At 63.4% G+C, this 57,539-nt stretch carries 49 protein-coding genes (1 of these 49 running past the window's edge); 32 read left to right on the top strand and 17 right to left on the bottom strand.

Features of this window, described 5'->3' with window-relative positions:
* Nucleotides 1–216: the beginning of a sulfate ABC transporter substrate-binding protein gene (locus NKJ88_RS25775; RefSeq protein ID WP_023699658.1), read on the bottom strand. Its footprint begins 771 nt before the window's first position; the window shows 216 of its 987 coding nt (coding positions 1–216); it begins with the start codon at nt 214–216; its stop codon lies off the left edge, out of view.
* Between the two features lie 240 nt (nt 217–456).
* Between NKJ88_RS25775 and NKJ88_RS25770 the strand changes: the two genes are divergently transcribed.
* Nucleotides 457–729 (top strand): AbrB/MazE/SpoVT family DNA-binding domain-containing protein, encoded by a 273-nt coding sequence (locus NKJ88_RS25770; RefSeq protein WP_023687970.1) that lies wholly within the window; start codon nt 457–459, stop codon nt 727–729.
* Nucleotides 729–1,127 carry a type II toxin-antitoxin system VapC family toxin gene (locus NKJ88_RS25765; RefSeq protein ID WP_023725412.1) on the top strand — a complete coding sequence of 133 codons (399 nt, stop codon included), beginning with the start codon at nt 729–731 and terminating at the stop codon, nt 1,125–1,127. Before NKJ88_RS25770 ends, NKJ88_RS25765 begins: the two co-directional genes overlap by 1 nt.
* Nucleotides 1,128–1,141: 14 nt before the next feature.
* On the opposite strand, the gene NKJ88_RS25760 is transcribed toward NKJ88_RS25765, so the two are convergent.
* From NKJ88_RS25760 to NKJ88_RS25730, 7 genes are all read right to left on the bottom strand, one after another.
* Complete coding sequence (locus tag NKJ88_RS25760) at nt 1,142–2,182, bottom strand: sulfate/molybdate ABC transporter ATP-binding protein (RefSeq protein ID WP_023673079.1); 1,041 nt, start codon at nt 2,180–2,182, stop codon at nt 1,142–1,144.
* A 73-nt stretch (nt 2,183–2,255) separates the two neighbouring features.
* Nucleotides 2,256–3,140 (bottom strand): sulfate ABC transporter permease subunit CysW, encoded by an 885-nt coding sequence (gene cysW, locus NKJ88_RS25755; RefSeq protein WP_023690809.1) that lies wholly within the window; start codon nt 3,138–3,140, stop codon nt 2,256–2,258.
* A complete protein-coding gene (gene cysT, locus NKJ88_RS25750; RefSeq protein WP_352446064.1) occupies nt 3,133–3,984 on the bottom strand; it encodes a sulfate ABC transporter permease subunit CysT in 852 nt (283 codons plus the stop codon). Before cysT ends, cysW begins: the two co-directional genes overlap by 8 nt.
* A gap of 18 nt (nt 3,985–4,002) precedes the next feature.
* Nucleotides 4,003–5,031, bottom strand: a complete 1,029-nt coding sequence (locus NKJ88_RS25745) for a sulfate ABC transporter substrate-binding protein (protein ID WP_023673082.1) — start codon at nt 5,029–5,031, stop codon at nt 4,003–4,005.
* A gap of 230 nt (nt 5,032–5,261) precedes the next feature.
* Nucleotides 5,262–5,957 carry a M15 family metallopeptidase gene (locus NKJ88_RS25740; protein ID WP_023714805.1) on the bottom strand — a complete coding sequence of 232 codons (696 nt, stop codon included), beginning with the start codon at nt 5,955–5,957 and terminating at the stop codon, nt 5,262–5,264.
* Between the two features lie 241 nt (nt 5,958–6,198).
* Nucleotides 6,199–8,304, bottom strand: coding sequence for a penicillin-binding protein 1C (gene pbpC / locus NKJ88_RS25735; RefSeq protein ID WP_031203746.1), 2,106 nt, complete (start codon nt 8,302–8,304; stop codon nt 6,199–6,201).
* An 83-nt stretch (nt 8,305–8,387) separates the two neighbouring features.
* A complete protein-coding gene (locus NKJ88_RS25730) occupies nt 8,388–13,874 on the bottom strand; it encodes an alpha-2-macroglobulin family protein (protein ID WP_352446062.1) in 5,487 nt (1,828 codons plus the stop codon).
* Between the two features lie 277 nt (nt 13,875–14,151).
* Between NKJ88_RS25730 and NKJ88_RS25725 the strand changes: the two genes are divergently transcribed.
* From NKJ88_RS25725 to NKJ88_RS25690, 8 genes are all read left to right on the top strand, one after another.
* On the top strand, nt 14,152–16,080 hold the full coding sequence (locus tag NKJ88_RS25725; protein ID WP_352446060.1) for an autotransporter assembly complex protein TamA: 1,929 nt from the start codon (nt 14,152–14,154) through the stop codon (nt 16,078–16,080).
* Between the two features lie 2 nt (nt 16,081–16,082).
* A complete protein-coding gene (locus tag NKJ88_RS25720) occupies nt 16,083–22,130 on the top strand; it encodes a translocation/assembly module TamB domain-containing protein (RefSeq protein WP_352446059.1) in 6,048 nt (2,015 codons plus the stop codon).
* 252 nt (nt 22,131–22,382) lie between these two features.
* Nucleotides 22,383–24,035, top strand: a complete 1,653-nt coding sequence (locus tag NKJ88_RS25715; protein ID WP_023668187.1) for an ABC transporter substrate-binding protein — start codon at nt 22,383–22,385, stop codon at nt 24,033–24,035.
* 223 nt (nt 24,036–24,258) lie between these two features.
* Nucleotides 24,259–25,293 (top strand): ABC transporter permease, encoded by a 1,035-nt coding sequence (locus NKJ88_RS25710; RefSeq protein ID WP_023687977.1) that lies wholly within the window; start codon nt 24,259–24,261, stop codon nt 25,291–25,293.
* Between the two features lie 13 nt (nt 25,294–25,306).
* Nucleotides 25,307–26,464 (top strand): ABC transporter permease, encoded by a 1,158-nt coding sequence (locus NKJ88_RS25705; protein WP_023690814.1) that lies wholly within the window; start codon nt 25,307–25,309, stop codon nt 26,462–26,464.
* 42 nt (nt 26,465–26,506) lie between these two features.
* Nucleotides 26,507–28,723 carry a dipeptide ABC transporter ATP-binding protein gene (locus NKJ88_RS25700; RefSeq protein ID WP_023804942.1) on the top strand — a complete coding sequence of 739 codons (2,217 nt, stop codon included), beginning with the start codon at nt 26,507–26,509 and terminating at the stop codon, nt 28,721–28,723.
* A gap of 142 nt (nt 28,724–28,865) precedes the next feature.
* Nucleotides 28,866–29,093, top strand: a complete 228-nt coding sequence (locus NKJ88_RS25695) for a hypothetical protein (protein ID WP_023668191.1) — start codon at nt 28,866–28,868, stop codon at nt 29,091–29,093.
* Nucleotides 29,090–29,527, top strand: a complete 438-nt coding sequence (locus NKJ88_RS25690; RefSeq protein ID WP_352446056.1) for a TA system VapC family ribonuclease toxin — start codon at nt 29,090–29,092, stop codon at nt 29,525–29,527. The genes NKJ88_RS25695 and NKJ88_RS25690 overlap by 4 nt, the downstream gene beginning before the upstream one ends.
* 56 nt (nt 29,528–29,583) lie before the next feature.
* Here NKJ88_RS25690 and NKJ88_RS25685 read toward each other — a convergent pair whose 3' ends face one another.
* Nucleotides 29,584–30,174 carry a transglycosylase SLT domain-containing protein gene (locus NKJ88_RS25685; protein WP_352446054.1) on the bottom strand — a complete coding sequence of 197 codons (591 nt, stop codon included), beginning with the start codon at nt 30,172–30,174 and terminating at the stop codon, nt 29,584–29,586.
* 217 nt (nt 30,175–30,391) lie between these two features.
* Between NKJ88_RS25685 and NKJ88_RS25680 the strand changes: the two genes are divergently transcribed.
* Nucleotides 30,392–31,930 carry a trimethylamine methyltransferase family protein gene (locus NKJ88_RS25680; RefSeq protein WP_023690816.1) on the top strand — a complete coding sequence of 513 codons (1,539 nt, stop codon included), beginning with the start codon at nt 30,392–30,394 and terminating at the stop codon, nt 31,928–31,930.
* A 78-nt stretch (nt 31,931–32,008) separates the two neighbouring features.
* A complete protein-coding gene (locus tag NKJ88_RS25675; RefSeq protein WP_352446052.1) occupies nt 32,009–34,450 on the top strand; it encodes a GcvT family protein in 2,442 nt (813 codons plus the stop codon).
* A 113-nt stretch (nt 34,451–34,563) separates the two neighbouring features.
* Here NKJ88_RS25675 and NKJ88_RS25670 read toward each other — a convergent pair whose 3' ends face one another.
* Entirely contained in the window at nt 34,564–34,956 is a 393-nt protein-coding gene (locus NKJ88_RS25670) for a DoxX family protein (RefSeq protein WP_352446050.1), read from the bottom strand.
* Between the two features lie 209 nt (nt 34,957–35,165).
* Between NKJ88_RS25670 and NKJ88_RS25665 the strand changes: the two genes are divergently transcribed.
* On the top strand, nt 35,166–35,654 hold the full coding sequence (locus NKJ88_RS25665) for a hypothetical protein (protein WP_023690819.1): 489 nt from the start codon (nt 35,166–35,168) through the stop codon (nt 35,652–35,654).
* Between the two features lie 73 nt (nt 35,655–35,727).
* Here the strand turns inward: NKJ88_RS25665 and NKJ88_RS25660 are convergent, their stop codons facing one another.
* A complete protein-coding gene (locus NKJ88_RS25660; protein WP_352446048.1) occupies nt 35,728–36,504 on the bottom strand; it encodes a VOC family protein in 777 nt (258 codons plus the stop codon).
* Between the two features lie 195 nt (nt 36,505–36,699).
* Here NKJ88_RS25660 and NKJ88_RS25655 point away from each other — a divergent pair, with 195 nt between their 5' ends.
* A complete protein-coding gene (locus NKJ88_RS25655; RefSeq protein WP_352446047.1) occupies nt 36,700–37,419 on the top strand; it encodes a gamma-glutamylcyclotransferase in 720 nt (239 codons plus the stop codon).
* A gap of 68 nt (nt 37,420–37,487) precedes the next feature.
* On the opposite strand, the gene NKJ88_RS25650 is transcribed toward NKJ88_RS25655, so the two are convergent.
* Entirely contained in the window at nt 37,488–37,892 is a 405-nt protein-coding gene (locus NKJ88_RS25650) for a hypothetical protein (RefSeq protein ID WP_352446045.1), read from the bottom strand.
* 252 nt (nt 37,893–38,144) lie between these two features.
* Between NKJ88_RS25650 and NKJ88_RS25645 the strand changes: the two genes are divergently transcribed.
* The 6 genes from NKJ88_RS25645 (at nt 38,145) to NKJ88_RS25620 (ending at nt 42,785) form a co-directional block, all read left to right on the top strand.
* On the top strand, nt 38,145–39,494 hold the full coding sequence (locus tag NKJ88_RS25645) for an NAD(P)-dependent oxidoreductase (protein WP_352446043.1): 1,350 nt from the start codon (nt 38,145–38,147) through the stop codon (nt 39,492–39,494).
* Nucleotides 39,491–39,844, top strand: a complete 354-nt coding sequence (locus NKJ88_RS25640) for a hypothetical protein (protein WP_023741726.1) — start codon at nt 39,491–39,493, stop codon at nt 39,842–39,844. The genes NKJ88_RS25645 and NKJ88_RS25640 overlap by 4 nt, the downstream gene beginning before the upstream one ends.
* A gap of 59 nt (nt 39,845–39,903) precedes the next feature.
* Entirely contained in the window at nt 39,904–41,217 is a 1,314-nt protein-coding gene (preA, locus tag NKJ88_RS25635; RefSeq protein WP_023699020.1) for an NAD-dependent dihydropyrimidine dehydrogenase subunit PreA, read from the top strand.
* Nucleotides 41,218–41,326: 109 nt separating this feature from the next.
* Entirely contained in the window at nt 41,327–41,845 is a 519-nt protein-coding gene (locus NKJ88_RS25630) for an RrF2 family transcriptional regulator (protein WP_023697058.1), read from the top strand.
* A gap of 32 nt (nt 41,846–41,877) precedes the next feature.
* Nucleotides 41,878–42,336, top strand: a complete 459-nt coding sequence (locus NKJ88_RS25625; RefSeq protein ID WP_023668206.1) for a carboxymuconolactone decarboxylase family protein — start codon at nt 41,878–41,880, stop codon at nt 42,334–42,336.
* Nucleotides 42,337–42,407: 71 nt separating this feature from the next.
* On the top strand, nt 42,408–42,785 hold the full coding sequence (locus tag NKJ88_RS25620; protein WP_023725398.1) for a DoxX family protein: 378 nt from the start codon (nt 42,408–42,410) through the stop codon (nt 42,783–42,785).
* 2 nt (nt 42,786–42,787) lie between these two features.
* Here the strand turns inward: NKJ88_RS25620 and NKJ88_RS25615 are convergent, their stop codons facing one another.
* On the bottom strand, nt 42,788–43,510 hold the full coding sequence (locus tag NKJ88_RS25615) for an SDR family oxidoreductase (protein ID WP_027050647.1): 723 nt from the start codon (nt 43,508–43,510) through the stop codon (nt 42,788–42,790).
* On the bottom strand, nt 43,507–44,346 hold the full coding sequence (locus NKJ88_RS25610; protein WP_352446040.1) for an SDR family oxidoreductase: 840 nt from the start codon (nt 44,344–44,346) through the stop codon (nt 43,507–43,509). Before NKJ88_RS25610 ends, NKJ88_RS25615 begins: the two co-directional genes overlap by 4 nt.
* Before the next feature lie 99 nt (nt 44,347–44,445).
* Here NKJ88_RS25610 and NKJ88_RS25605 point away from each other — a divergent pair, with 99 nt between their 5' ends.
* Nucleotides 44,446–45,318, top strand: a complete 873-nt coding sequence (locus tag NKJ88_RS25605; RefSeq protein ID WP_352446038.1) for a helix-turn-helix transcriptional regulator — start codon at nt 44,446–44,448, stop codon at nt 45,316–45,318.
* 9 nt (nt 45,319–45,327) lie between these two features.
* Here NKJ88_RS25605 and NKJ88_RS25600 read toward each other — a convergent pair whose 3' ends face one another.
* Nucleotides 45,328–45,957: a TetR family transcriptional regulator C-terminal domain-containing protein gene (locus tag NKJ88_RS25600; protein WP_023668211.1), complete on the bottom strand. Its 630-nt coding sequence runs from the start codon at nt 45,955–45,957 to the stop codon at nt 45,328–45,330.
* A 255-nt stretch (nt 45,958–46,212) separates the two neighbouring features.
* Between NKJ88_RS25600 and aptA the strand changes: the two genes are divergently transcribed.
* The 6 genes from aptA (at nt 46,213) to NKJ88_RS25570 (ending at nt 51,642) form a co-directional block, all read left to right on the top strand.
* Entirely contained in the window at nt 46,213–47,541 is a 1,329-nt protein-coding gene (gene aptA, locus NKJ88_RS25595) for an omega-aminotransferase AptA (protein ID WP_352446035.1), read from the top strand.
* A 112-nt stretch (nt 47,542–47,653) separates the two neighbouring features.
* Nucleotides 47,654–48,100, top strand: coding sequence for an endonuclease domain-containing protein (locus NKJ88_RS25590; RefSeq protein WP_023668213.1), 447 nt, complete (start codon nt 47,654–47,656; stop codon nt 48,098–48,100).
* Between the two features lie 3 nt (nt 48,101–48,103).
* Nucleotides 48,104–49,354, top strand: a complete 1,251-nt coding sequence (locus tag NKJ88_RS25585; RefSeq protein ID WP_352446034.1) for a Zn-dependent hydrolase — start codon at nt 48,104–48,106, stop codon at nt 49,352–49,354.
* Nucleotides 49,355–49,416: 62 nt separating this feature from the next.
* Entirely contained in the window at nt 49,417–50,868 is a 1,452-nt protein-coding gene (gene hydA, locus NKJ88_RS25580; RefSeq protein WP_352446032.1) for a dihydropyrimidinase, read from the top strand.
* A 41-nt stretch (nt 50,869–50,909) separates the two neighbouring features.
* Nucleotides 50,910–51,242, top strand: a complete 333-nt coding sequence (locus NKJ88_RS25575) for a hypothetical protein (RefSeq protein WP_023712056.1) — start codon at nt 50,910–50,912, stop codon at nt 51,240–51,242.
* Nucleotides 51,243–51,258: 16 nt separating this feature from the next.
* Nucleotides 51,259–51,642 (top strand): hypothetical protein, encoded by a 384-nt coding sequence (locus NKJ88_RS25570; RefSeq protein ID WP_031194883.1) that lies wholly within the window; start codon nt 51,259–51,261, stop codon nt 51,640–51,642.
* A 17-nt stretch (nt 51,643–51,659) separates the two neighbouring features.
* On the opposite strand, the gene NKJ88_RS25565 is transcribed toward NKJ88_RS25570, so the two are convergent.
* Complete coding sequence (locus NKJ88_RS25565) at nt 51,660–52,064, bottom strand: cupin domain-containing protein (RefSeq protein ID WP_031193071.1); 405 nt, start codon at nt 52,062–52,064, stop codon at nt 51,660–51,662.
* Between the two features lie 110 nt (nt 52,065–52,174).
* Between NKJ88_RS25565 and NKJ88_RS25560 the strand changes: the two genes are divergently transcribed.
* From NKJ88_RS25560 to NKJ88_RS25545, 4 genes are all read left to right on the top strand, one after another.
* Complete coding sequence (locus NKJ88_RS25560) at nt 52,175–52,966, top strand: ABC transporter ATP-binding protein (RefSeq protein WP_023687997.1); 792 nt, start codon at nt 52,175–52,177, stop codon at nt 52,964–52,966.
* Nucleotides 52,967–53,306: 340 nt separating this feature from the next.
* Nucleotides 53,307–54,185, top strand: coding sequence for an ABC transporter permease (locus NKJ88_RS25555; protein WP_352446029.1), 879 nt, complete (start codon nt 53,307–53,309; stop codon nt 54,183–54,185).
* Complete coding sequence (locus tag NKJ88_RS25550; protein WP_352446027.1) at nt 54,182–55,336, top strand: ABC transporter permease; 1,155 nt, start codon at nt 54,182–54,184, stop codon at nt 55,334–55,336. Before NKJ88_RS25555 ends, NKJ88_RS25550 begins: the two co-directional genes overlap by 4 nt.
* A gap of 38 nt (nt 55,337–55,374) precedes the next feature.
* Nucleotides 55,375–56,346 (top strand): ABC transporter substrate-binding protein, encoded by a 972-nt coding sequence (locus tag NKJ88_RS25545; RefSeq protein ID WP_352446025.1) that lies wholly within the window; start codon nt 55,375–55,377, stop codon nt 56,344–56,346.
* A gap of 48 nt (nt 56,347–56,394) precedes the next feature.
* On the opposite strand, the gene NKJ88_RS25540 is transcribed toward NKJ88_RS25545, so the two are convergent.
* Complete coding sequence (locus NKJ88_RS25540; RefSeq protein WP_023668224.1) at nt 56,395–56,853, bottom strand: Lrp/AsnC family transcriptional regulator; 459 nt, start codon at nt 56,851–56,853, stop codon at nt 56,395–56,397.
* A 123-nt stretch (nt 56,854–56,976) separates the two neighbouring features.
* On the opposite strand from NKJ88_RS25540, the gene NKJ88_RS25535 reads away from it, so the two are divergent.
* On the top strand, nt 56,977–57,539 hold a 563-nt coding region (locus NKJ88_RS25535; RefSeq protein WP_352446023.1), incomplete at its 3' end, for a PLP-dependent transferase.

The following is a 57,539-nucleotide window of genomic DNA, read 5'->3' as shown; positions in this document are numbered from 1 at the left end:
GCCTTCGGCAATGGCGCGCGCCTGCGCCGAAGTGCCGGCATGCGACTGGTCGACCGTGACGCCGGGATGGCCGGCGGTGAAAGCCTTGTTGATCTGGACGAACAGTTCGCGGCCGACATCATAGGAAGCGTTGAGCAATTTGTCGGCCGACCAGGCCTGCGAACAGGCGAGGATCAGGCCGGCGACAGTGGCGACGCTGAGGAAAAATCGCTTCATGAAAACAGGCTCCGATGTGCAATGCGTTGCCAGAACATAGCCGGGCCGGAGGGTGTACTGCGAGGCACACGGGGCAGACGTATGGCGTTGCAGCGAAAAAGAAATCGCTGAAGCAGGTTATCGGCGAAAATTCATTCCAGGCGAAATGCCGGTGCGTTGGGGTTTTCTGTGGTTTGCAATTCGAAGCCGAATGGCATATACAAATGGCATATACAAGTGGAACAGACAGGGGAGGCTGCCATGCCGCAGCACCGTCACTCGATACCACCGCCCAGGGAGGCGAAGTTGTTTCGCAACAACCGCAGTCAGGCGGTTCGCATCCCTGTCGAATTCGAGCTGCCTGGCGAGAAGGTCCTGATCAGCCGCGATGGCGACCGGCTGATCATCGAGCCGGTCCGCAAACCCGGCCTCGTCGCGCTCCTTGCCCAATGGGCGAAAGAGCCGCCGCTTGGTCCTGAAGACGACTTTCCCGAGATTCATGATGCGCCCGTGGGGCCCGAGGACATCTTCTGATGCGGTTCATGCTGGACACGAACATCATCAGCGACATGATCCGAAATCCGGCCGGCAAAGCCGCCAGTACGGCGGTTCGCGCGGGAGACGGTGCCCTGTGCACCAGCATCGTTGTCGCCTCGGAGCTGCGTTATGGCTGCGCCCGCAAGGGATCGGCCAAGCTGCTCGCCAAGGTCGAGCAATTGCTCGCCGAGTTACCTGTGCTGCCGCTCGATGTGCCGATGGATAACGAATACGGAGCACTTCGTGCCGAGCTGGAGGCCAGAGGCCAGCCAATCGGCCACAATGATCTTTTCATTGCTGCCCATGCCTGTGTGTTGGGGACGACACTGGTGACGGCCAACACCGCTGAGTTCCGTCGGATCAAGGGCCTGACGCTCGAGAACTGGCTGGAGTAGCGCCGGATCGATGTCTATGCCGCCGGGAAAAGCTTCCAGCGCCTTGGCCTGAACGCCACCCGGCTCTTCTGCGCCGCAGGATGGTCCACAGGCAGTTCGATCTCGACGCGCTGGCGCTCGCCGCCGATTTCCAGTTCGACGCGTCTTGTGCCGGCGACGCGGCGGCTGGCGGCGACCGTGCCGGCGATGCAGCCGCTGCAGCCGTCGAGCAGTTCGATATCGTGCGGGCGGAAATACAGCGTCGCATCGCCCTCGGGTGCGTGCGGCGCCGACACGCCGATCGGACGGTCGGCGAGCCAGATTTCGCCATTCTCAACCTTGACCGGCAGCATGCTCGATTCGCCGATGAAGGAGTAGACGAAGGGCGAGTTCGGCGTGTCGTAGATCTCGTCGGCGGAGCCGACCTGCTCGATGCGGCCCTGGCTCATCACCACGACGCGGTCGGCAAGCTCGAGCGCCTCTTCCTGGTCGTGGGTGACGAAGACGGTGGTGTGGCCGGTACGGTCATGGATCTCGCGCAGCCAGCGGCGGAGTTCCCGGCGCACCTGCGCATCGAGCGCGCCGAACGGCTCGTCGAGCAACAGCACCTTGGGCTCGATGGCCATGGCCCGGGCGAGCGCCACGCGCTGGCGCTGGCCACCGGAAAGTTGCGCCGGATAGCGCTTTTCCAGGCCGGAAAGCTGAACGAGATCGAGCAGTTCGGAGGCGCGTCGGCGGATTTCGGCCGCCGGTGGTCGCGACGGTCCATGCCGCACCTTGAGGCCGAAGCCGATATTGTCGGCGACCGTCATGTGCCGGAAGAGCGCATAGTGCTGGAAGACGAAGCCGACATTGCGCTCCTGGATCGAGCGGTGCGAGGCGTCCTCGTCGCCGAAGAAGATCTTTCCGCGCGTCGGCCGCTCCAGGCCGGCGATAAGCCTCAGCAGCGTCGTCTTGCCGGAGCCGGATGGCCCAAGCAGCGCGATCAGCTCACCCGACTTGATGTCAAGCGATACGTCATGGAGGGCCGGAAACCGGTCAAACTCCTTGCGTACGTTGGCAACGCGAACTTCCATGTAGATCCCTCAGTAATTTGGTGCATGTCGTTGTCCCAAAACCGGTTCCCAGTCTTGGGCGATATGCATTTAGTCAGTGCCCGCGCGTCGCGGCGATCTCGGCGCCGTAGCGCATCTCGAGAAGTGTTTTCAAGACCAGCGTGACCAGCGCCAGGCCGGCAAGCAGCGAAGCGACGGCAAAAGCGCCGACGGCGTTGTACTCGTTGTAGAGGATTTCGACATGCAACGGCATGGTGTTGGTCAGCCCGCGTATGTGGCCCGACACGACCGAGACCGCGCCGAATTCGCCCATCGAGCGGGCGTTGCACAGAAGCACGCCGTAGAGCAATCCCCATTTGACGTTGGGCAGCGTCACGTACCAGAAGGTCTGCCAGCCATTGGCGCCCAGAGAGAGCGCGGCTTCCTCGTCGCCGTTGCCCTGTTCCTGCATCAGCGGGATCAGTTCGCGGGCAACGAAGGGGAAGGTGACGAAGATGGTCGCGAGCACGATGCCGGGCACGGCGAACAAGATCTGGATGCCGTGCGCCTTCAGCCATTCACCGAACAGTCCCTGAGCGCCAAACAAAAGCACATAGACCAGGCCGGAAATGACCGGCGAGACCGAGAAGGGCAGGTCGATCAGCGTGGTTAGAAAAGCCTTGCCCTTGAACTCGAACTTGGCGATCGCCCAGGCAGCCGAAATGCCGAAGACGACGTTGAGCGGAACGGCGATCACCGCCACCAGCAGCGTCAGCCGGATCGCCGAGCGCGTATCGGGATTGGAGAGCGATTCCGTGTAGGCGCCAATGCCTTTCGCCAGCGCCTCGTGGAAGACGATGATCAGCGGCAGCAGCAGGAAGATGGCGAGGAAGGCGAAGGCCACCGCCATCAGCAGCAGCCGCACCGGCCGGCTTTCGGTCACCGCCGCCGACCGGCTCTCGTGATGCGGTTCGTAGGATTTGATCTCGGGGTCAGCCATAGCGCTTGCGACTCCATGACTGCGCCAGGTTGATGACCAGCAGCATCACGAACGACAGCAAAAGCATGATCGCCGCGATCGCGGTGGCCGCCGGATAATTGTACTCCTCGAGCCGGATGACGATCAGAAGCGGTGCGATCTCCGACTTGTAGGGAAGGTTGCCGGCGATGAAGATGACCGAGCCGTATTCGCCGACGCCGCGCGCGAAAGCGAGTGAGAAGCCGGTGATGATGGCCGGCGCCAGGCCGGGAAACAGGATGCGGGTGATGATCTGGAAGCGGTTGGCGCCGAGCGTCGCAGCGGCCTCCTCCACTTCCTTGTTGATCTCCTCCATGATCGGCTGCACCGTGCGCACGACAAACGGCAGGCCGATGAAGACAAGCGCCACGACAATGCCGAGCGGCGTGTACGCGACCTTGATGCCGAGCGGCGCCAGGAGATGGCCGATCCAGCCATTGGGCGCATAAAGAGTGGTCAGCGCAATGCCCGCGACCGCGGTCGGCAGCGCGAAGGGCAGGTCGACCATGGCGTCGACGACGCGGCGGCCGGGGAAGCGGTAGCGCACCAGCACCCAGGCGACGAGCGTGCCGAAGACGACGTTGACGGCGGCTGCGATGAAGGCTGTGCCGAAGCTGATTTCGAGTGCGTTGATGGTCCGGCGGTCGGTGGCGATCGCCCAGAAATCGGTCCAGCCGAGGGCTGCCGAGCGCCAGATCAGGCCCGACAGGGGGATGAGGATGATGAGCGTGAGGTAGGCAAGCGAGAAGCCGAGCGTCAATCCGAAACCCGGAATGACACTCGGCTGTCTGAATCGCCACCCCGCCTTGGCGGGTGCTATGGTCATGTCGTCCTGATCTAAATCCTACTGGGCCGGCTTGTAGATCTGGTCGAATATACCACCATCGCCGAAATGATAAGGCTGTGCCTTCTTCCAGCCGCCAAAAAGCGGATCGTCGATGGAGATCAGCTTGATTTCGGGCGTCTTCGGAATGTCAGCCGCATCCACCAGCTCGGGCTTGGCCGGACGATAGTGGTTCTTGGCGATGATCGTCTGGGCTTCCTTGGAATAGAGCCAGCCGAGATAGGCTTCGGCGACCTTGCGGGTGCCCTTGGCATCGACATTGGCGTCGACGATCGCCACCGGCGGCTCGGCCAGGATCGAGGTCGGGGGATAGACGATCTCGAAATTGTCGGCTCCGAATTCATTGAGCGCCAGATAGGCGTCGTTTTCCCAGCCGATCAGCACGTCGCCGATGCCCTTTTGCGCGAAGGTGACCGTCGAGCCGCGCGCACCGGTGTCGAGCACCGGAGCATTGGCGTAGAGCTTGCCGACGAATTCCTTGTTCTTGGCCTCGTCGCCGCCATCATTGGCGTTGGCATAGGCCCAGGCGGCAAGGTAGTTCCAGCGGGCGCCACCCGACGTCTTCGGGTTCGGCGTGATCACCTGGACACCGTCCTTGACCAGATCGCTCCAGTCGTGGATGCCCTTCGGGTTGCCCTTGCGGACCAGGAAGATGATGGTCGAGGTGTAAGGCGCCGAATTGTTCTCGAACTTCTTGCGCCAGTCCGGGTTGATCTTCTTCGACTTGGTGACGATGGCGTTGATGTCGCCTTCGAGCGCCAGCGTCACCACATCGGCATCGAGGCCGTCGATCACGGCGCGGGCCTGGGCGCCGGAGCCGCCATGCGATTGCTGGATGGTGACCGTCTCGCCGGTCTCGGCCTTCCAGTGTGCGACGAAGGCTTCGTCATAGGCCTTGTAGAGTTCGCGTGTCGGGTCGTAGGACACGTTCAGAATGGTCGTATCGGCAAACGCGAAACCGAGCGTGCCGAACTGGATCGATGTGGCGACCAGTGCGCCGAGCAGTTTCTTGAAATGAGGTTTGGTCATTTCCGCCTCCGTTGATGACGGCTGAACTCTATCGAATTGATAGAAATTAGATGCATTCAACGTTGCATTTTTTGTCCCCCCGAAGGAAATTTTCGCCGATATTGGGTTTCGGAAGGAAATATTTTCCTCATATTGGTCTAACCCGAATCCGGCCGGTTTGACGCTATCTAGGAGCTGACAGCGCAGAAGCAAGGCCGAGCGAGGGAAGGCTCGGTGTAGCACCGGGCGGTTCAGCCCGCAGTGATGGGAAAATCGAAGCGCAGCTTTGGATACGGCTCATCCCGAAGCGTGTAGTGCCACCACTCGCGCGCATAATTCTTGAAGCCGCCGGCGCGCATGGCGTCGAGCAGCCTTTTGCGGTTTGCCGCCGCTTCTGCCGCCAATGGGCGATGGGCGGTTTCGCTTGCCGGGTCGAAACAGTCGAAGCTGGTGCCGAAACCGAGCGTGCCGGCGCCGGCCGCGCCGCAAGCGGCGGATGACTTGTTCTTGCCGTCGCTGCGGGCGATGGCGACATCGACGGTCGAGCCGCGCGAATGGGTGGACAATTCGCCGATATAGCCCTTGGCGATGAGGTCGCCGCGCGGCACCAGAGGGTACCATTGCGGATCGGGCGGGCCGCCCTCTCTGGTCCATTTGCCCATGTCGGCAACGGCGCGGGCCGGGCGGTAGCAGTCGAAGACGACCAGCGTCAGGCCGTCGGCGGCGAGCGCTTTCTGCACGCCGGACAGCGCTTGCGCAGCTTGCTTCGTGAGGATGCAGACCGGGGCGTCGTAGCCATCGGCCTTGCGATGCAGGAAATTTTCCAGGCCGGCATAGCGGATGTCCTGGCGGATCGAGGGATCGACATCGGCCAGGCGGACGAAGCCGGCGGGCAGGGGATCGGCGTGGGCGGGGGGTGCAACGAGGATCATCAGCGTTGCCGCCATGAAGCTTGCCAACGAAGGACAGCGCGAGGCACCCCCCTCTGCCCTGCCGGGCATCTCCCCCTCAAGGGGGGAGATTGGCGGTTTGGACCTCGCGCTTACTACTCGACCGTTGGAGATTGGCGAAGGCAGCGAGGCGAATAATCTCCCTCCTTGCGGGGGAGATGGCCGGCAGGCCAGAGGGGGGTGCCTCGCGCCGGGTCTCGGGCGAAGAAGCCCAATCCCCTGAATCGCTTGGCGCCATCTATTCAACGAACACCTTCACGCTTGCCGCGCGTCCCACGGCGTCGATGACGGTGAGCGTCGAATAGCCGGCGCCGTCGGGCAGCCAGGTCGCAGTGCGGCGGCGGTCGATGCCGACGAGCGGCTTGCCATTGGCCAGCCAGCGGAACGGCGCGCGGCCGCCTTGCAGTTTCAGCACCAGCGGCGAGGCCTCGGCGGAATTGGTGGCGAGATCGACGCGGGCGCCGTTGGGCGGGAAAATGATCGTTGGCGCCGGTTCCGTCGGGCCTGCCTGCACCAGTCCGTCGGCGCCGGCGCCGAAGCGCGCCAATGTCACCGGCAGGTCTTCGCGCCTGGCCTTGACGACGCCGGCCGGCTGGCTGGGCAACGGGACGGCGGTCAGGCCTGAACGGACGAAGCCCTCGAACAGGATGGGGGCGGCCGAGACATAGCCGGACAGGCCGGGCACCGCACCGGCATCGGCGCGGCCGACCCACACACCCAGCACGTAGCGGCCGTCGAAGCCGACCGACCAGGCATCGCGATAGCCGTAGGACGTGCCGGTCTTGTAGGCGATGCCGCGCTGCAAGGCGCCCTCAGGCGGCTTTACGCCCGACAATATGTCGGTGATCTGCCAGTTCGCCTGGGCGTCGAGGATGGTGGCGGTGGCGCGCTCGTCGTTGGCCGGCTCGGTGCCGTCATGCAGCGTGTTTGCCTTGCCGCCATTGGCCAGGCCGGTATAGAGCTGGACGAGATCGCGCAGCGTTACGCCGACGCCTCCGAGGCCGATGGCGAGGCCCGGCGCCTCGTTGACCGGTAGCACCGGGCTGACGCCGGCCTGGCGGAAGCGCGCCATCAGCCGTGCCGGGCCGACCGAGTCGAGCACGCGGATCGCCGGAACGTTGAGCGACAGCTGCAGCGCCTGGCGGATCGAGACATCCCCCTGATAGCCCATGTCGAAATTCTTTGGCCGGTAGCCGCCGAAATCGACCGGACTGTCCTCGATCAGCATTTCCTGCGCCACCAGCCCCTGCTCGAAGGCGAGGCCATAGATGAACGGCTTCAGCGTCGAACCGGGCGAACGCACGATCCTGGTCATGTCGATCCAGCCGGAGCGGCTGGCATCGAAGAAATCGGCCGAGCCGACTTCGCCAAGAATGTCGCCGGTGCGTGCGTCCGCCATCACCATGGCGACCGACAGGCGCGGGCCAAGCTTGATCGCGGCATCGCGCGCCACCTGTTCCAGCCCTTGCTGGACGCTTTTGCGGATCGTAAGCTGCAGTGGCTTGCCGGGCACGGCCTTGGGCAGCATGGCGTAGGCGGCGTGCGGCGCCAGCGCCGGCAATTTGCGGCGCAGGCCCGAGACATCGTCGAGGGCGGCGCGCGCGGCCTCGCGCTCGCCAAGCAGGCCTGCCGAAACCATGCGGGTCAGCACGCGGTCGCGGGCGGCATGAGCGATGGTGAGATTGCGGTCGGGCCGGCGCTTTTCCGGCAATTGCGGCAAGGCGACGAGCAGTGCTGCTTCCGAGACCGTCAGCCGCTTCGGCTCTTTGCCGAAATAGGCGAGCGAGGCGGCGCGCACACCTTCAAGATTGCCGCCATAGGGCGCCAAGGTCAGGTAGCGTTCGAGGATCTCCTGCTTGGACAGCCGCCGCTCGATCTGGATGGCACGCAGCATCTGCTTGATCTTCGAGCCGAGGCTGCGGTTTTCGCGTGGCTCGATCAGCCGGGCAAGCTGCATCGACAGGGTCGAGCCGCCGGAGACGATATGGCCGCTGGTGGCGAACTGGCCGGCGGCGCGCGCCAGCGCCAGCACATCGACGCCATCATGGTCCCAGAAGCGCTTGTCTTCATAGGTGACCAGCATGTCGACGAACTGCTTGTCGACCTGGTCGAGATGAGTGTCGAGCCGCCAGTAACCGTCCGGCGTGGCGAAGGCGCGCAACAGCTGGCCGTCGCGGTCCTGGACCTCGGTGCAGACGGTGAGCCTTCCGGGCAGCGGCGGCGGAAAAGCGCGGTCGAGTTCCCAGAGAGAAGCGGCAGCGATCGCCGCAAAGCCGACGAGGGAGGCGGCGGCGATGCCTGTTCGACGGAGAAATTTTCTGGAGAGCATGGTGGTGCCCTTCATCCGCCTGCCGGCTCCTTCTCTCCGCATAGCGGGGAGAAGGAGATGGTCGCGGACATCGGCGTGTTCATCTTCGTCAAGGCGCCTTACGGCGCCTTGATCTCCATCATGCCGGTGGCGGTGCGGGCCGAATATTGCGGCCGGTACATGTCCTCCACCGTGGCTGCCGGATGGGCATAGGTGCCCGGCGTTACCGCACGCACGACGTAGGCCAGCATGATGTTGCGGTCGCCATCGCCGTCATTGGGATTGAATGCCGCGACGAAACGGTCGTCGCGGAATTCGAGATGGGCCGCGTCCGTTTGCGCCAGCCAGGTGAAGTTCGACAATTGGGCGCTGGAGACAAGGCCCGGATTGTCGATCTCGAAGCCGGCCGGCAACAGGTCGGTGATCAGCAGGCGCGAAGGCCAGCGGTTCTGCTCGTAAACCTTGAGCACGACCACGTAGCGTTCGTTCTGCGTCGCCTCGGTGACGTTGGCTTCGGTGCCATCGAGCTTGTAGTAGGTGCGGTCGATGGTGAAGCCGTCGCCGCCGGCCGGCAAGGGCTCTACCGGCGAGGCGACCGTGGTGACGACCGCCTGCAGCGGCGTGGCGCCGGTGTTGGCGATGGTCAGCGGGCTGTCGGCAATGTCGGTGCCGCTGAGGTGGTTGGAATATCCACCTGCATGCGGCGCGCCGTTGACCGACAGCGTGATAGAGTCGTTGCCCGACTTCAGCGCGCGGGCCGCCAGAAGCATCCAGGACTCGTCCTGCGTGCTGGTCCAGCGGGCATCGGCGCGTTCCCTTGCCACCAGCCGGATCAGCTCCGGCACGATGGTCGGCACCGGCTTCGATTCGGCGGCGAGCGCCAGGATCGCGGCGCCATCACGCAGTCGCGAGCCATAGTCGGACCGGTAGTAGTCGTATTCGGTGGTCGACTTGGCCAGCTGCAGCGCCGTCTGGAAGGTTGCTTCCGAACGCTGCGCGTCGCCGTAGAGCGCCAGGCTCGCCGCCAACTGGGCGACGGCCATCGGGCTCGAGAAGGCTTCGAGCTTGGTGTCGGCGTAGTAGCGCAGATCGCCGACCGAGGCCTTCTTGTTGCGGGCCAGAACATAGAGCGCGTAGGCGATTTCGCTGCCGCGATCCTGGACGTCCTGGTCGTAACCGACCGAGTTTTGCAGATTGCTCAGCGCCTGGCTCATCGCCAGCGCCGGCACGTCGTAGTTCTGCTCGCGCGCCCGGGTCAGGAAGTCGGTGACGTAAGAGTCAAGCCACAGATCGCCGGAGCCCGGACCCCACAGGCCGAAGCTGCCGGCCGAAGCCTGGTAGCTCAGCACCTTGTAGATGGCGGCCTGCACGCGGCCGTGCAGTTCGGGATCGCTTTGCATGCCAACGCCGGACGCCAGATCGTTGACGTAGAGAAGCGGCATGGCGCGGCTGGTGGTCTGCTCGGCGCAACCATAGGGGTAGCGGTCGAGCGTCATCAGCAGCGACGGCACGTCGAAGGCGGCAGCCTGCGAAACGCCGACACTGATCGAGGCGCCGTCGAGCAGGCTTGCCGCGAGCAGCTCCTTGTCGACGCGCAGCGAGCCGCCATTGCCCTTGAGGTCGACGACCAGACGGGTGGTGACCGGCAATTGCGCCGGACGCACCGGAACATACAGCGTCTGCTCGACGGCGGTGCCGTCGCCATGGGCGAGCTTGATGGTGATCGAGGCATTGCCCGCCGTCTGTGCAATCAGCGGCACGGTCAGCGTCTGGCGCTTGCCCTTGGCCAGCGTCAGCTTTTCGGGCAAGGGCTTGTCGCCGGTCGAGAGGTCGCCGGTCGTGGCGATCGACAGGGCATAGTCGCCCTCCGGACCGTCGGTGTCGGCGACGTCGAGCCGCATGATAGCTGCATCTCCAGGCGCCAGGAAGCGGGGCAGGCCGGCAGTGATCACCACCGGATCGCGCACGATGACATCGGTCGTGGCATGGCCGACGGCCTCCTTGGTCCAGGCGACGGCCATGACGCGCACGGTGCCGTTGAACTGCGGGATGTCGAAGTCGATCCTTGCCTTGCCGTCGGCGTCGAGCTGGACCGGGCCGGAGAAGAAGGCGACCAGCTTTTCGGTCGGCGGACTGCCTTGCGGCTGCATCGAGGCGCCGTCGCCGCCGGTCCTGAGCTTGCCGGTGGTGCCGAGCGAGCCGTCGATGAGACGGCCATAGATGTCGCGGACTTCGAGCCCGAGCATGCGCTGGCCGAAATACCAGCCCTCCGGATCCGGCGCCTTGTAGTTGGTGAGGTTCAAAATGCCGACATCGACGGCAGCGACCGTGACATAGGCATTGCTGCCCGGCGCTACGCCGGCGACCGAAACCGGGATCGACAGCTGCTGGCGCGGCATCGTCTTGTCCGGCGGCGTCAGGGTGACGGCGAGCTTTTTCGAGCCTGGGTCGACCGTCAGCCATTTTACGCCGATGGCGCGCGCCGGCATGCGGGTTTCCTGCGCATCGCCGGGCCGGAACAGGGTTGCGGTGATGTAGGCGCCGGCGCCCCAGTCGTCACCGACCGGGATGTCGACCGTGCTGCCGCCGGCCGGCACGGTTGCCGTGACGGTCTTGAGCAGCTTGTCGGCGCCGATGGTGACCAGCAGTTCGCCGGCAAAATGCGGCGACACTTTCAGCTTGGCCACGTCGCCGACGGCATAGCTGTCCTTATCGAGAGCGATCTCGAGCCCGTCAGGCGTTTCGGTGGAGGTCGAGGAGACATACCAGCCGGCGTCGAACTCATAGCTGGTCGCCGGGCCCTCGGGATCGGCAGTCTCGATCTCGAGCCGGTACTGGCCCCAGTCGACCGGCATCGTCACGGTCGCCTCGGCATCGGCGCTGAGATCGACCTGGCCGTTGGCGATCGACTTGGTGAAGGTGACCGGTTCGTAGTTCCACGAGTTGTTGTTGCGATACCACTGGTAATTGCGTTCGACCTTGACCAGCGACCACTGCGCGCCCTTCAGCGTCTCGCGCTTGCCGTCGGGATCGACCGCGATGAGGCTGAATTTGGCGGTGCCGCCCTGCGGCACCTCATTGTCGGCGAAATCCGGACGAATGCCGATCATGTGGCCTTGCGGGCGGATGCCGATGTTGAGCGAGCGCTCGATGGCGCGGCCGCCGGTTTCGCGCATGCGAACCGTGACCTTGGCGTCGACCAGCTTGGTGGTCGCGGGCAATTGGTCGACCGTGACCGGGAAGGTCGCCTTGCCGTCGTCGCCGACCACCGGCAGACCGGTGAACGGGGTGACCGAAGGCTCGGCCGACTGCTCGTCGGCAAGGCCGAACGAATAGCCGGCGAAACGGTCCCAGTCGCGCGCCGTCGACAGCGTCAGCTCGCCTTCGAGCGCGAGGCCGGCGGCCGGCGCGCCATAGAGGAAGCGGCCGTCAATGTCGATGTTGGCGGTTTCGCCCTGTGCGATCTCCTGCTTGTCGGACTTCATGTCGAACTCGATGCGATCCGGCACGAAGTCTTCGACCAGGAACATCTGGCTGGAAACGGCCGCCTGCTTGGGATCGGTATAGATCGACACCGTCCAGGTGCCGCGCATGGCGTTGGCTTCCAGCGGCAGGTCGACGGCATAGCCGCCGGCCGAGATGCCATCGGCAACGATGCGGCGGTTCTCGACGCCGTCGGGACGGGTGAAGATGAAGGTCAGCGGCAGGTTTTCCACCGCTTTGGAGGCGCCGTCGCGGGCAAGGGCTGCGACATGCACATCCTCGCCGGCGCGGTAGATGCCGCGTTCGGTCCAGGCATAGACATCGAGCGCGCCCGGTGCGGCGCGTCCGGCGACGCCGCGATCGGACAGATCGAAGCCGGCGCGGCCCATGTCGAGGAAGACGAAATCGTTGTCGCCCTGCTTGGCCATCAGAACGGCCGGCACCATGCCGCCGTCGCCGCGCGTCAGGCCGGGGTTGAAGACAGCATGGCCTTCGGCGTCCGACGTGGCTGTGCCGAGGATTTCATTGTTCCTGGCCAGCAGCGTCAGTTCGGCGCCGGCGATCGGCTTGGCGGTTCCGAGCGAGCGGGCAAAGACATTGAGGCCATCCTGGCCGGTATAGGTCGACAGGCCGATGTCCGAGACGACGAACCACTGCGTGGCAAGCGAATTGTAATTGTCCTCGTCATTTTCATTTACCGCTTGCGCGGTCAGCACGTAGACGCCGGGCTTGCGCTGCGGCAAGGCTTCGTCGACCGGGAACGAAGTCGTGACGTCCTTGTTGAGGTCGTTGGCGATATCGAGCTGCCCCTGCCAGACCGGCTCACCCATCTGGTCGGAAATGCTGGAGATATCATAGCCGTCGAGCTGCTTCAGGAACTGATAGCCGGACAGAAGCTGCGCGAGCGAACGATCGCCGATACGGTAGAGCTTCATCTGCGCGGTGTTCATGTTGACGGTGACGATGGGGATGCCACGGCGGGCGCCGGCGGGCAGCACGAAGCTGTCGCCGGTGAAGCGGGCGGACGGCGCGCGGTCCTGCACATAGATCGACAGCACGACCGGAGCGGCGGTGACCTCGCCAATGGCGGCCGGCAGACCGGCGCGGAAGGTCACTTCGTAATGTTGGCCGTGCTCCAGGCCTTCGACGCAGATCTGCTTGTCCTTGGCCTCGACGCCCTTGGGCGGCTGGTTGTCGACGGTGACGAACTGGGCGTAGTCGACGCCGGTCTTGACCAGCTCCTCGGAAAACTGCGCGCAAATGCGCGGCGCGCTGGTGTCGGCGTCGATCGAGTGATCGATGACGCGGAAGCCCTTGCGGGCCTTGAGATCCTCATATTCGGCCTTGACCGCCGGCGAACTGACCAGCGCGAGGCTGGCTTCATAAGCCTGCAGGGCTGGACGGTAGAGATCGCGGCGGTCGAGGCCGTTGCCGAGCAGCGCCAGCACTTCGGCGCGGGTCTTGGTGGTGCGCAGCAATTTGTAGGCGTTGATGGCGGCGGAGGTACCTTTGACCGGCAGATTGTAGGATTCGGAGGTGCCGCTGGCCGGCTGTATGGCAAGCGTTTCACGCGCCAGACCGAGCCAAAGCTGGCCGTCGTCAGGCAGGACCGAGACCGCGGCCTCGTATTTGTTCATGGCCTGGCCATGGTCGCCGGTCAGTGCAGCCTGTTCGGCGGCGGCGCGGAGTGATTCCAGCCCGTCGGTCGGCTTGTCATAGGCCGGATCGGTCAGCTTGTTGCGGTATTGCTGGGCCTGGTCGGCCATCCAGTTGGGGAAGAAGGCGAGTTCCGGCGGGGCGCCGATATCGGGGTCGCCATCGACATTGACGACCTTGCCCGCGACCGCGCCGCTGAAGGGTTTCAACTGGTTATAGTCGGATTTTAGGAAGCACCATTTGGCCTTGTTGTTGTAAGTAAAGGCGCGGCAGGCGGGGTCGCCGAGGCATGTCGTCTTGCACTGATCGAGGCTGACATTCTGGTCCGATCTGAGATCGAAGCCGAAATAGTCGGAATTATTTGAGGTCACCACCCGGCGGGCTTCGGCCGCTTGCGCTACAGACCCCCAGGCGAAAACGAGAAGAATCAAGATCGACAGACCACGAGCCGCCGCGCGCATCGCCATAACACCCTCCAGACACTGCTACGTCCGCGGCATGTTCAAGCTTCAGTCAAGCTTGTCAACACGAGGACGGGCAGGTTTCCGCCCGCCAACGGTTCCCAAACCGGCCAATGACCGGTATGCCGATAGTTCATCCACGGGAAAGGGATCACGCTTTCTTGCGAAAACGCAGAAGGTGTGAATTCCAAGCCCTGCCTATTTCAGACAATTGGATTGTGGCCCCTTTACGAGCGCTTCAAAACTTCATTCCAATTTTAGTTTTGTAACCTAGGTTGTCCTGATGCCGGCGTATGAAGCGCAGATGTCGAAGGTAAGTGCGCCACGGCGCACGCTTTCGCGCGCGCTGATTGTGGCGTTGGCGTGCTCGAGCGTGCTCGTTGCCGAATCGGGGTCGGCGGCCGCCTTCGAGCTCTTCGGCATCAAATTGTCGGGCTCTTCGAATGACGAGGACGCCGATATCGTCGACCCGCTGCGCTATGCGGTGACCATCGAAGCGCCCGATGCCGACAAGGACTTGGTCAAGAAGCTCGAAAACGCCTCGTCGCTGAAATCCGACGAGGACCGCCCGGTTTCCGGCTCGCTCGGCCTTTTGGCAAAGGCGCGTAGCGACCGCGAACAGCTGGTCGCCGCGCTTTATGCCGACGCCCGTTATGAAGGCGTCGTCACCATCACCATCCAGGGCAAGGTGCTCGACGATTTGCCGCCCGATGCCGAATTTACAGGTCCGCAGCCGGTGCCGGTGGTGATCAGCATTTCGAGCGGGCCCAAATTCATACTTGGCAATATCAGGCTGGAGGGCGATGCCGCCGGGCTGGCGAGCGCCGATTTCGGCCTGATAGCCGGCGGCGATGCCGGCTCGGGCGCCGTGCTCAAGGCCGAGGCGCTGATCGTGCGGGCGCTGAAGCAGGAGGGCCGGCCACTGGCCCGGATCACCGACAGGCAGGTCGTGGCCGAGCACACCACCTCGACGCTCGACGTGACGCTGACGGTGGCCGCCGGGCCGGTTGCCGGTTATGGCGACACCACCGTCGATGGCACCGAGAAGGTCGATCGCGAGTTCACCGAATATATGACCGGGCTGAAACGCGGCCGGCAATATTCGCCTGACGAGATCGACGATGCCCGCGACCGGCTGCTGAGGCTCGAAGTGTTCAACAGCGTGACGCTGAAGGAAGCCGACAGTCTTGACGCCGACGGCAACATTCCGATCGGCGTTCAGGTCAGCGAGCGCAAACCACGCTATTTCGGCGTCGGCGGCACTTTCTCCAACACCGAAGGGCTAGGCCTGGAAGGCTATTGGGGCCACCGAAATCTGTTCGGCCGGGCCGAAAAGCTGCGCATCGAGGGCAAGATCAGCGGCATCGGCAGCAACGATCTCAGCGAACTCAACTACAATGCCGGCATCATGTTCGAGAAGCCGGGGGTGGTCGGGCCGGCCTCGAAATTCATCGCCAGCGTCAAGACCGTACTCGAACATCCCGACGCCTACGACCATTTTTCGGTCAAGGGCAGCACCGGCCTGTCCTATGAGATCGACAAGAAGCAGACGGTTTCGGCTGAAGTCGCGCTCGACTATTCCAGGATCACGGACGCCTTCGGCAAGCACAAATACCTGATCGCCAGCATTCCGCTGCAGTATGTCTATGACAATAGGGACAACCGGCTCAATCCGACCAGCGGCTTCAGGGTTCTGGCCTATGCCGAACCGAGCTACGACATTCTGAGCGGCGCCGCCTTCCTCAAGCTCAGGGGCGAGGGGTCGGCCTATCAGTCGCTCGACACGGCCTCGAAATTCGTGCTTGCCGAACGCGTCGCGCTGGGTTCGATCGTCGGCACCGGCCTTCAGAACGTTCCAGCCGACAGGCGCTTCTATTCCGGCGGTGGCGGCTCGGTGCGGGGCTATGCCTATCAGGGCATCGGACCGAAGGACATCGACAATCAGCCGATCGGCGGGCTTTCCTTCTTCGAAACATCGGTCGAAATGCGCATTGCGCTGACCGACACGATCGGCATCGTGCCGTTCGTCGACGCCGGCACTGTCTCGACCACAGCGACGCCGGACTTTTCCGACGTGAAGGTCGGCGCGGGCGTTGGCCTGCGCTACATCACGCCGTTCGGGCCGCTGCGCATCGACGCCGCCGTGCCGCTCAACCGCGACCGTGGCGACCCGCGTTTCGGCATCTATGCCGGGATCGGACAGGCGTTCTGACGATGAAGATTTTGAAACGCATCCTTCGCCTGTTTTTCTACACGCTGCTGATCGTGGCGGCGGCGGGCATCGGCGCGCTGGTCGTGCTGACCAAGACCGAGCGCGGCCGCGAAAATCTCGCCGGCATCATCTCTGACATGGCCTCGTCAAGGGACAGCAAAGTCACGGTCAGCGGCATTAACGGTATCTGGTCCGGCGCGCTGACGGTCGACCATGTCGTGCTGGAAGACCGCGAGGGCGCCTGGCTGGTGGCCCGCAAGGTGGCCATCGACTGGTCGCCGCTGGCGCTGCTGTCGAAGAATTTCAGCGCCGACCGCATAGCGGCCGAACGGATAGAATTGGCACGGCTGCCTGTGGCGAGCACCGAGCCGAGCAAGAGCGGGTCGGGCGGCCTGCCGGTTTCGCTTGATATCAGAGCGATCGATTTGCCGGAGATCGCGCTCGGCCAGCAACTTGCCGGCAGCGGCATTGCCGAACTTGCGGCCAAGGGATCGGCCAAGGTCGATGCGTCGCCACTGGCGATCCAGACGGTGCTCAACGTTACCCGCCATGACGGCAAGCAAGGCAATGTCGACGCCAACATCCACTTCGCGCCGGATGAAAGCAAGCTCGACCTCGATCTCAAGGCTTCCGAGCCGGCCGGCGGCATCATCGCCAACCTGCTCAAGCTACCCGGCGCGCCGCCGGTCAACATCGTCGTCTCGGGCACCGGGCCGCTGGCCAACTGGAGCGGCATCGGCACCTTCATGGTCGACGGTCAGATCGTTACCCAGCTCACCGGCCGGCACCAGCTCACCGACAAGGGCAACCGGATCGAGGCCAAGGGCGACGGTTCGTTCGAAGGCTTCCTGCCGGAACGGTTCAAGTCGCTGTTTGCCGGCAAGACCAGCTTCGACCTAGCCGGCACCGCGACCGCGGCCGGCGGCGTCGACATCGAGCGCGCTGCGATCGAGAGCGACGCAGTTCATGGTACCGCTGCCGGCATGGTCGACCCCAACGGCGCCAGCGACCTTTCGGTCGAACTCGTGGTCAAAGCCAAGCCGGTCACGGTCAATGCCGGTACCCAGGCGCAGCCGATCATGGTGGCCATCAACAATGTGACCGCGCGCGCCTTCGGTGACGGCAAGGCGCCGATGATTGACGCCAGCGCTTCGCTCGTCTCGGTGGTTGCGGGCGGTTCTCAGGTGAACAATCTCGATGCGCGGATCCATTCCGACGGTTTCGACATCGAGAACCGCAGCGGCCCGGTCAGCGTGTCGCTGGCGGCGGCCGGGCTGAAGACCGACGTCGCGACGCTGGCCCCGCTGGTCACCGGCAAGCTGACGGCCTCTCTTTCCGGCTCGATCAGCAAGGATGAGATCTCGCTCGATGAGGGTACGCTGCGCAGCGATGCGCTCAATGCCGGGCTGACGGCCAAGGTGGCGCTGGCCGACCTCGCCATGACGCTCAAGATGAATGCCGATGCGGTGTCGACGGCGCTGCCGCCGCAGATCAGTTCACTGCTTGGCGAACGGGTCAAATTCTCGGCGACCGCGACGCGCGATCCGCAGGGCTCTTTCGCCGCCAACTCGATCGAACTCACTTCCGGTTCGCTGAGCGCCAGCGGCACCGCCAGCGCGCAAGGCAGCGATATCCAGGCCGACATCAAGGGCAAGCTCGGCGACGTCTCGGTGCTGTCTTCGCTGGTCGGCGTGCCGATCGCCGGCGGGGTCGATTTCGCGCTGACGGCAAGCGGCGCGCGCAACGCACCGGATTTCTCGGTTTCGGCCGACAGTGCCAGCCTGACGGCCTCCGGCCGCACCGTCAAGGACATCAAGCTGACCGCATCGGGCAAGGCCGACATTGTGAGCCCGGCCGCAGATGTCTCGCTGACGGGCGCGGTCGACGAACAGCCGCTCGCCATCAAGGCGGCGCTGGTGACGAGCGATGGCAAGCGCTCCATCAAGGGGCTCAGCGTAGCGCTGGGCGACAACAAGGTGTCGGGCGACCTCACGCTCGATGAAAAATTCCTGCCGCTGGGGACGCTGACGATCTCCGCCCCCGATATCGCGCCGCTGGCGTCGCTGGCCGGGCAGACGGCGGCCGGCGATATCGGCGGCACCGTGGTGTTCGCCAAAGACGGCGAGGCTCCCACTGTCACCATCAATGCAGCCAGCGTGTCGATCGCGCGCGGTGATGTGGCAGCCAAGGCAGTCACCGTCAGCGCACTGATCGCCAACTATCTCAACAGCCCTGCGATCTCCGGCACGATCAAGGCCGAGAGCGTGACCTCGGGAACGACCGTCGTCAGTGGCATCGGCGTCGACCTCAAGCGTGACGGCGACTGGACGAATTTCACCGGCGGCGCAACCATATCAGGCATTCCGGCGACAGCTGCCGGGCGGGCGAAGATTGCCGGGGGCGCGACCAGCGTCGAGATCGCGTCCGGCGAGGCGACGGTGCGCGGCATCAAGGTGGCGATCGCCGAGCCGTCGAGCCTGACCATTGCCGATGGCATAACCAACATTCAAAGGCTGGTAGTCGATCTCGGCGGCGGCTCGGTGACGCTGTCGGGCACGGTGGGCCAGACGCTCGATCTGGCGGCGACCTTCTCGGCGCTGCCGGCTGCGCTTGCCAATGGCTTTTCGCCCGGCCTCGATGCCGCGGGCACGCTCGACGGCACGGCGCAAATCACCGGGCCGTCAGCAAATCCCGACATTCGCTTTAATGCAAAACTGGCCGGCGCCGAGACCAGCCAGACCCGTCAGGCCGGGCTCGGACCGCTCGATGTCGATGCGGCCGGCAGCTATTCGACGGCCGGCGGCGTCGTGCTGGATCAGGCGACGCTGTCGGGCCAAAAAATCTCCGGCAAGGCCGCCGGCACCGTCAACCCGAACGGCGCCAGCGATTTCGCGCTCGATCTGACATCGTCCGGTCCGAGCCTGCCGTTGACGCTGGGCAGCGCGGAAAGCCCGATCAAGCTCGAATTGCAGGCGCTGTCGGTGAAGGCGGCCGGGCAGGCTGCGCAAGCCAAGCTCGACATCTCGGCGGTACTGCCTTCGGTGGCGACGGATGACGCCAAGGTCGAGGGCATTGCGCTTGCGCTGCATTCCGATGCATTTGATCTGAGAAGCCGCACCGGTCCGATCTCGGGCACGGTGACGGCGGACAAGATCGGTCTGGACAATCCGACCATCGCACCGCTGATCGCCGGCAAAGTCACCGCCAAGGTCGCGGGCAGCCTGGCGGCCGATGCGATCACCATCGACAGCGGCTCGGTGCAGGGCGATGCGCTGGGCAGCGCCTTCAATGGCCGTGTCGGCTTTGCCGATGGAGCAATCGACCTCAACCTCAACGCCGACGTGCTGTCGGCGGCGTTGCCGGCGGCGGCGCGCAGCGTGCTGGCAGAGCGCACGCAGCTCAGCGCCACGCTGAAGCGGGATGCCAATGGCAATGTCAGCGCCAATCCGGTCACGCTGGCGTCGGGCGCACTGACCGCGGACGGTCAGGCCAGCCTCGCCGACAACAAGCTTAGCGCAAATATCAAGGGTGCACTGGCCGACATCTCGCTGTTGTCGAAAGATGCCAAAGGCGCGATCAGCTTTGCACTCAACGCGCAGGGGCCCAGCCTGGCCCCGGATCTGTCGCTGACGGTCAGCAGCGACCGGCTTCTCGTGGCGGAACGCGAAATCACCGGGTTGAAGCTGACCGCCACCGGCAAGGCCGATGCCGCCAATCCGGCGGCCAATGTGCAACTGACCGGCAATGTTGCTGGGCAGGCGCTGCAAGGCAGCGCGGTGCTGGCGACGGCGGACGGCAAGAGCGCCATCAACGGCCTGCTGCTGTCGCTCGGCAAGAACAAGATTTCCGGCGACCTTGCGCTCGACGAGGCTTTCGTGCCGGTCGGCACCATCGCGCTCGACCTGCCGGATATCGGGCCCCTGGCGGCGCTGGCGCTGGAAAAGGCCGAAGGCGACGTGCGCGGCACCATCGCCTTCTCAAAGACCGCGGATGGCCCGAACGTCGCCGTCAAGGCTGCGACCGCTTCGATTACGCGCGGCGACCTGCAGGCGAAGACGGTGTCGATCGATGCGCTGGTCGCCAACTATCTCGCCGCGCCGGTCATCTCGGGCAAAATTCGCGCCGACAGCGTCATTTCCGGCGGCACCGCCATCAGCGGCATCGATGTCGATTTGAAGCGCGACGGCGACTGGACCGGGTTTTCCGGCGGCGCCACCGTCAAGGGCATTCCGGCGAAGGCTGCGGGCAGGATAAAGGTGGCTGGCGGCACCACCACCATCGAACTCGCTTCCGGCCAGGCCACGGTGCAGGGCATCAAGGCGGCCATCGCCCAGGCCTCGACCGTCAGCATCGCCAACGGCACAACGACGCTGGACAAGCTGGTGCTCAATCTCGGTGGCGGCACGGCGACGGTGACCGGCAAGGTCGGGCAGGCACTCGACATCAGTGCCGCGCTGTCGAAGGTGCCGGCTTCGCTGGCCAACAGTTTTTCGCCGGGCCTCCAGGCCGCCGGTTCGATTTCAGGGACTGTGAAGGTGACGGGCGCGTTGGGCAATCCGGCTGTCGCCTTCGATATCGATGCCGGCGGGGTGCAGACCTCGCAGACGCGCAGCGCCGGTCTTGGCGGCATGAATATCTCTTCGTCGGGAACATTTGCCGGCAAGAAGCTCACCTTCAACGCCGACATCAGCGACGGCGCCGGGCTTGGCCTCAAGGGCGGCGGTACGGTGACGACGGCCGGCACACCAGCGCTGGTGCTCGACTTCAACGGCAAGGTGCCATTTTCCTTCCTGGCCGCCAAGCTTGCGGCGCAAGGCCTGTCGCTCAGCGGCACCGCCAACGTCAATATCCAGATGCGCGGCCCGGCGGCGTCGCCGGTGATCGGCGGCACGGTCAGCACGTCGGGCGCCCGCCTGGTCGACGCGCGCTCCGGCCTTGCCGTCAACGACATTGCCGCCGACATTTCGATCGGCAACGGCGTTGCCCGGATCAACCGGCTGACCGGCACGCTGTCGACACGCGGCAGCCTGTCGGCCTCCGGCACCCTCGGCATCAATCCGGCGCAAGGTTTCCCAGCCGATTTGTCTATCAAGCTGGTTGACGGCCGCTATACCGACGGCAGGGTGGTGACAGCCAATCTCGGCGGCGACCTGACCATCAAGGGGCCGCTCACCTCGGCGCCGGTGATTTCGGGCACCGTCAATCTGGCCAAGACCGTCATCACCGTTCCCGATAAGCTGCCGGGCTCGCTGGCAGCGCTCGGTGTCAAGCACAAGAACGCGCCCGCCTCCGTGCGGGCGCAGGACAAGGCCTTGCGACCGGCGGCGGCCAGCGGTGGTGGCGGCAGTGGGCTTGTCCTCGACGTCACGGTCAATGCGCCGAACCAGATCTTCATCCAGGGCAGGGGCGTCGATGCCGAGTTCGGCGGTTCGCTGAGGCTGACCGGCCCGGCGGCTTCGCCGCAGGCGGTCGGCACCTTCACCTTGCAGCGTGGGCGGCTGTCGATTCTCGGCAAACGGCTGACCTTTACCGAAGGCACGGTCGGCTTTTCGGGCTCGCTGGTGCCCTACCTCAACTTGACCGCGACATCGACCACGACCAGCGCCACCGTCACCATCGTCGTCTCGGGCGAAGCGACCAATCCGAAATTCGACTTCTCATCGGTGCCGGCGCTGCCCGAGGACGAGGTGCTGGCGCAGCTGATTTTCGGCCGCTCTATGTCGAACCTGTCGCCGCTGCAGATCGCGCAGCTGGCCGAGGCCGCCGGCCAACTGGCCGGCGTCGGCGGCTCGACCTCGCTGCTCGAAAGCCTGCGCAGTGCAATCGGCGTCGACGACCTGGATGTGACCACCGATGACCAGGGCGGCACCGCCGTGTCGGCGGGCAAGTACCTCAATGACCGCACCTATGTGACGATCCAGAAAGGCGACAGGCCAGGGTCGGGCAAGGCGACGATCGACCTCAATGTCGGACGCGGCGTCAAGCTGCGCGGCGAGGCCAATGATGGCGGCGAGGCCAAGGGCGGCATATTCTACGAAAAGGAATATTGAGTTCCTGGCCCTTACCGCCGCCGGAAATGGCGCTGTCTCAACCAGCCCAAAATGTATCAATACTCGCCTAAGCAGATTCCGGCGGAATCTGGGCGCGCTAGCACTTTTGCGCCAAGTCTGTCGTTATCACGCGAACCGCTCCCTTTTCAAAGTTGCACATTCCCTAACAGGTTCCGTAGCCATGCCGTCTTTGACATCACGGCAGGGATGCGGAATGTTAAAAGGCGGAAAGCCAACAATGGGAGTTAAGGTATGACAAATTACAAGAGTAATGGCGATCGCGTTCCCGATCACATCCTGGCCATGGCCGAAGAAGCCAAGGCAGGCAAAGTCGATCGCCGCGAGTTCCTCGCCATGGCCAGCGTGTTCGGCGCGTCGACTGCGATGGCCTACGGCATGCTCGGCGTAGCCGTGCCGACCCAAGCCAGGGCCGAAGAGGTGCAGGGCAAGAAGGGCGGCATCCTGAAAGTCGCGCAATGGGTCAAGGATCCCAAGGATCCACGCAAGGCCGACTGGTCGGAAATCGCCAATGCCGAGCGCCAGGCGCTTGAGCCGCTGGTCAAGTACACCAGCGAATACACGTTCCGCCCGTACCTTCTGGAGAGCTGGGAGGTCAACGACGACGCCACCGAGTACACGCTGCATGTGCGCAAGGGTGTGACCTGGTCGAATGGCGATGCCTTCACCGCCGATGACGTCATCTTCAATCTCAAGCGCTGGGCCGACAAGAAGGCCGAGGGCAATTCGATGCCTGGCCGTCTCGGCACGCTGGTCAAGGACGACAAACTCGACGAAAGCGCCGTGACCAAGGTTGACGACCACACCGTCAAGCTGAAGCTCGGCAAGGCCGACATCGCGCTCATTCCGAACATGTGCGACTATCCCGGCCTCATCGTGCACAAGAGCTTCGACGAGAAGGGCGGCGACTTCAAAGCCTGCCCGATCGGTACCGGCCCGTTCGAGCTCGTCTCCTACGATGTCGGCCAGAAGGTGGTCTACAAGCGCCGCGAGGACAACAAGTGGTGGGACGGCGAGGTGTTCCTCGACGGCATCGAATTCGTCGACTACGGCACCGATCCGGCAGCCATGGTCAGTGCCTTCGAGGCCGGCGAAGTCCATACGAATTTCGAGACCTCGGCCGACTATGTGTCGATCCTCGACGGACTGGACCTGGTCAAGTCCGAAATCGTCACCGCGTCGACCATCGTGTGCCGCACCAACATCAACAACAAGCCTTACGGCGATCAGAAAGTGCGCAACGCGCTGCAGTTGGCGGTCGACAACAATGTCGTTCTGCAGCTTGGCTACGGAAATGCCGGCACGGTGGCTGAAAACCACCATGTCTGCCAAATCCACCCGGAATATTACGAGCTGCCCAAAGTCGCTCGCGATCCGGCCAAGGCCAAGGCGCTGATGGCGGAAGCCGGCCAGGCCGACTTCGAGCATGAGCTGATAACGGTCGACGAAGACTGGCACAAGAATACCGGCGACGCCATCGCCGCGCAGATGCGCGACGCCGGCCTCAAGGTAAAGCGCACGGTGCTGCCGGGCTCGACGTTCTGGAACGACTGGACCAAGTACCCGCTGTCGATGACCAACTGGAACATGCGCCCGCTCGGCGTTCAGGTTCTGGCGATCGGCTACCGCACCGGCGAGGCGTGGAACGAGTCGGCCTATTCCAACCCCGAATGGGATGCCAAGCTCAATGCAGCATTGGCCGTTGCCGATGCGGCCAAGCGCAAGGAGATGATGAAGGACATCGAGCAGATCCTGCAGGATTCCGGCATCATGATCCAGCCATACTGGCGCAAGCTCTACAGCCACTCGGTCAAGGCGGTGCAGAATTACAAGATGCATCCGACCTTCGAGCGCGACTACGGCAAGGTCTGGCTCGACCAGGCGTGATCGGAACGTCAGGGAAGGGGCGCTTCGCTCCTTCCCGTCACGCCTCGCATGGCCCAGAACCGGAAGCCGCCGCAGCAAAAAGTTGCGGACTCTCCTGAAAGACCGTTCAATAAAACTGGGTTGATTGCATCCGAGTGCCGATTTGACGGCCAACTCTGCCGGCAACGGCAAAGCTGGTTTTTCGAACTGGCTCCAACCCCAACCAGACCGGCAGGGGACCGCCATGCTTTCTTTCGTAATCCGGCGTCTCGGCACCATGGCATTGACGATGCTGTGCCTGACGATGATCGTCTTCTTCCTGATCAACCTCGAGCCGAATTTGAAGAAGCTGGCAATCAGCCAGACCGAAATGCACACATCGGCCGAACAGCTCGAAAGCTGGCTGGTCAACCATGGCTACCGGCAGAACTTCTTCGTGCGCTACGGCCAATGGCTGGGCGTCGTCCCGAAGCAACCGGTGACCGATCCGGCGACCGGCAAGCCGACGCAGCGTTTCTCCTTCTGCAACGAACCGCTGGAGCCGAAATTCTCCGGCATCCTGGAAGGTGATTTCGGCTGCTCGACCAAGTTCAAAACCACCGTTGCGTCAAAGCTATTCCCCGCACTCGCCGCCACCGGTATCCTGATGCTCTGCGTGCTGTTGGTGATGGTGCCGATTTCGCTGCTGATCGGCATCCTGGCCGGCATGCGCGAGGGCTCGCGAACGGACCGAACACTGTCCGTCGCATCGATCGCGTCGACGGCGACGCCCGAATATGTGTCGGGCGTCATCTTCACCGTCATCTTCGCCTCCTGGCTCGGCTGGCTCAACGGTTCGGCCGCCTCGGCAAGCCAGGGCATCACCTTCTACAATTTCACCCTGCCGGTGATGACGCTGGCGATCTACGGTATCGGCTACATCGCCCGCATGACGCGCGCCTCGATGGTCGAGGTGATGACGCAGCAATATATCCGCACCGCCCGGCTGAAGGGGCTTTCCTTCGGCAGCGTCGTCGTCAAGCACGCGCTGCGCAATGCGCTGATCGCGCCCTTCACCGTCATCATGCTGCAATTTCCTTGGCTGCTTACCGGCGTCGTCATCGTCGAGGTGATGTTCCGCTACCAGGGCTTTGGCTACACGCTGGTCGAGGCCGCCGGCAACAACGACATCGATCTGCTGCTTGGCTGTTCACTGGTGTCGGTGTTCATCGTGCTGATCACGCAGCTCATCTCGGATGTCGGCTACGCGTTCCTCAATCCGCGTATCAGAGTTCAATAGGGGGCTGGGGCAGATGCAGGTCGAATATATCGGTGCCTTCAATGTCGTGCTCGGCGTGATTGGGCGTTTCTGGCCGGTCTGGTTAGGGCTTGCCCTGGTGATGGGGGTGAGCTTCACCTACAAGAAAAGGCTCGGCCTCTACGGCCAGTTGTTCGATAGCGGCGTCGGCATAGTCGGTGTCGGCATCTGCCTGTTCTGGCTGTTCACGGCAATCTTCGCGTCGACCGTCGCGCCCTTCGATCCGCTCGCCCAGGTCCCGATCATGAAGGATGCGCTGCCGGGCGCGCTCGAGCCGGTATCGAAACTCATCTACTATTTCGGCGGCGACAAGCTCGCCCGCGACGTCTTTTCGCGCATGGTCTATGGCAGCCAGATCGTGCTGATCATCGCGCCGGCGGCGACCGGTTTCGCGCTGATGGTCGGCATCACGCTCGGTCTGCCCGCCGGTTACTATGGCGGCCGGATCGACACCGTGCTGTCCTTCCTGGCCAATCTGGTGCTGGCCTTCCCGGTGATCCTGCTGTTTTACCTGCTGGTGACGCCGGGCATCATGGATACGCCGATCCCCTACGCCATGGCCGGGCTGTTCTTCCTGTTCCCGATCATCTTCTTTTCGGTGCTGTTCTGGACCCGCTACAAGAACCGGCCGGACCGCCTCTATATATTGCTCGGGCTGACGCTGATCATCGGCGGCTGGGTCTATGCCGGCCTGGTGTTCGACGCCGATCCGTTCAAGATCATCCACATCGATCCCAACCAGCTCAACATCTTCGTGGCGGTGGTGTTCGCCTCCAGCCCCGGCGTGTTCCGCATCGTGCGCGGCCTGGTGATGGACATCAAGACGCGCGACTATGTGGCGGCGGCGCAGACGCGCGGTGAATCGCCTTGGTACATCATGCTGTGGGAGATCCTGCCCAATGCGCGCGGACCGCTGATCGTCGATGCCTGCCTGCGCATCGGCTACACCACGATCCTGCTCGGCACGCTCGGCTATTTCGGGCTGGGCCTGGCGCCGGAGAGCCCGGATTGGGGCACCGCGATCAAGGACGCCAGCCGCCTGCTGCGCTCGTTCATCCACCCGGCGCTGCCGCCGACAATCGCGCTGATGTCGTTCGTGCTGGGCTTGAACCTGCTTGCCGACTCGCTGCGCGAACAATCGATGAAAGACTGATCTGCGGGTCCCGCGAGCATGAAAATAGGATTGGAGCGACCCATGAATGAGGCAGTTCGAAATCCCGGCAAGCCGACCCTTGGGCCAAGCGCTGCGCCGATCATCGAGATCGAGAACCTGTCGATCTCCTTCTTCACCCGCAAGGGCGAGATCCCCGCCGTCATGGACTTTTCCTGCACGGTGATGCCGGGCGAAGCCATGGGCATCGTCGGCGAGTCCGGCTGCGGCAAGTCGACCGTGTCGCTCGGCATCATGCGCGACCTCTCCAACATCGGAAAGATTGTCGGCGGCAAGATCAAGTTCCAGGGCAAGGACATGGGCGAGCTGTCCGACGAGGAGTTGCGCTCCATCCGCGGCAACAAGATCGCCATGATCTACCAGGAGCCGATGGCGAGCCTCAATCCGGCGATGAAGGTCGGCCAGCAATTGATGGAAGTGCCGCTGATCCACGACAAGGTGTCGAAGGAAGAGGCTTACAAAAGGGCGCTCGAAATGGTGCGCTCGGTGAGATTGCCCGATCCCGAACGCATGATGCGTTCCTATCCGCACCAGCTGTCCGGCGGCCAGCAGCAGCGCATCGTCATTGCCATGGCGCTGCTGTCGAAGCCGGCGCTGCTTCTGCTCGACGAACCGACGACGGCGCTCGACGTGACGGTGGAGGCCGGCATCGTCGAACTGGTCAAGGGGCTGGGCGAGAAGTTCGGCACGTCGATGATCTTCGTGTCGCACAATCTGGGCCTCATCCTCGAGACCTGCGACCGCATCACGGTGATGTATTCGGGCGAAGCGGTCGAGACCGGCAAGATCAAGGACGTGTTCGACCGGATGCGTCACCCCTATACGCAAGGGCTGTTCCGCTCGATTCCGCTGCCGGGCGCCGACAAGAATTCGCGGCCGCTGATCTCTATCCCCGGCCAGTTGCCGCTGCCGCATGAGCGGCCCAAGGGCTGCAATTTCGGGCCGCGCTGCCACCATTTCGTCGAGGGCGTCTGCAACGCCGCCGAAATCCCGATGATCGAGGTCGCCGGTCACGAAGGGCATTTCTCGCGCTGCGTGCGCTTCAACGAGATCGACTGGGAAGCGCTGCCTCCCGGCGCCAAGAAGGTCAATGAGAAGGTCGTGCCCGGCGCCCCGGTGCTCAAGATCGAGGATTTGAGAAAATACTACAAGGTCGGCGGCAGCGAAGTGTTCGGCTCCAGCGAAGGCCGCGTCGTCAAGGCCAATGAGACGATCTCGTTCATGGCGCGCGAATCCGAGACCGTCGCCATCGTCGGCGAGTCCGGCTGTGGAAAGTCGACACTGGCCAAGGTCCTGCTGGGGCTGGAGACGGCAAGTGCCGGCACAGTGACGCTGGGCAACAAGGAGATCCAGTCGACCGGCATCGAGAAGCGCAGCGTCGAAACGGTGTCGTCGATCCAGATGGTGTTCCAGAACCCGTTCGATACGCTCAATCCCAGCCACTCCGTCGGTTCGCAGATCATCCGCACGCTGGAAAAATTCAAAGTCGGCAACAATGTCGCCGAGCGGCGCAAGCGCATGCTGGAATTGCTCGACCTGGTGAAGCTGCCGCGCGCCTTCGAGACGCGCAAGCCGCGCCAGTTGTCGGGCGGCCAGAAGCAGCGCATCGGCGTTGCGCGCGCCTTTGCCGGCGATGCCAAGGTGGTGGTGGCCGACGAGCCGGTGTCGGCACTCGACGTCTCGGTGCAGGCGGCGGTGACCGAGTTGCTGATGGACATCCAGCGCAAGAACAAGACGACGATGCTGTTCATCAGCCACGATCTGTCCGTCGTGCGCTACATCGCCGACCGGGTCGTCGTCATGTATCTCGGCTACATCGTCGAGCAGGGCACGACCGACCAGATCTTCGCGCCGCCCTACCACCCCTACACAGAGGCGCTGCTGTCGGCTATCCCGATCGCCGACACCAGCGTGGTCAAACGGCACATCGTGCTCGAAGGCGATATCCCGTCGGCGATGAACCCGCCGAGCGGCTGCCCGTTCCAAACGCGCTGCGGCTACAAGAGGCTGGTGCCGGACAATCTGTGCGAGACCAAGGTGCCGCCGGTGAAGCATCTCGGCGATGGCCATATGAGCCTGTGCTGGCTGTCGGACGATGTGCTGGCGACGATGGAGCCGGTGATCAAGTTCGACAGGGAACACGCAGCGCATGAGGGCGTGCCGGAAGACGCACCGGATGGGATCGGCCCCGGTTTCGCCGGCGAACCGCCGAAGCGCCCGCATGGCAAGAAGCCGAGCTGACCAGCCATAGAGGCAATGCCGCTCGTTGGCGCATTGCCGCAGCGTCGCCATAGCTCAAGGAACGACAGCTACGTTCGCTTGAATATTGCTGTCCATTGCTTTATGTGATGCGTGATGTTTGATGCGCGGTAGGGAGCATGTTGTGAGAACCACACTTGCAATCGATGACGATGTCCTACTTGCGGCCAAGGCCATGGCGCGACAGCAGGACCGCAGCGTTGGCGACGTCATTTCCGATCTGGCTCGCCGCTCACTGCGCAGGCCCCCGACGGGCGGTGAACGCAACGGCATCCCCTTGCTTGCATCGCGGCCCGACGGCCCGATGGTCGATCTCGAAATGGTCAATGCGCTTCGCGACGAATTGCCGTGACCTTCCTGCTCGACGTCAATGTGTTGATTGCGTTGATCGATCCGGCTCACGTCGCGCATGAAGATGCCCATCGGTGGTTCCAATCCACCGGGCATTTATCATGGGCAACATGTCCCATTACCGAGAATGGCGTCGTCAGGATTGTAAGCAACCCGAAATACCCCAATTCTCCGGGTTCGCCCGCCGTGGTGGCGCAGATTGTCGGCAAGCTGCATGCCCTTTCAGGACATCAGTTCTGGCCTGACGAGATCAGCCTTGTCGGTTCCAACGACATCGATGCAGCCAGGATCCTCACCCCGGCACAGGTAACGGATAGCTATCTGTTGGGACTCGCCAAGGCGCGTGACGGCCAATTGGCGACGTTTGACCGAAAGCTGTCGACGGCAGCGGTAAAGGGAGGGAGGTCGATCCTCCACCTGATCCCAAGCGAATGAATGGCTGAGTTCCGCTTCGATCGCAAACTGCGTGGCTGCAAGACCGCTTGGCAACGTCAGCTGCCGCATTGCTGCAGCTGTTCGGCATAGTCGCGGGCCATCTTTTCGGTCGCCCTGGCATAGCCCTGCACGCCGGCGTCACCACGGTTGCCACGGCCGTAGGCGGTCCAGCCGAGATAGTAGGCGAGGTAGAGATTGTAGGTGTCGTTGCGGGCGACGCCGAACGTGTCTGATGTCTTGGAATGATACCAGCCGACGAAATCGACGGCATCGGCAAACTTGGTCCGCCTCGCCGCCCAACTGCCGGTTTCGCTCTGATATTGCGACCAGGTGCCGTCGAGCGCCTGCGAGAAACCGGTGGCTGACGAGACATGTTTCCACGGAATGAAGCCGAGCAGTTTGGTACGCGGCGGCCTGGCATTGCTCTTGAAACCGGATTCCTTGCGCACCGTCGCCATCAGCACGGGGACGGGGACCCCGTATTTCTGCGAGGCGCGCTCGGCGGCCGACTGCCAGTTGTCGAACCAGCCGTCGTTCTGGTCGAAGACGGCGCAGACATCGTTGATATGGTTGGGCGGCGTCGCGCAGGCCGGCAAAGCCAGCAGCACGCCAACCGCTACAATTTTACTCAAACTCGAACTACGCATTGGAAAACGAATAGGCCGAAATCATAAAGGGAATCTTTCGGCGTTTCTTAACGGCTTGCCGGCCTGGCTGCGCTCAGTGGGTCTGTATCATTATTCCGACCTTTCGCGTCGCCTTTATCTCCGTCAGAATTCAAAAATGCCGCCTTGGCTAAAATCACGTCCGCGAAGGGCGGATTTCTGACAGCGATGTCCGGATGCCGGCGCTCTGATGCCAGGCATGAATGAACCAAGACGAAAGCGCGGCGCGGAGCGAACCAGCAACCGGGGGCCTGCCGCCATCCCGCAACTTCCACTGCGGCGGGTGACCAATCCCTATCCGCCGATGGCGATGCTCTCAGTCGACCAGGTCGAAACGATCCACCAGGCGTCGATGCATATTCTGGAAAATTTCGGCATCGAGGTGATGTCTCAGCGGGCGCTGGCGCTGTTCGAGAAGGCGGGCGCAAAGGTCGACCATGCAACGGCGAACGTCCGCATCGACCGGGGCCTTGTCGCCGAGGCGCTGAAGACCACGCAGTCCAGCTACCGGCTGACGCCGCGCAACCCCGCCAACACCATTCATCTCGGCGGCAACACGATCAATTTCACCCTCGTCGCCGGGCCGCCCAATGTGCACGACATGGAGCGCGGCCGGCGCGCTGGAAACTTGCACGACTATGCCGATCTGACCCGGCTGGCGCAGCATTTCAACTGCATCCACATGCTCGGCAACCAGGTCTGCGCGCCGGTGGAACTGCCGGCGAACACCAGGCACATGGATACCTATTTCACCAATCTGACGCTGACCGACAAATCCTTCCATGTCTCGGCGATCGGACGAGGCCGGGCGCTGGACGGCATCGAGATGATGGCAATCGCGCGCGGGCTGACGCTGGACGAGATGCGCGATGATCCCGGCATTGCCACCATCATCTCGGTCAACTCGCCGCGGCGTTTCGACGAGATGATGGCCGAAGGGCTGATGACCATGGCTGAGTTCGGCCAGTCGGTGGCGGTGACGCCGTTCACGCTGATGGGCGCGATGAGCCCGGTGACGCTCGCCGGCGCCCTGGCGCAGCAGAATGCCGAGGCGCTGTTCGGCGTGGTGCTGACGCAACTGGTGCGCCCCGGCGCGCCAGTGATGTACGGCGCCTTCACCTCCAACGTCGACATGAAGTCGGGCGCGCCGGCCTTCGGAACGCCGGAGAACACCAAGGCCAACATCGCCTCGGGGCAATTGGCGCGGCGCTACAATCTGCCCTACCGCACCACACCGGGGTCGGCATCGAATGCGGCGGACGCGCAAGGCGCCTACGAGACGCTGATGGCGCTGTGGGGCGCTGTGCTCGGCCACGGCAACCTCGTCTATCATGCCGCCGGCTGGCAGGAGGGCGGGCTGACGGCATCGTTCGAAAAGCTCATCATCGATGTCGAGATGATCCAGCACATGATGGAATTCCTGCGCCCGATCGTCGTCGACGAGGCGGAGCTTGCTGTCGAGGCGCTGGGCGCGGTGCCGACCGGCGGCCATTTCTTCGGCGAACCGCACACGCTGGAACGCTATGCCACCGCCTTCTACCAGCCGATGCTGTCCAACTGGCAGAACTACGAGGCCTGGCAGGAAGCCGGCGGCCTCGACACGACGGCGCGCGCGACGCGGCTGTGGAAGAAGGCGCTGGAAGACTATGTCGAGCCTGTGATGGATATCGCCGTGCGCGAGGCTCTGGAGGCGTATGTGGCCAGGCGCAAGGAAGCGATCGGGCAGGGCGAGCCGTGACTTTTTCAGCGTCGGCGCGCGGCGCTGCCTTTCTGATTCACCTTATCTCCTCAACTCGTTGATAACAGAGCAAAACTCATGAAATCGCATGCAAAGGTCGTGGTCATTGGCGGTGGCGTCGTCGGGTGCTCCGTGCTGTTCCATCTGGCGCGTCATGGCTGGACCGATGTCGTGCTTTTGGAGCGCGACGAGCTGACCTCCGGCTCGACCTGGCATGCGGCCGGCGGCATGCACACGATCAATGGCGACCCCAACGTCGCCAAGCTGCAGAAATACACGATCTCGCTCTACAAGGAGATCGAGGAGCTGTCGGGGCAGGCGACCGGCGTGCATCTGACCGGCGGCGTGCTGCTGGCGGCGACCGAGGCGCGGCTCGACTGGCTGCGCGGCGTCGTTGCCAAAGGGCGTTACCTCGGCATCGAGCTCGAAGAAATATCGGCCAATGAAGCGGCCGAGCTGATGCCGCTGCTCGACCCGAAACAATTCGTCGGCGCCGTCCGCAACAAGGAGGACGGCCATCTCGATCCCTCCAGCGTGACGCATGCCTATGCCAAGGCCGCGCGGAAACTGGGCGCCGAGGTCGAGCGCTTCACCAAGGTCGAGGACATTGTGCGCCGGCCCGACGGCATGTGGCGCGTCATCACCAACAAGGGCGAAGTGGTGGCCGAGCATGTCGTCAATGCCGGCGGGTTATGGGCGCGCGAGGTCGGCCGCATGGTCGGGCTGGAGCTGCCGGTGCTGGCAATGGAGCACATGTACCTGATCACCGAGGATATGCCCGAGGTCGCTGCGTGGAACGCCAAGACCGGCACCGAGATCATCCATGCCGTCGATTTCGATGGTGAGCTGTACCTGCGCCAGGAGCGCGGCGGCATGCTGATGGGCACGTACGAGAAGGCCAATAAGGTCTGGTCCGAATTCCAGACGCCGTGGAATTTCGGTCATGAATTGCTGGAGCCGGACATCGACCGCATCGCGCCGTCGCTTGAGGTCGGCTTCCGCCATTTCCCGGCCTTCGAGAGGACCGGCATCAAGCAGATCATCAACGGCCCCTTCACCTTCGCGCCGGACGGCAATCCGCTGGTCGGGCCGGTGCGCGGCCTGCCGGGCTTCTGGGTCGCCTGCGGTGTCATGGCCGGGTTCAGCCAGGGTGGCGGCGTCGGCCTGGCGCTGTCCAACTGGATGATCGAGGGCGATCCCGGCGCCGACATCTGGGCCATGGATGTCGCGCGCTACGGCGACTGGGCGACGATGGCCTACACCAGTGCCAAGGTGCGCGAGAACTATTCGCGCCGCTTCTCGATCCGCTTCCCCAATGAGGAACTGCCCGCGGGGCGGCAGCTGAAGACGACTCCGATCTATGATCTGCTATCGGCCAAGGGCGCGCAATGGGGCGTGTCCTATGGGCTGGAAGTGCCGCTATGGTTTGCGCCCGAGGGTGTCAGGGACGAGTTCTCGTGGCGGCGTTCCAGCGATTTTTCCCATGTCGCCAATGAGGTCGCGACGGTTCGTGAGAGCGTCGGCCTGGCGGAGATTTCGAACTTCGCCAAATACAAGGTGACGGGCGAGGGGGGGGCCGCTTGGCTCGACCGGATCTTTGCCTGCAAGTTGCCCAAGCCAGGCCGCATGACGCTGGCGCCGATGTTGAAGGACGACGGCAAGCTCATCGGCGATTTCACGCTGGCCAATATCGGTGCCCCCAATTCCAACGGGACCGAGTGGTTCATCGCCGGCTCCGGCATTGCCGAGCAATATCATATGCGCTGGTTCGAGGCGCATTTACCTGCGGATAGCTCAGTGCGCATAGAGGCGCTGGGGCAGAGGCTGACCGGCCTCGCCATTGCGGGGCCCAAGGCGAGGGAGGTGCTGGCAAAGGTCAGCCGCGCGGATGTCGCCAACACCGCATTCCCCTTCATGGCGGTCGCGAAAATGGACATCGGCACGGCGCCGTGCCTGGTCGGCCGCGTCAGCTACACCGGCGATCTCGGCTACGAGATCTGGGTGGCGCCGGAATATCAGCGCGCTGCCTTCCGGGCGTTGATGGCGGCAGGCGAGGAATTCGGCCTCGGCCTGTTCGGCTCGCGCGCGCTCAATGCGCTGCGGCTGGAGAAAAACTACGGCTCATGGGCGCGCGAATACCGGCCGATCTACGGGCCGCTGGAGGCCGGGCTCGACCGTTTCGTCGCCTATGGCAAGGATGCCGATTTCATCGGCAAAACCGGCGCTCTTGCCGAGCGCAAGCAGGGCGGCAAGCTCAGGCTGCGCACATTTATCCTCGATGCCGACGATGCCGATGTCATCGGCGACGAGCCGATCTGGTTCGATGGCGCGGTGCGCGGCTGGGTCACGTCAGGCGGCTATGCGCATCACTCGAAAAAATCCGTCGCCATCGGCTATGTGCCGAAGGAGATCGCCGATGAGAGCGACGGCTTCGAAATCGAACTTTTGGGCAAGCGCCACGCGGCGCGCGTTCAGGCGGCGCCGCTCTTTGACGCGAACTTCGAGCGAATGCGCGCCTGAAGCGCTTCGGCTTCGCCAAGGCGCTTCAGATTCTTGTTTTGTGCAAGTCGTTTTTTGTGCAAGTCGTTATCCCAAAACCGCTGCGCACTTTTGGGCGACATGCATCAGGCGCGTCAGGTGCTGCGGCGGTTGTCGAGCGCGAAAGCGCCGGCGCCGGCAAACACCAGATAGAGGAAGATGAAGCAGAAGGAGATCGCCGCATCGCCGCCATTGTTGACCGGGAAGAAGTCGCGCGGATAGTGCGCCATGAAATAGGCGATGGCCATCTCGCCGGCCAGAAGGAACGCGACCGGGCGGGTCAACAGACCGAGCGCCAGCAGGATGCCACCGGCGAACTCCAGGATGCCTGCCGTCGCCGTCAGGCCGGTAAGAGCGTGAGGCTCGGCGCTGACCGGAAAATTGAACAGTTTCTGCGAACCATGCTCGATGAACTGCAGGGCTGTGATGATGCGCAGGACGCCGAGTGCCTGCGGCTGAAATCTGGCGAGACCGTCAAAAAGCTTCATCTAAACTCCATTTTTCCAACCCTGCGGCCCGGCCATAAATTATCACCCGGCGCTGGACCATTCACTTCGCGTGGCCTGCCATCAACAATCGGTGATTGGAAATCACTTCCAGTCTGGACTCCGAAATTCGTTCTCGTTATGGTTGCATACAGCTCGTTTAAGTTGTATACCTGCATGTAGACACTCCAAACCAAACGGGTTCCTTAGCCATGAAAAAAGTCGCCATCAGCCTGTTCGCAATCCTCGCAAGCACCAGCTTCGCCATGGCCGCTGATGCCGGCTGCGATGCCTTCAAATGGCCGGTGACACGCGAGCAGGAACTGTTTCCGGCAGCGCCCGCCGCGCAGTCCGGTGCCTCTCTTGCTTTCGGCGAAGCCGCGGATATGGCGCTGGAGCCGGTCGATGCGGTTAGCTTCACCGTCTCACCGCAACGCGCGCCGGCAGCCGGCACGTTCGGCGCGACGGCAAACGTGGCCGTGCCACCGGAAGGAGAGCTCCAGATCAGCCTGTCCGATGAGGCCTGGGTCGACGTCATTCAGGATGGCCAGGCCGTGAAATCAGCCGGTTTCAGCGGCGTGAAGACCTGCCCCGGCATCCGCAAGAGCGTGCGCTTCAAGCTGACGCCTGGCGCAGCCACGATCCAGCTCAGCGGCGCCAGGAAAGAGAACCTCAAGGTCGCGGTGCTGGCGCCGGAGTGACCGCGCCCGGACGCCTCTCATCGCACCGGCGGCGCGATGAGAGCAGTTCCGTGCAGGCGAGTACCGGAGGGGATCAGCGGCCGGGCGCGATCAGCGCGAAATAGGCGCCTTGCGGATCGGTGAACTGGGCAATCCATTGGCCGGTCGGCACCGTCATCGGACCCATGACGATCTTGCCGCCATTGTCGGTGACACGTGTGGCGGCTGCGTCGATGGCGTCGACATTGAAGTAGAACAGCCACACCGGCACCGGCAGCTGTTGTGGCTTGTTCATGATGCCGCCGCCGGATTCAGGGCCGGCCGAGAAGGTCTGATAGATGCCCATCTCGCCGATGTCCATGCTACCGGCATCGGTCCAGCCGAACTGGCTGGAGTAGAAATCGAAGGCCTTCTGGCGGTCGGACGCATAAAGCTCGTGCCAGCCGACATGGCCCGGCGTCGTTGCCGGAAGGACGGGCTGGTCGGGGCCATTGGGCTGCAGGAACATGAAGGCGGCGCCTTGCGGGTCGGCGACGACGGAGAAGCGGCCGACGCCGGGAATGTCGTCGGGTCCGCGGTGAACAGCCCCGCCGGCCGCTTTCAGCGCCTCGGTCGAGGCATCGGTATCGCTGGTGTGGATATAGCCGAACCAGGCCGGCTTCAGACCCGTCCTGGCTGCTTCCTCGGGCAGGGTCATCAGCCCGCCGACGCCACGCTCGGCGGAGTTCACCACGATATAGCGCGGCATGCTGGGCGCTTTGTCGAAGGGCTCGGCCCGCCAGCCGACCACGGTGGTGTAAAATGCTTGCGCCGCATCGAGGTCGCTGGTCATCAACTCGTACCAGAAGAAGGGCATTGCGGATTTCGGCATTTTCGGTCTCCTCACCTTCATGCATAGATCGTCGTCCGATCGATACAAGGACGATTTCGGCGGCGCGAATCCGACAGCGAAGCGGAGAAAGTTCAACGGCTGCGTTGACACATCGTTCCGCACTTCGTCCCGCTCGACGCCTTGCACGTGCGGCGGTTTTCGACTTTCCTTGGGCAAACGAGGGGTAGTCGTTTCATGCGCCTTATGTCGCTCACGCCTGAGCTTGTGTCACTGTGTCATCGCGAAGAGGTCGATCCCGGGCCGGACGGCAGTTGGACGCAGCTGAACGATGAGGATTACCGGACATTAGCCTTGCGGCTGTCTGAAGAAGCAGACGAGGGGCCTTTGTGGGTGTTCGCCTATGGCTCGCTGATCTGGAAGCCGGCTTTCGAATCCGTCGAACGCCAGCGCGCGACTGCGTTTGGCTGGCATCGCTCCTTCTGCCTCGACATGGTGCGCTGGCGCGGCAGCGTCGCGCAGCCGGGGCTGATGATGGCGCTCGAACGCGGCGGCCGATGCGACGGCGTCATCTACCGCCTGCCCGACGGCGACAAGCCGGAGCAGATCGAAAGACTGTTGCGGCGCGAGATCGACGACCATGAGAGTGTCAGCTCGGTCCGGTGGGTTCCCGTGCGCACGGAGCAGGGCCGGATACGGGCGCTCGGCTTCTGGGTCGGGGTGACCGGCAGGGGAACGTCGCTCGGGCAGCCGCTGGACACGGTGGCGGGGGTGCTTGCCAGAGCCTGCGGCCATGTCGGCTCGGGCGCGGAATATCTCTACAACACCGTCAGCCACCTCGAGGAATTCGGCATCCGCGACCGCAATCTGTGGCGGCTGCAGCAACTGGTTGCCGACGAGATCAGGTCGATCCATGGCGGCCGCTCAGATGCCAGCCTACAGCTGGCACCTTCGTAGCGAACAGCCACCAATCTTGGCCTGTGCCGGAGCGTATGCGGTTTCAAGGCGTTTCGCTCCCCGGGTGATCAGATCCAAGAAGGAGTGGCTTCACGAGCAATGACCTCAACCGTGCATTCGAGACTGAGCAGCAGAAAATGCGTACAGTCTTCTGTCGGGCCAAGTGTCGATCGCAACCAGTGCGAGTTCTCCACTCGCAGGATCGGCCACCTGTAGGAGGCTTGCCTGCCAGATCCAATCAATGGGATCGAGGTGTCCGCACGGATTTTGGTCAGTCCCAGCATGTCATCATGGGCAGCCAGGGCTACTACCCCTTGAAAATCGATCTTGAGAGTTCGTTCCGATGTCCCGAAGTCGCCTTCGACGGTCAGCTCAAAGTTATTGTCGGATTTTAGACGCCACACCTGACAGGCAGCCAGAGGTAAATCTCCCACGGGCTCCCACCGGTGAGCCGTCTCCCTATCATCGGTCATCGCCTTTCTCCGTTGAATGAAAGCCGCGCATCGTGCTCAAGCGCCCTATCATTTCGCGCTGGCCTGGAACAGCTTGCCGCGACTTGGAGCTTGTCGCGCTCCCCTCTTTGAGGACGCAACCGTCACTCATAACATGAGCAACTAAATCATATTATCAGCTAATCTTTTCAGCGGCTTGGGTCGAAAATTGACCAATTGATAAAAAAATAAAACGTGCTAGCCTTCCCCAAAACGAAAACAGGGGAACTGACGATGCCAGAAGGCCAGTTCAAGGACGGCATTGCCGGCGGCCGGCTTGCCGCCGACCAGTACGCCGAGAATTTTTCCGATCTGCATCCGCCGCTCGATCACCACGAAGCGCTGGTCGAATCCGATCGCTGCTATTTCTGCTACGACGCGCCGTGCATGAATGCATGCCCGACCTCGATCGACATTCCGCTGTTCATCCGCCAGATATCGACCGGCAACCCGATCGGTTCGGCCAAGACGATTTTCGACCAGAACATACTGGGTGGCATGTGCGCCCGCGTCTGCCCGACCGAGACGCTTTGCGAAGAGGTCTGCGTGCGCGAGGTGGCGGAAGGCAAGCCGGTGCAGATCGGCCGCCTGCAACGCTACGCCACCGATGTCGCCATGGCCGAGCACAAGCAGTTTTATCCGCGCGCTGAATCGACCGGCAAGTCGGTCGCCGTCGTGGGCGCCGGACCGGCCGGTCTTGCCGCGGCCCACCGGCTCGCCCGCCAGGGCCATGACGTCACCATTCTGGAAGCCCGCCCGAAGGCCGGCGGCCTCAATGAATATGGCATCGCCGCCTACAAGAGCATCGACAATTTCGCCCAGGCCGAGGTCGACTATGTCACGGGGATCGGCGGCATCGATATCCATAACGGCAAGGCGCTCGGCCGCGACTACCAGCTGTCGGACCTGATCCTGAATTACGATGCCGTCTTCCTCGGCATGGGGCTAGGCGGCGTGAATGCGTTGCGCGCGGATGGCGAGGACGCCGATGGCGTTGTCAATGCGGTCGAGTTCATCGCCGAGCTACGCCAGGCCAGCGATCTCGCGAGCCTGCCGGTCGGCCGGCGCGTCGTCGTCATCGGCGGCGGCATGACGGCGATCGATGCCGCGGTGCAGTCGAAGCTGCTCGGCGCCGAGGAGGTGACGATCTGCTACCGGCGCGGCCAGGAGCACATGAACGCCTCCGAGTTCGAGCAGGATCTGGCCGCGGCCAACGGCGTCACCATCCGCCACTGGCTGCAGCCGAAGCGGGTCATCGCCGAGGCTGGCAAAGTGTCGGGCATCGAGCTCGAATACACCGCCATGAACGGGGACAGGCTTGCCGGCACGGGCGAGACGCTGACGCTTACCGCCGACCAGGTGTTCAAGGCCATCGGCCAGAGCTTTGTGCCGGCCGCGCTTAATGGAAGCGGCGCCTCGATCGATCTTGAAGCCGGCCGCATCAAGGTCGATGCGGAAGGCCGCACCTCGCTCGCCAATGTCTGGGCCGGCGGCGACTGCATCTTCGGCGGCGACGATTTGACGGTCTCGGCCGTCGCGCAAGGCCGCGACGCGGCGGAGAGCATCAACCGGGCCCTGCGATGATGGCGCCGCTCCTCGCTGCCGTCATCGGCACCGCGGCAATGCCGGCGGCTTCAGGGGATTATTGGCTCTATGCGCAATGGTGCGACCAGAACGGTGAAGAGCGGATGATCGTCGAGGCGTCCGGCGTCGGCTTCAGCGAGCACACGATCTGCCAATGGACAGCCGGGCCGCCAACTGGCGACCTGGTACAAACGACGGTTTCATGCGCCAGCGTCTATCTCAACGGGGACGAGACCGTGCGCATGGACGAAAGAATGGTCGGGTTGGAGGCGCGCAAGGGCGATCCGGACCAGATCACGGTAACGGTCGAAGGCGAACCGCCATCGGTTTTTCTTCGATGCGAGGAATGATCCGATAGGCAACGCTTTAAGGTGGCGGTAAGCCCGCCACGGCCAGAGGAGAAAGACCCATGGCAGACATCCGCAACAATTTCGTCGGCATCAAATCGCCCAATCCGTTCTGGCTGGCTTCGGCGCCGCCGACCGACAAGGCCTACAATGTCATCCGCGCCTTCAAGGCGGGCTGGGGCGGCGTCGTGTGGAAGACGCTGGGCGAAGAAGGTCCGCCGGTGGTCAACGTCAACGGCCCGCGTTATGGCGCGATCTGGGGGGCGGACCGGCGCCTGCTCGGCCTCAACAATATCGAGCTGATCACCGACCGCGATTTGCAGGTCAATCTGCGCGAGATCAAGCAGGTCAAGAAGGATTGGCCCGACCGCGCCATCGTCGTCTCACTGATGGTGCCATGCGTCGAGGAAAGCTGGAAGGCGATCCTGCCGGTGGTCGAGGAGACCGAAGCCGACGGCATCGAGCTCAATTTCGGCTGCCCGCACGGCATGTCGGAACGCGGCATGGGCGCGGCCGTCGGCCAGGTGCCGGAATACATCGAAATGGTGGTGCGCTGGTGCAAGGCCAACACCCGCATGCCTGTCATCACCAAGCTGACGCCGAATATCACCGATGTGCGCAAGCCGGCGCGCGCCGCACTCTCCGGCGGAACCGACGCGGTGTCGCTGATCAACACCATCAACTCGATCACCGGCGTCGACCTCGATAGCTTCGCGCCGCAGCCGACCATCGACGGCAAGGGCTCGCATGGCGGCTATTGCGGCCCGGCGGTGAAGCCGATCGCCATGAACATGGTGGCCGAGATCGCCCGCGATCCGGAAACGCGCGGCCTGCCGATCTCCGGCATTGGCGGCATCACCACCTGGCGCGATGCGGCCGAATTCATGGCGCTCGGCGCCGGCAATGTGCAGGTGTGCACGGCGGCGATGACATACGGCTTCAAGATCGTGCAGGAGATGATTGCCGGTCTCGAAAACTGGATGGACGAGAAAGGCCACGCCTCGCTCAACGACATTGTCGGCCGCGCCACGCCCAACGTCACCGACTGGCAGTATCTCAACCTCAATTACATCGCCAAGGCGCATATCGACCAGGACGCCTGCATCAAATGCGGCCGCTGCCACATCGCCTGCGAGGACACTTCGCACCAGGCGATCACCAACATGGTCGACGGCGTCAGGCATTTCGAGGTGATCGAGGCCGAATGCGTCGGCTGCAATCTGTGCGTCAATGTCTGCCCGGTCGAGAACTGCATCACCATGGAGCCGCTGGCCGCCGGCGTGATGGACCAGCGCACCGGCAAGCCGGTGTCGCCGGTCTATGCCAATTGGACGACACACCCGAACAACCCAATGGCCAAGGTGGCTGCGGAGTAGGGAACGGGTCGAAGAAAAAAGCGGCGCTTTCGAGCGCCGTTTTTCATTTTCCTATTGCAGATAAAATTTATCCACGATATAAGATATCCATGAATCGGAGATCAACATCATGAAGCTGGGCGAGGGCGTTGAAGCGGCCATCCATTGCGCGGCCACACTGGCCAGCGTGGAGGGCAACAGCACGATGCCGGGTGCTGCTTTGGCAGAGTCCTTCGGCCTGTCGCCGAGCTATCTGCTGAAACATCTGAACCAGCTGACTGCTGCGCGCATCCTGGAATCGGTGCCGGGACCGGCGGGCGGCTACCGGCTGGCGCGTCCGGCCGAGCGCATCACGCTGCTCGATATCGTGCTTGCGGTCGAGGGTCGCGAGCCGGCCTTCCGCTGCGGCGAGATCCGCCAGCGCGGCCCGGTCAAGATCGATGCTTCGGCCTATGTGAAGCCGTGCGGCATCAATGCCGCGATGCTGAAGGCCGAGCGCGCCTATCGCGCGGCCCTCGCGGAAACCCGGTTGTCCGACATCGTGGCTGATTACAAGGCCGAAGGCGATCCGCGATCGTTTGCCGCCAGCTGTGCCTTTGTCGCGCGCCATCAGCGGCCGCAGAAACCCGCTTCGACCAAACAGATTTAATCCCCCGCCAAACAGATGTGAAAGGAAAGACGATGAAACAGAGACTGCAATTCTTCGCCAAGGCGCCTGAGATCATGAAAGCCGTGTCGGCGCTCAACAAGGCGGTCGACGAATGCGGGCTTGAAGTGAGCCTGCTGCATTTGATCAAGCTCCGCGCCTCGCAGATCAATGGCTGCTCCTACTGCGTCGAGATGCATAGCCGCGAGGCGAGGCGCGATGGCGAAACCGAGACACGGCTCTATCTGGTTTCGGCTTGGAAGGAATCGCCGCTGTTTTCCGAGCGCGAACGCGCGGCGCTTGCTTGGACCGAGGCAACGACCCTGATCGCCAACAATGGCGTTTCGGACGAACTCTATGCCCGCACGCTAGAGCACTTCTCGGAAGAGGAACTGGTCAAGCTGTCGGTCGCGATCGGAATGATCAACACCTGGAACCGGCTCTGCATCCCCTTCCATGCCATCCATCCGATGCCGGCGGCCAAAGCAGCCTGACCGTCCGGTTTAGTCATGGAGCGCCGTCGGAGAGGGCGGCGCTCCAACTGTTTTTCAAAGAGGAGGATTTCATGCCTGTCGATTTGCCTTCGAGCTTGTTGTTGCTGGGCCGCCTGTTGCTTGGCGGCGCCTTCGTTTTCGCCGGCCTACGCAACGTCCAGAACGATGCCTTCCTGACCGGGCTGATCGCTGCGCGCGGCGTGCCGCAGGCGAGATTGGCGTTGTGGGCCGGCATCGTCCTGCAGACCATTGCCGGCGCGCTGTTGATGGCCGGCCTGTGGACTGCGACCGCCTGCGCCGTGCTGCTGCTGTTTCTCATCGTCGCCACGCCGATGTTCCACAATTTCTGGGACCATCAGGGCCCGGACCGGGCCTCGCGCATCAACGGCTTCGTCGGCAACGTCGCCCTGGCCGGAGGCTTTCTCACGCTGATCGCACAGTCGCTGTAAGGTCACGCCGCGAAGCGCAAACCGCCATCGCAGGTCAGCACCTGGCCGGTCATGAAGCCGTTGGAGACGAGAAAGGCGATTGCGCCGGCGACGTCTTCGGCGCGGCCGATCCTGCCCACAGGGGTTTTGCCGGCATATTCGCTGAACACCGCCTGCCGCTGGTCTTCGGCCAGAAAATCCCACCATGGCGTGTCGATGACGCCGGGCGCCACGACGTTGACGCGCAGAGGCTTCAGTTCGACCGCCAGGATCGGCACCACCGTCAGCAGCATGCCGTTGACGGCGGCAATGCCAGCCACGCCGGGCGCCGACAATTGTGCCGACACCGCCGAGATGAAAGTGACCGATCCCGATCTGTTGAGCGTCGGTAAGGCTGCCTGCAAACAGGACAGCTGCGGCCTGACTTTCTCGTCGACGCCGCCGGCGATGTCTGAGAGGTCGAGGGTTTCGAACCGCCCAAGTCCCTTGCCGCCGCTGGCAGCCAGCACGAGGTGATCGAACGGTCCGAGTTCCCCAAAGAACTGGCGGACTTCGTCCGGCTTCGAAGCATCGAAGCCAGCTTTTTCGGCGGCGCCGCCGAGGCTCTTCCAGGCGCTGGTGAGCTTGTCCTGGTTTCGTCCGGTGATGGTCACCTTCATGCCTGGGCCCAGCAGTTTTCGCGCCGTTGCCAGGCCGATGCCGGATGAGCCGCCGACGACGACCGTGTGTTCGATCTTGCCGGTCATGAATGCTGTTCCTTCGATTGTGGGGAAGCCTGGCCGACGAAGTCGAGGCTCAGGGTTCGCAATTGCTGTCTGGCCTTGGCGTCATAGGCTTGTGCTTCGGCGCAGGATTCCTTTTGGCCATCGAAATAGAGGCCACTGCGGCCCTCCAGGGCGGGCGATGTCGCGAGGTTGAGAATGGCGTCGGCGCCGGTCTCGACCGAGCTCCATGGCGTCACGCCGGCTTGGCGGACCATGGTGGTGTTCATGTAGCTCGCTGGATGCAGAGCGTTGACGGTGACGCCGCTGCCTTTCAACTCTCCGGCCAGGTCGATGGTGAACAGGATCTGCGCCAGCTTGCTCTGGCAATAGGCGCGCACGCCGTCATAGGAACGTGTCAGCATGACATCGCCGAAATCGATCGCCTGCTGGCCGGCCGAAGCGACGTTGATGATGCGCGCCGGCGAACTCGCCTTGAGCAGCGGCAGCAGTTCCGAGGTCAGCAGGAAACCGGCGAGATAGTTGACCGCAAAGCGCAGTTCGAAGCCGTCGGCGCTGAGCTGTCGCTTGGCGCCGGCCGTGCCGATGCCGGCATTGTTGATGAGGATGTCGAGCCGGTCGGTTTTTGCGCGTACGGCCTCGGCAAGGCGGCGGACCTCGGCTAGCGAGGCGAGGTTGGCGGCGAGGAACTCGGCTTTGCCGCCGGCGGATTCGATTTCTGCGACGGTTGCCTTGCCGCGAGCCGCGTCACGGCCATGCACCAGCACGCGCGCGCCGCCGGCGCCCAGCCTTTGCGCGACGACACGGCCGACGCCATCGGTCGAACCGGTGATGAGGATTGTCTTGTCTTTCAGATCCATATTCAGAGCCTCCATCTCTCTGGATGGAAGATGGGGCGCCTGACCCAGCCCAAACAGTTCAAACTTTATCCTGGTATCAATACTGCTATAATAGCTCTCATGGATGCCCCCACGCACTCCGCTGAAGACAGCCGCCGGCGCGAGCTTGGCGCCTTCCTGCGCTCGCGCCGCGAAAGATTGACGCCGTCCGCCACCGGCATCGCGACCGGCCTGCGGAGACGCACGCCAGGCTTGCGTCGCGAGGAAGTGGCGATGATCGCCGGCGTCGGCACCACCTGGTACACATGGCTAGAGCAGGGGCGCGAGGTCAGACCCTCGGTGGAGGTGCTAGCGGCGCTCAGCGAAGCGCTGCGCCTCGACGCCGTCGAAAGGCGGCATCTGTTCATCCTGGCAGGCCGCCAGCAACCGGAGAACCGCGTGGCTGCGCCGGAAAAGGTCGATGGCCCGCTGATGCATATGCTGGAGAGCCTGGTGCTGCAGCCGGCCTATGTCGTCGGGCGGCGCTGGGATGTGCTGGCCTGGAATCCGGCGGCGGTAGCGGTGTTCGGTGATTATGGCCTGCTAGAGGGCGACGCCCGCAACATCGTCCACATGGTGTTCACCAATCCGCATCACCGGCGCCTGCTGGTTGACTGGGAGCAATTGGCGCGCACCGTGCTGGCCTCGTTCCGGGCGGAAAGCGCCCGCTATGTGGGCGGTGCGGATTTCGAGCGGCTGATCGTGCTTATGACGCGCTCAAGTCCGGAGTTTCGCGACTGGTGGCCGCAACGCGACGTGGCACGCCGATTGTCGGGGGTGAAACATGTCCGACATCCGAGCGCCGGCGCCATGACGTTCGAGCATATGAGCCTGTCGATCGACGACGGCTCGGACATGAAGCTGATCGTCTACACGCCGCTGGCCGAACAGAATTCGATCGAGAAGCTGCAGAATTTGCTTGAGGCGATGCCGGCGGAGCGCCGCAGCGCCTGACGCCCAAGGTCAGCCCTTCGGCTTCAGCCCATCAATGAACAACTGCTCCAGAAACCGCGCCGCATCCTCGAAGCGGCCGTCGCCGCCGCGGTCGGGCCCGAGCACCGCGCGGACCTGGACATCGAAATCGGCATAGTGCTGCGTCGTCGCCCAGATCGAAAAGATCAGGTGCCAGGGATCGGTGCGGGCGATTTTTCCGGCGCGCATCCAGCCCTTGATGACGTTGGCCTTCTCGTCGACCAGCGTTTTCAGCTCACCCGCCAGCAGCGGCATGATGCGCGGCGCGCCTTGCAGGATCTCGTTGGCGAACAGCCGGCTCTCCCTGGGAAAATCACGCGCCATTTCGAGCTTGCGCCGGATGTAGCTCCTGAGCTCGGTCAGGGGGTCGCCGATGTCGTCGAGTTCACGTAGCGGCGCCAGCCAGGTCGCCAGCAGCCGCTCCATCAGCGTTTCGTGGATGTCTTCCTTGCGGCGGAAATAATAGAGCAGGTTCGGCTTCGACATCCCCGCGGCCTCGGCGATCTGGTCGATGGTCGAGCCGCGAAAGCCGTTGGCCGAGAAGACTTCGAGGGCTGCCTCCAGGATCAGTTCGCGCTTTTCCTGCTGGATGCGGGTGCGGCGAGGGGCTGAGCCTTCCATGGCGCCGCTCACCCCTGCAAGCCTTGGCCGAGCGGGTCATCTGGACCAATTCTCTGGACCAGTTTTTCTCTTACGCGTGGAGCGCACTTCGCAGGCCGCATTTCCGCTAGTAATCCCTTGACCGCCGACAGGGCGGTGCTAACGTTTGTCCAATCGGTCAAAAATTTGCGTAGCATGAAAACGCAGCAAAGACCAAGCTTTGGAAAGACCAAGCGTTAGCCGCACCGAAACAGGTTACAAGGGGAAGTCTTGGTCATGTTCAACCGGCTGAAAGTCACGCCGAACGATCTCAGCGCATTCTGGATGCCGTTCACGGCGAACCGGCAGTTCAAACAGGCGCCACGCATGTTCGTGTCCGCCAAGGACATGCACTACACCACCAGCGACGGCCGCAAGGTGCTCGATGGCACCGCCGGCCTCTGGTGCGTCAATGCCGGCCATTGCCGTCCCAAGATCACCGAGGCGATCCAGCATCAGGCGGCCGAACTCGACTATGCGCCGGCCTTCCAGATGGGACACCCGATCGTGTTCGAGCTGGCCAACCGCCTGGTCGATCTCGCGCCCAAGGGCATGGACCATGTCTTCTTCACCAATTCCGGTTCGGAATCGGTCGAAACGGCGCTGAAGATGGCGATCGCCTATCACCGTGTGAAGGGCGAGGGCGCGCGCACCCGCCTGATCGGCCGCGAACGCGGCTATCACGGCGTCAATTTCGGCGGCATCTCGGTCGGCGGCATCGTCACCAACCGCAAGATGTTCGGCACGCTGCTCGGCGGCGTCGACCACATGCCGCACACGCATCTGCCGGAAAAGAACGCCTTCTCCAAGGGCGTGCCGGAATATGGCGCGGAACTCGCCAACGAGCTGGAGCGCATCGTTGCCCTGCATGACGCCTCGACCATCGCGGCCGTCATCGTCGAACCGGTCGCCGGCTCCACCGGCGTCATCCTGCCGCCGGAGGGCTATCTGCAGAAACTGCGCGAGATCTGCACCAAGCACGGCATTTTGCTGATCTTCGACGAGGTCATCACCGGTTTCGGCCGTCTGGGCGCGCCGTTCGCTGCGGATTATTTCGGCGTCACGCCCGACATCATGACCACCGCCAAGGGCGTCTCCAACGGCGTCATCCCGATGGGCGCGGTGTTCGTGAAGAAGGAAATCCACGACGCCTTCATGACCGGCCCCGAGCACATGATCGAGTTCTTCCACGGCTACACCTATTCGGGCAATCCGATTGCGTGCGCCGCGGCACTCGGCACGCTCGACACCTACAAGGAAGAGGGCCTGCTCACCCGCGGCGAGGAACTGGCGCCGTACTGGGAAGATGCGCTGCATTCGCTGAAGGGCGAGCCGCATGTCATCGACATCAGGAACATCGGCCTGATCGGCGCGATCGAACTGGCGCCGATCGCAGGCAGCCCGACCAAGCGGGCCTTCTCGGCCTTCGTAAAGGCGTTCGAGCGCGGCGCGCTGATCCGCACCACCGGCGACATCATCGCGCTGTCGCCGCCACTGATCATCACCAAGGGCCAGATCAACGAATTGATCGACCATGTCAGAGAAGTGCTGAGGGCGATCGATTGACAAACCGGGCGCGGATATCCCTCCCCCTCGAGGGGAGGGTGGCCGCGAAGCGGTCGGGTGGGGTCGGTGCGACCGGACGCCGACCCGCTCTTTTGTTCCGAGGCCGCTCCTGATGCCCCGTACCCGCGTGAGCTTCGAAATGCGCCAAAAGGCGCGAGCGCTTCGAGTTCACGCGACCAAAGGAGAATCGCTGCTGTGGTATGAACTGCGGGACCTGAAATCAGCCGGCATCAAGTTTCGCCGTCAGTGCCCGATTGGGCCGTACATCGTGGATTTTGCCTGCTTGGCGGTGAAGCTGATCGTTGAGGTCGATGGCGACATGCACGAACACGACAGGGGTAGGCGGCACGATGCCGTTCGCGATGCTTATCTGCGATCGCTCGGATTTGAAGTCTTCCGTGTTGACGAGCCCGATGTCATAAACAGCGCTTGGCACGTCGCGCAGGTGGTCAAAGAGAAGGTCGCGCGCGTCGCGGGCGACCCCACCCGACCGCTTCGCGGCCACCCTCCCCTCGAGGGGGAGGGGGACGCCGCCGCCCCGCAACCGATGAGGTTTTAGAGCATGGCCGCCCCAGGCGAGAATCTGCGAATCAATTCAGACCGTTTGTGGGATTCCATCATGGAGATGGCGAAGATCGGCCCCGGTATTGCCGGCGGCAACAATCGCCAGACCGTGACCGACGAGGACGGCGAGGGACGGCATCTGTTCAAGCGCTGGTGCGAGGCGGCCGGGCTCGAAATGGGCCTGGACGAGATGGGCACCATGTTTGCCCGGCGGGAAGGTGCTGATCCCAGCCTGCCGCCGGTTTATGTCGGCAGCCATCTCGACACGCAGCCGACCGGCGGCAAGTATGACGGCGTGCTCGGCGTGCTCGGCGGGCTGGAGATCATCCGCTCACTTAACGATCTCGGCATCCAGACCAGGCATCCGATCGTCGTTACCAACTGGACCAATGAGGAAGGCTCGCGCTTTGCCCCGGCGATGATGGCGTCCGGCGTGTTCGCCGGTGTGCTCGAGCAGGCGGACGTGTATCAGCACACCGATAAACAGGGGAAAAAGTTCGGCGAGGAGCTGGAGCGCATTGGCTGGAAGGGAACCGAGAAGGTCGGCGACCGCAAGATCCACGCCTTCTTCGAACTGCATATTGAGCAGGGGCCGATCCTCGAGGACGAAGGCATCGACATTGGCGTCGTCACCCACGGCCAGGGCCTGAAATGGCTGCAGGTAACGCTGACCGGCAAGGAGGCGCATACCGGCTCGACCCCGATGCCCAAGCGCCGTAATGCCGGGCTCGGCATGGCTCGGGTCATCGAACTGGTGCACGAGATCGCCATGGACTACCAGCCCGACGCCGTCGGCGCGGTCGGCCACATGGAGGTGTTTCCGAACTCGCGCAACATCATCGCCGGGCGCACCGTCTTCACTATCGACATCCGCTCGCCCGAGAAGGAAGTGCTGGACGCGATGGATGGGCGCATACGCGAAGGCATCGACACAATCTGTGAGGCGCTCGACATCCAGTACAAGGTCGAGCAGGTCGGCGCTTTCGATCCGGTCACCTTCGATGCCGGCTGCGTCAAGGCGATCCGCGACGCCGCCGATCGGCTCGGCTATTCCCACCGCAACATCGTCTCCGGCGCCGGCCACGACGCCTGCTGGATCAACCGCGTTGCGCCGACCGCCATGGTGATGTGCCCCTGCGTTGACGGGTTGTCACACAACGAGGCTGAGGAAATCACCAAGGAATGGGCCGGCGCCGGCGCCGACGTGCTGTTCCATGCGGTGGTAGAGACAGCGGGGATCGTGGCGTGAACTAAGATCTGTATTCAAAACGACGCTCACAAGAAGCGCGAAGAGAACAAGGGAACACGACAATGACCAAAGTCATCCGAAACGGCACCATCGTCACCGCCGACCGCACCTGGAAGGCCGATGTGCTGATGCAGCACGGCAAGATCGTCGCCATTGGCTCGAACCTGCATGGCGACCATGAGTTCGACGCCAGCGGCTGTTACGTCATGCCGGGCGGCATCGATCCGCACACCCATCTCGAAATGCCGTTCATGGGCACCTATTCGGCCGACGATTTCGAGTCCGGGACGCGTGCGGCCCTTTCCGGTGGCACCACGATGGTGGTCGATTTCTGCCTGCCGGCGCCGCAGCAATCGCTGCTGGAAGCGTTGCAGATGTGGGACAACAAGACCTCGAAGGCTGCCTGCGACTACTCCTTCCACATGGCGATCACCTGGTGGGGCAAGCAGGTGTTCGACGAGATGGCCACCGTCGTCGACAGAGGCATTACCTCGTTCAAGCATTTCATGGCCTACAAGGGCGCGCTGATGGTGGACGACGACGAGATGTACGCGTCGTTCCAGCGCTGCGCCGATCTCGGCGCGCTGCCGCTCGTTCATGCCGAGAATGGCGACGTGGTTGCGGCGCTGTCGCAAAAGCTGCTCGCCGCCGGCAATAATGGCCCCGAGGGACACGCCTATTCGCGGCCGCCGGAAGTGGAGGGCGAGGCGACCAACCGCGCCATCATGATCGCCGACATGGCCGGCGTGCCGCTCTATGTCGTGCATGTGTCCTGCGAGCAGAGCCACGAAGCCATCCGCCGCGCCCGCCAGAAGGGCATTCGGGTTTTCGGCGAGCCGCTGATCCAGCATCTGACGCTGGATGAAAGCGAGTATTTCGACAAGGATTGGGACCATGCGGCGCGCCGCGTCATGAGTCCGCCCTTCCGCAACAAGCTGCACCAGGATTCGCTGTGGGCCGGCCTGCAGGCGGGATCGCTGCAGGTGGTGGCGACCGACCACTGCGCCTTCACCACCAAGCAGAAGCGCAACGGCGTCGGCGATTTCACCAAGATCCCGAACGGCACTGGCGGGCTTGAAGACCGCTTGCCCGTGCTGTGGACGACGGGCGTCAACACCGGGCGGCTGACGATGAACGAGTTCGTCGCGGTGACTTCGACCAACATCGCCAAGATCCTCAACATGTATCCTAGGAAGGGCGCCATCGTCGAAGGCGCGGACGCCGACATCGTGGTGTGGGACCTCAGCGCCAAGAAGACCATCACCTCGAAGAAGCAGCAATCGGTGATCGACTACAACGTCTTCGAAGGTTTTGAGGTGACCGGCCTGCCGCGCTTCGTCTTTTCGCGCGGCGAACTGTCGGTCGAGGAAGCGGAGGTCAAGGCCAAGCCCGGCCATGGCGAATTCGTCGCCCGCGAGCCGAACGCGGCGGTCAACCGGGCTCTGTCGACCTGGAAGGACATCACCGCGCCGCGCAAGGTCGAACGCACCGGCATTCCGGCGACAGGCGTTTGACGTTGCGGAGCCCGGGGGCGCTCATTTCACTGGTCGTGGCGATGGTGGTCGCTGGTCCGGCAACAGGGGCCGAGAGGCTGGCCGGCTCCTGGGGCAACGATGCCGGTTGTGTCTTTGCAAAGGCCGGTTTTCAGGGCCGGGACGATTATATCGTGCTGACCGCCGAAGGCATCGAGACCTATGGCAGCGGCTGCCGGTTCGCGCAGCAATTGACGTGGGCGCCGGGCACGCAATCGCTTGATGCGACCTGTTCCGCCGAAGGCGAGGCGGGGACGACGGCTGAAACCGTTGTGGTCACCAACAAGGGCGAGGGTGGGTTCTTCGTGACCATTCCCGGTCTTGAAGAAATGGGGCCGTTGCAACCGTGTTCGTGACGTTGGAGCTGGGGGAATGAGCGCGCGCGGTTTGGGGCCGTCTGTTGCGATGGTAGTCGTTCTGGCTGCGGGTCAGGCCCTTGCGGCAGGCATCGACCTGACGAAACCCTATGGGGACAAATATGGCTGCATCAACCGCAACGGCCAGGAAGTCGCCGCCGATCGGATGCTGCTTTTGACCGACGAGGCATTGGTCACCGCCGCCAGCGCCTGCACTTTCACGGACAAGCAGGCGCAGGCTGATGGGTCGCTGGTGGTGACGGCAACATGCGAGGCGGAAGGCGAAGAAGGACAGGAGCCGACCAAATTCACCATCAAGCGCAGCGCCAAGAACGCCAAGAAGCTGACGGTCGCCGACGACGACGGCAATGTCATGGGCGAAGTGGCGCGGTGCAAATGACGGCAGTCCCGTCAGCGTCAGGCCACCAGCGCATCCAGCTCCGGCAACAGGACGACGCTTTCCTGTTCATTGGGATCGGTGCGGGCGATGACGGCCGAGGACGGGGCGTTGCTCAGATTGGCCGGCAGATGCGGTACGCCGGCCGGGATGTAGAAGAGGTCGCCGGCCTTGACGACGATGTGGTTCTCGAGCCTGTCGCCATACCATGTGTGGACCTCGCCCGAGAGCACATAGATCGCCGTCTCATGGCTTTCATGCAGATGCGCCTTGGCGCGGGCGCCAGGCGGCAGGGTGAGCAGATGCATGCAGATGCCGGACGAGCCGACCGTCTCGGCTGCAATGCCGGCAAAATAGGTCAGTCCCTGCTTGCCTTCATAAGTGCTTTCAGGACGGATAAGGTGACAAGTGGGTTTGGGCGACATCGGCAAGGCTCCGGGCGTCGATTGGGTGGGATTGGACGAGTGGAAAGCAACATCAACGCGAATGCAACGGCATTTCATCCTGGGCGGCTGCGAGAGGCAGGCAGCAAGCGATGACGGGACAATCGCCAGCCGTCGTCTCGGCAAGCAGACTTGGCCTTACCTTTCAGACCAATGACGGTCCGGTAGAGGCGCTCTCCAATGTCGACCTGACCATCGGCAAGGGCGAGTTCGTCTCCTTCATCGGCCCATCGGGCTGCGGCAAGACCACCTTGCTGCGCGTCATCGCCGATCTGGAAAAACCGACATCGGGCACGATCTCGGTCAACGGCATGACGCCGGAACAGGCGCGCGAGAAACGCGCTTATGGCTACGTCTTCCAGGCGGCAGCCCTTTTCCCGTGGCGCACGATCGAGCGTAACGTGGCGCTGCCGCTGGAGATCATCGGCCTTTCGAGAGCGGAGCAGGCCGAGCGCATCAAGCGCACGATGGAGCTCGTCAACCTCTCCGGCTTCGAGAAGAAATACCCCTGGCAGCTTTCCGGCGGCATGCAGCAGCGCGCTTCGATCGCCCGCGCGCTCGCCTTCGACGCCGACCTGTTGCTGATGGACGAGCCCTTCGGCGCGCTGGACGAGATCGTGCGCGACCATCTCAATGAACAGCTTCTGGAATTGTGGGCGCGCACCAACAAGACGATCTGCTTCGTCACCCATTCCATCCCCGAGGCGGTGTATCTGTCAACGCGCATCGTCGTCATGTCGCCGCGCCCAGGTCGGGTTACCGACATCATCGAATCGACGCTGCCAAAGGAGCGGCCACTGGATATCCGCGAGACGCCGGAATTTTTGGCGATCGCGGCCAGGGTACGCGATGGCTTGCGGGCAGGGCACAGCTATGATGATTGAGGGGGTAGCGAATGAGTGCGGACGTCGCCGCCACGCCTTCGTCATCCTAGGGCGAAGCAAGGAGCGAAGCGACGCGGCGCAGACCCTAGGATCCATGCCGTTACCTATACGGTTCGCAACGGTGCAAAACGGTGCACACGCCGCTGCGCCCGCGAAGGCGAACATTCTCAACCGCTTATACCCCTCGGCCAACGTCACGGAATGGATCCTAGGGTCTGCACGACGCTTCGCGTCGCTCCGCCCTAGGATGACGAACGCGGAGGTGGTCGGCCTCCGCTTCGCTCCGGCCACCCTCTCCCCGTTGGGGAGAGGAGGGCGCCCCGCTGGCGAGGCGCGATAGATGGACACCTTCCGCGAAAAATTCATCCCCGTGACCTCCATCCTCCTGGGCGTGGTGGTGCTCTGGTATGTCTTCGCCGTCATCCTAAACGCGCCCTTCCAGCGCGACCTCGACCGGCGCGCCGGGGAAACCCACGGCACCGTCGAATTCATCCGCAAGACGCTGTCGCAGCCGAAGCCGACGCTGCCGGCACCGCATCAGGTGGCGGTGAACTTCTTCGAGAACACGTTCCTGCGGCCCATCACATCGAGCCGCAGCCTTGTCTACAATGCTTGGGTGACCCTGTCGTCGACGTTGCTCGGCTTTGCCTTCGGCACGGCGCTCGGCATCGTCATCGCGGTTGGCATCGTGCATGTGGCGACGCTCGACCGCAGCCTGATGCCGTGGATCATCGCCTCCCAGACGATTCCCATTCTGGCGGTGGCGCCGATGATCATCGTCGTGCTGGGGGCGATCGGCATCAGCGGTCTGATCCCAAAGGCGATGATCTCGACCTACCTGTCGTTCTTCCCGGTGACGGTTGGCATGGTGAAGGGCCTGCGCTCGCCCGAACTCATGCATCTCGACCTGATGCACACCTACAATGCCAGTGTCTCGCAGACCTTCTGGAAGCTGCGGGTGCCGGCCTCGGTGCCGTTCCTGTTCACCTCGATGAAGGTGGCGGTGGCGGCGAGCCTGGTCGGCGCCATTGTCGGCGAACTGCCGACCGGTGCTGTCGCCGGCATCGGCGCCAAGCTTTTGGCAGGCGCCTATTACAGCCAGTCCATCGACATCTGGTCCGCCCTTGTGGCGGGCTCGGTGGTGGCGGCCCTTCTGGTCATGGTGGTCGGCATAGCCGGGCGCCTCGTTGACCGCGCGATGGGCGGGAGGCCGGCATGAACTGGCTGAAGCCCTCCTGGCAAGCCGTGCTGGCCATTGCGCTGTGCCTCGTCGCCGTCGCGCTCGGCGCGATGTCGAAGCCGGAAGCGGCCACCCTTGCAGACCCGACGGCAAGTTTCGACTACCCCTATTTCGGTATAAAGACCCCGATGATCGGCCTGGCCGTGCTGGCGGGGCTGATCTCGATGCTCAGGATTTCGCCGCTGGCCGAGGCTGCGGTGCTGTTCATCGGCGCTCATCTCGTCGCCTGGATGCTGATCTCGGGCATTACAGGTTTCGAAGGCACGGCATTGGCGCCGTATTTCCTGCTGCTCACCGCTGCCTGGCTGCTGGCCTGGCGCTGTGTGGCGGTGCTGTCGGGGCTTCGCCCGATGGCAAAAGGGGCGCGGATGGCGCTGCGCCTCATCATCCCGGCGATCTTCGGCGCCTGGATCCTGATCATATGGGAAGCGGTGACGCGTGGCGCCGGCATTCCCTTCATCCTTTTGCCGCCGCCGAGCGCCATCGGTGTGCGCATCGCCAGTTCCCTGCCGGTGCTCGGCGCCGATATCAGACAGACCATCTTCAAGGCGGTGATCTTCGGTTATGTCATCGGCAGCGGCGCCGGCTTCCTGGTGGCGATTGCGGCCGACCGCGTGCGGTTCCTGCGCCGCGGTCTGCTGCCGATCGGCAATATGGTCTCGGCGCTGCCGATCATCGGTGTGGCGCCGATCATGGTGATGTGGTTCGGCTTCGACTGGCCGTCCAAGGCCGCGGTCGTCATCATCATGACCTTCTTCCCGATGCTGGTGAACACGGTTGCCGGTCTTGCCGCCTCCGGCCATATGGAGCGCGATTTGATGCGCACCTATGCGTCGGGCTACTGGCCAACACTCTTGAAGCTCCGGCTGCCGGCGGCAGCGCCCTTCATCTTCAACGCGCTGAAGATCAACTCGACGCTGGCGCTGATCGGCGCCATCGTCGCCGAGTTCTTCGGCACGCCTGTGGTCGGCATGGGCTTTCGCATCTCGACCGAGGTCGGGCGGATGAACATCGATATGGTCTGGGCCGAAATCGCAGTTGCAGCACTGGCGGGTTCGGTCTTTTATGGCGTGGTCGCTCTCGTCGAGAGAGCCGTCACGTTTTGGCATCCCTCTGTCCGTGGTGGATAGGGCGGTGGGTTCGGGTGTTAACTTCAGAGGGTAAAAACATGAAAAGACTGATCATTCCGATGCTGGCCGGCGCGATGTCGCTGGGCGCGTTCCAGGCAATGGCCGCCGACAAGGTGACCTTGCAGCTGAAATGGGTCACGCAGGCGCAGTTTGCCGGCTACTATGTCGCCAAGGCCAAGGGTTTTTATGAAGCCGAAGGCCTCGACGTCGACATCAAGCCGGGCGGTCCCGATATCGCACCCGAGCAGGTGATCGCCGGCGGTGGCGCCGACGTCATCGTCGACTGGATGGGTGGGGCGCTCGCCGCGCGCGAAAAGGGCGTGCCGCTGGTCAACATCGCCCAGCCGTTCAAGAAGGCCGGCATGGAGCTGGTCTGCCCGAAGGATGGCCCGATCAAGACCGAAGCCGATTTCAAGGGTCACACGCTCGGCGTCTGGTTCTTCGGCAACGAATATCCTTTCTACGCCTGGATGAACAAGCTCGGCCTGAAGACCGAAGGCGGCCCGGATGGCGTCACGGTTTTGAAGCAGAGCTTCGACGTGCAGCCGCTGATCCAGAAGCAGGCGGATTGCATTTCGGTCATGACCTACAACGAGTACTGGCAGCTGATCGATGCCGGCTACAAGCCGGACCAGCTCACCGTGTTCAACTACTCGGCGATTGGCAACGACCTGCTTGAGGACGGGCTCTATGCCTCGGAAGACAAGCTCAAGGATCCGGCTTTCGAAGACAAGATGGTGCGTTTCGTGCGCGCCTCGATGAAGGGCTGGAAATATGCCATCGACAACAATGACGAGGCCGCGGGCATTGTCATGGACGGCGGTGGCCAGGACGAAAACCACCAGAAGCGGATGATGAGCGAAGTCGCCAAGCTGATCGACAATGCCGACGGCAAGCTCGACCCGGCGACCTACGAGCGCACCGCCAAGGCGCTGCTCGACCAGAAGATCATCACCAAGGCGCCGACCGGCGCCTACACCACGGCCATCACCGACAAGGCGATCAAATAAGCCTGGCCAGGCAATTTCGACCTCGAGAGCGGCGCCTTTGACCAAATGTCAGAGGCGCCGTTCCTTTATGGTGTTCATGACGAAGCTGGTCTCGATCGAAGCGACGCATTTCAGCCGCGCGATCTTTTCCTTGATGAAGCGCTCGTACTGTTCGAGGCTGCCGGTCACCACCTTCAGCACATAGTCGCGCGCCCCGGTGACGAGGTGGCATTCCAGCACCTCTTCCCACCCGCGGATGGCGTCCTCGAACATGACGATCTCGTCCTCGTTCTGGCGGCTGAGCCGGACGGTGGCGATGGCGACCATGTTCCACCCGAAGGCGGCCGGGTCGACCAGCGTGGTATAGCCCCTGATGATGCCGGCCTCCTCCAGCCGGCGTACCCTCCTCAAACATGGCGACGGCGACAGGCCGATGCGCTCCGCCAGCTCATTGTTGGTGATGCGGGCGTCGGCCTGCAGCTCGCGCAGGATCTTGCGGTCGAAATCGTCGGCTATCTTCTGTTGCACTTTTGCTCTCGCTCGGCAATTTGTTGCCGGAATGCAGCCATGCGAGGCCGAAAATAGCAAGGACTGGTGGACCGGGATCGCATAAATTGCTGGACGAGACTCCTCCAGAACGCAGGAAAAGCCATGACCGCGCCGCGCCCGTCGAAAACCCACATCGGCAACCACAAGCTCCATCCGGAAACGTTGATGTTGAGCTATGGCTTCGATCCGCAACTGTCGGAAGGCGCCGTCAAGCCGCCGGTGTTCCTGACCTCGACCTTCGTGTTCAAATCGGCGGAGGAGGGACGCGACTTCTTCGACTACACATCCGGCCGCAAGGAGCCGCCGAGCGGCACGGCGTCCGGCCTGGTCTATTCGCGCTTCAATCATCCCAACTCGGAGATCGTCGAGGACCGGCTGGCGGTCTATGAGGGAACGGACGCCTGCATCCTGTTCTCGTCGGGCATGTCGGCGATCGCCACGACGCTGCTCGCCTATGCCCGGCCGGGCGATGTCATCCTGCATTCGCAGCCGCTTTACGGCGGCACCGAGACGCTTTTGACGCGCACGCTGTCCGGCTTCGGCATCGGCGCTGTCGGCTTCGCCGACGGCGGCGGCGACAAGGCGGTGCGGGGCCCGGGGGGGGGGGCGGGGGGGGGGGGGGGGGGGGGGGGGGTTGTTCTAGGCACGCCGGGGGATACCCCCCC

Origin of the sequence: Mesorhizobium sp. M0016 (genome assembly GCF_040324035.1) — a bacterium.
GTDB lineage: Bacteria > Pseudomonadota > Alphaproteobacteria > Rhizobiales > Rhizobiaceae > Mesorhizobium.
The sequence above is the reverse complement of the archived record's forward strand: the minus strand, read 5'-3'. Positions and strand labels throughout refer to the sequence as shown.

What these genes read in the sequence shown, in the direction of transcription:
- NKJ88_RS25655 (WP_352446047.1), top strand. Translation starts at nt 36,700, where the DNA reads ATGCGCCTTATGTCGCTCACGCCTGAGCTTGTGTCACTGTGTCATCGC.
- NKJ88_RS25760 (WP_023673079.1), bottom strand. Translation starts at nt 2,182, where the DNA reads ATGGAAGTTCGCGTTGCCAACGTACGCAAGGAGTTTGACCGGTTTCCG.
- NKJ88_RS25770 (WP_023687970.1), top strand. Translation starts at nt 457, where the DNA reads ATGCCGCAGCACCGTCACTCGATACCACCGCCCAGGGAGGCGAAGTTG.
- NKJ88_RS25555 (WP_352446029.1), top strand. Translation starts at nt 53,307, where the DNA reads ATGGACACCTTCCGCGAAAAATTCATCCCCGTGACCTCCATCCTCCTG.
- NKJ88_RS25615 (WP_027050647.1), bottom strand. Translation starts at nt 43,510, where the DNA reads ATGACCGGCAAGATCGAACACACGGTCGTCGTCGGCGGCTCATCCGGC.
- NKJ88_RS25675 (WP_352446052.1), top strand. Translation starts at nt 32,009, where the DNA reads ATGAAATCGCATGCAAAGGTCGTGGTCATTGGCGGTGGCGTCGTCGGG.
- NKJ88_RS25645 (WP_352446043.1), top strand. Translation starts at nt 38,145, where the DNA reads ATGCCAGAAGGCCAGTTCAAGGACGGCATTGCCGGCGGCCGGCTTGCC.
- NKJ88_RS25605 (WP_352446038.1), top strand. Translation starts at nt 44,446, where the DNA reads ATGGATGCCCCCACGCACTCCGCTGAAGACAGCCGCCGGCGCGAGCTT.
- NKJ88_RS25700 (WP_023804942.1), top strand. Translation starts at nt 26,507, where the DNA reads ATGAATGAGGCAGTTCGAAATCCCGGCAAGCCGACCCTTGGGCCAAGC.
- NKJ88_RS25705 (WP_023690814.1), top strand. Translation starts at nt 25,307, where the DNA reads ATGCAGGTCGAATATATCGGTGCCTTCAATGTCGTGCTCGGCGTGATT.
- NKJ88_RS25730 (WP_352446062.1), bottom strand. Translation starts at nt 13,874, where the DNA reads ATGGCGATGCGCGCGGCGGCTCGTGGTCTGTCGATCTTGATTCTTCTC.
- NKJ88_RS25670 (WP_352446050.1), bottom strand. Translation starts at nt 34,956, where the DNA reads ATGAAGCTTTTTGACGGTCTCGCCAGATTTCAGCCGCAGGCACTCGGC.
- aptA (WP_352446035.1), top strand. Translation starts at nt 46,213, where the DNA reads ATGTTCAACCGGCTGAAAGTCACGCCGAACGATCTCAGCGCATTCTGG.
- hydA (WP_352446032.1), top strand. Translation starts at nt 49,417, where the DNA reads ATGACCAAAGTCATCCGAAACGGCACCATCGTCACCGCCGACCGCACC.
- NKJ88_RS25660 (WP_352446048.1), bottom strand. Translation starts at nt 36,504, where the DNA reads ATGCCGAAATCCGCAATGCCCTTCTTCTGGTACGAGTTGATGACCAGC.
- NKJ88_RS25575 (WP_023712056.1), top strand. Translation starts at nt 50,910, where the DNA reads ATGGTGGTCGCTGGTCCGGCAACAGGGGCCGAGAGGCTGGCCGGCTCC.
- NKJ88_RS25630 (WP_023697058.1), top strand. Translation starts at nt 41,327, where the DNA reads ATGAAGCTGGGCGAGGGCGTTGAAGCGGCCATCCATTGCGCGGCCACA.
- NKJ88_RS25610 (WP_352446040.1), bottom strand. Translation starts at nt 44,346, where the DNA reads ATGGATCTGAAAGACAAGACAATCCTCATCACCGGTTCGACCGATGGC.
- NKJ88_RS25640 (WP_023741726.1), top strand. Translation starts at nt 39,491, where the DNA reads ATGATGGCGCCGCTCCTCGCTGCCGTCATCGGCACCGCGGCAATGCCG.
- NKJ88_RS25585 (WP_352446034.1), top strand. Translation starts at nt 48,104, where the DNA reads ATGGCCGCCCCAGGCGAGAATCTGCGAATCAATTCAGACCGTTTGTGG.
- NKJ88_RS25570 (WP_031194883.1), top strand. Translation starts at nt 51,259, where the DNA reads ATGAGCGCGCGCGGTTTGGGGCCGTCTGTTGCGATGGTAGTCGTTCTG.
- NKJ88_RS25765 (WP_023725412.1), top strand. Translation starts at nt 729, where the DNA reads ATGCGGTTCATGCTGGACACGAACATCATCAGCGACATGATCCGAAAT.
- cysT (WP_352446064.1), bottom strand. Translation starts at nt 3,984, where the DNA reads ATGACCATAGCACCCGCCAAGGCGGGGTGGCGATTCAGACAGCCGAGT.
- NKJ88_RS25725 (WP_352446060.1), top strand. Translation starts at nt 14,152, where the DNA reads ATGCCGGCGTATGAAGCGCAGATGTCGAAGGTAAGTGCGCCACGGCGC.
- NKJ88_RS25545 (WP_352446025.1), top strand. Translation starts at nt 55,375, where the DNA reads ATGAAAAGACTGATCATTCCGATGCTGGCCGGCGCGATGTCGCTGGGC.
- NKJ88_RS25550 (WP_352446027.1), top strand. Translation starts at nt 54,182, where the DNA reads ATGAACTGGCTGAAGCCCTCCTGGCAAGCCGTGCTGGCCATTGCGCTG.
- NKJ88_RS25715 (WP_023668187.1), top strand. Translation starts at nt 22,383, where the DNA reads ATGACAAATTACAAGAGTAATGGCGATCGCGTTCCCGATCACATCCTG.
- NKJ88_RS25710 (WP_023687977.1), top strand. Translation starts at nt 24,259, where the DNA reads ATGCTTTCTTTCGTAATCCGGCGTCTCGGCACCATGGCATTGACGATG.
- NKJ88_RS25685 (WP_352446054.1), bottom strand. Translation starts at nt 30,174, where the DNA reads ATGCGTAGTTCGAGTTTGAGTAAAATTGTAGCGGTTGGCGTGCTGCTG.
- NKJ88_RS25600 (WP_023668211.1), bottom strand. Translation starts at nt 45,957, where the DNA reads ATGGAAGGCTCAGCCCCTCGCCGCACCCGCATCCAGCAGGAAAAGCGC.
- NKJ88_RS25620 (WP_023725398.1), top strand. Translation starts at nt 42,408, where the DNA reads ATGCCTGTCGATTTGCCTTCGAGCTTGTTGTTGCTGGGCCGCCTGTTG.
- NKJ88_RS25720 (WP_352446059.1), top strand. Translation starts at nt 16,083, where the DNA reads ATGAAGATTTTGAAACGCATCCTTCGCCTGTTTTTCTACACGCTGCTG.
- cysW (WP_023690809.1), bottom strand. Translation starts at nt 3,140, where the DNA reads ATGGCTGACCCCGAGATCAAATCCTACGAACCGCATCACGAGAGCCGG.
- NKJ88_RS25650 (WP_352446045.1), bottom strand. Translation starts at nt 37,892, where the DNA reads ATGACCGATGATAGGGAGACGGCTCACCGGTGGGAGCCCGTGGGAGAT.
- NKJ88_RS25665 (WP_023690819.1), top strand. Translation starts at nt 35,166, where the DNA reads ATGAAAAAAGTCGCCATCAGCCTGTTCGCAATCCTCGCAAGCACCAGC.
- NKJ88_RS25740 (WP_023714805.1), bottom strand. Translation starts at nt 5,957, where the DNA reads ATGGCGGCAACGCTGATGATCCTCGTTGCACCCCCCGCCCACGCCGAT.
- NKJ88_RS25565 (WP_031193071.1), bottom strand. Translation starts at nt 52,064, where the DNA reads ATGTCGCCCAAACCCACTTGTCACCTTATCCGTCCTGAAAGCACTTAT.
- preA (WP_023699020.1), top strand. Translation starts at nt 39,904, where the DNA reads ATGGCAGACATCCGCAACAATTTCGTCGGCATCAAATCGCCCAATCCG.
- NKJ88_RS25680 (WP_023690816.1), top strand. Translation starts at nt 30,392, where the DNA reads ATGAATGAACCAAGACGAAAGCGCGGCGCGGAGCGAACCAGCAACCGG.
- NKJ88_RS25560 (WP_023687997.1), top strand. Translation starts at nt 52,175, where the DNA reads ATGACGGGACAATCGCCAGCCGTCGTCTCGGCAAGCAGACTTGGCCTT.
- pbpC (WP_031203746.1), bottom strand. Translation starts at nt 8,304, where the DNA reads ATGAAGGGCACCACCATGCTCTCCAGAAAATTTCTCCGTCGAACAGGC.
- NKJ88_RS25590 (WP_023668213.1), top strand. Translation starts at nt 47,654, where the DNA reads ATGCCCCGTACCCGCGTGAGCTTCGAAATGCGCCAAAAGGCGCGAGCG.
- NKJ88_RS25625 (WP_023668206.1), top strand. Translation starts at nt 41,878, where the DNA reads ATGAAACAGAGACTGCAATTCTTCGCCAAGGCGCCTGAGATCATGAAA.
- NKJ88_RS25745 (WP_023673082.1), bottom strand. Translation starts at nt 5,031, where the DNA reads ATGACCAAACCTCATTTCAAGAAACTGCTCGGCGCACTGGTCGCCACA.